The following is a 56,728-nucleotide window of genomic DNA, read 5'->3' on the forward strand; positions in this document are numbered from 1 at the left end:
CCCCCCCCCCCCCCCCCCACGGCCGTGGCGACGAAGGGGTGGTAGACGCAGACGGCAGCCGGCCGGATGGTTTCACCTGCGATGCCGAGGCCTTCGACGATGTCGCGGCGGAAGGGATTGATCGCCTTGGCGCAGAGCCGGCGCACGCGCTCCTCGGTGTCGTTGGAGTTCAGCGTCGTCAGATCCATGCAGGCGACAGCGCGCAGCAGCCAGGCCGCCTGGTTGTCGGCCTTGACCGAGCGCCGCTTGGTCAGGCTGGCGACGCGCCGTTCCAGTGCCGAGCGGTTGACGCTGCGCACCGATTCCATGAAGCCGAGGTCGAGTTTCATGCCCGGATTGCGCGCAATGCGATGGTCCAGCGGCACGGGGGTGTTGGCGGCGGCGCGGGCCGGCAGCGGCGTCACCTTGGTGCCAAGATCGGCTTCGCGGATTGTGCTGCTCATCTCCTGCCCTTTCATTCAGCGACTTGCGCTTATGTCTTGGTGCGCGTCGTTTCCCGACAAGATAGCCCGTGAAGCCACGCTTCACGAGTCCTCAAGCGAGGGATAGCTGAAAAAGGCCGCAAAAGCAGCTAGTTTTTGACCGCATGGTCAAAATGCGGGTTTTAAGGTGCCGGGCGTGCGGCCCTCAGCCGACGAAGGCGCGCTCGACGACGAAGGTCGCGGGATGGCTGAGCGAGCCTTCCTGGAAGCCGAGGCTTTCGGCTAGTTCCTTGACGTCCTTGAGCATATGCATCGAGCCGCAGATCATGATGCGGTCCGTTTCCGGATTGAGCTTCTCGATACCGAGATCGGCGTAGAACTTGCCCGAGCCGATCAGCGCGGTGATGCGGCCCATGCGGGCCGATTCTTCGCGGGTCGTCGAATTGTAGAGCGTGACGCGCCCGGTGGTCAGTTCGCCGATCAGCGGATCGCTTTCCAGCGCCGCCACCAATTCCTGGCCATAGGTCAGTTCGGCATTGTCGCGGCAGGTATGGGTCAGGATCAGCTGGTCGAATTTCTCATAGGTGTCGGGGTCGCGCAGCAGGCTGGCGAAGGGCGCGATGCCGGTGCCGGTCGAGATCATGAACAGCCGCTTGGCCGGGGTCAGCGCGTCGATCACCAGCGTGCCGGTCGACTTCTGGCGCATGATGACGGTGTCACCGACCTGGATCTTCTGCAGTTCCGAGGTCAGCGGGCCGTCCGGCACCTTGATCGAGAAGAATTCCAGCTCCTCGTCCCAGGCCGGGCTTGCCACCGAATAGGCGCGGAACACCGGCTTCTCGGCATTGGGCAAGCCGATCATGACGAATTCGCCGGAGCGGAAGCGCAGCGACTGCGGGCGGGTGATGCGGAACGAGAACAGCCGGTCGGTGTAGTGCTTCACCGAGACGACGGTTTCGGCATAGACATTGGCCGGTATAGGAAACTGCAGCGGGCGGGCGCCGGCGGTGTTGAAGGCGGATGTGGTGTTCATCAAATCCAACTTTCTGGCCCAGCCGGGGACGCGGGCGCCAAACCTTTTCCTGCGCGCCCGGACCGTTCAGGTCCCGGCGTGCTGCTCGCACACTCCAAAGCGGTAAGCTCTTGTGTCCGGAATTTATTAGTATACAAACGATATTTGCGTCAAGATACCGTCGCGAAACACCTTTCCAAACTGTGCCATATCCGTAGTCCCAGCATTTCGGGTTTCGACAATGAAAGAGAATTTTTCGGTGCAGCCGCCGGATTCCCTGGGCAGCGTCGTGGCCGGCATCGATGTCGGCGGGACCTTCACCGACCTGCTTCTGATCGACGGCAAGCACGGCGGCAAGGTGCATATCGCCAAGACCCCGACGACGGTCGACAACCAGGCCTTCGGTGTGGTTTCGGCACTTGGGGCCACCGGATTTGCGATCGACGGCATCGACCTCATCGTGCATGGCACGACGACCACCACCAATGCCGTGCTGGAGCGCCGGCTGGCCAAGACCGGCATGATCACCACGCGCGGCTTTCGCGACGTGATCGAGCTTGGCCGGCGCACGCGGCCGCAACCCTATGGCATGACCGGCACTTTCGTTCCCGTCATCCCGCGCAATCTCAGGCTCGAAGTGTCGGAACGCGTCGAGGCTTCTGGCGCGGTGCGCACGCCGCTCGACGAGGCCGGGATGCGCGAGGCGGTGAAGGCGCTGATCGCGGCCGGCTGCGAATCCCTCGTCATCCATTTCCTGCATTCCTACGCCAACCCTTCGCACGAGCGGCGCGCCGCCGAGATCGCCGCCGAGCTCTGGCCGAACGGCTACATCACCACGGGCCATGCGCTGCTGTCGGAAGCGCGCGAATTCGAGCGTGGGGTGACGGCTTCCGTCAACGCCTCCGTGCAGCCTATTCTCGAGCGCTATGTCGAGCGGCTGCGCAAGGAATTGGCCGCCAAAGGCTATGCCCGCGACTTCCTGATCATGAACGGCAATGGCGGCATGATCTCGGCCCGCTTCGTCACACGTGAATCGGCCAAGACAGTGATGTCCGGCCCGGCCTCGGGCGTCATCGCCGCCGCCTATACGGGCAAGCGTGCCGGCTTCGAGAACCTCGTCACCTACGACATGGGCGGCACCTCGACCGACGTGGCGCTGATCCGCAACGCCGAGCCGGCGGTCTCCAACGAGATCGAGATCGAATATGCCATGCCGATCCATGTGCCGATGGTGGCGGTGCACACGGTCGGCGCCGGCGGTGGCTCGATCGCCCGCGTCGACGCCGCCGGCCTGATCCAGATCGGTCCGGAAAGCGCCGGCGCCAATCCCGGGCCGATCTGCTATGGCCGTGGCGGCCTCGAGCCGACCATCACCGACGCCAATCTCGTGCTTGGCCGGCTGGCGCCGAAGAAGCTGCTGGCCGTCGAAAACCCGGTCACCGTGGAGCGCGTCACCGGCATCTTCGAGGACAAGATCGGCAAGGCGACCGGCCTGTCCGGTGTCGAGGCGGCGGGTGCGGTGCTCAGGCTCGGCAACATGAAGATGGCCGGCGCCATCCGCATGGTCTCGGTGTCGCGCGGCCATGACCCGCGCGATTTCGCGCTGTTTGCCTTCGGCGGCGCCGGGCCGCTGCATGCGACGGCGCTGGCGCGCGAACTCGGCCTGCCCCGTGTGCTGGTGCCGGCGCGCCCCGGCATCACCAACGCGCTCGGCTGCGTCGTTGCCGATCTGCGCCATGACTTCGTCAACACCATCAACCAGCCGGTCGCGGTTCTGGACGAAAGCCAGCTTCGCCAAGTGTTGGAACGGCACCGAAACGAAGGCGAGGAGGTGATCGGCAAGGAAGCGGTGAAGCCGGAGACGATCCGCGTCACCCACTCCGCCGACATGCAGTTCGTCGGGCAGACCCATATCATCAACGTGCCGCTGCCGTCCTCGTCCGTGACCCGGCAGGAGCTGCAGGCCCTGTTCGAAAAGGCCTATTTTGCCCGCTTCAAGGTCGAGCTGCCGGAAATCCGCGCCAACCTCGTCAACCTCAACACCTCGGTCACCGGCGTTCGCCCGGCGATCGACCTGTCGCGGCTGATCGACCCGGCCGGGCGCGCCGAGACGCTGGATGAGGCGCGGCGCGAGATCCGGCCGGTCTGGTATGCAGGCCAGTGGCACGACACGCCGGTCTATATCAGGGAAAAACTGCCGCTCGATGCCGTCATCGAAGGCCCGGCGATCCTCGAACAGATGGACGCCACCACGGTGCTCGAACCCGGCGACCGCGCAAGGTCGGACGCCGACGGCAACATCATCATCGACATTGGCGAGGCCTGAGATGCCTGACATTGACATGGCAAAGCTCGACGCCATCACCCTTTCGGTCCTCCAGGCGGCCTTGCAGCAGGTCTGCGACGAGATGGACCTGACATTCTCCCGCGCTGCCTTCTCTCCGGTCATTGCGGAAGCCAACGACCGCTCCGACGGCATCTATTCGGCCGTCGACGGCTCACTGATCGCACAGGGAAGCCAGGGCCTGCCGGTGTTCGTCGGCGTCATGCAATATTCGACGAAAACGGTGATCGAGATGATCGCCGACGGCCGTTGCCTGGCCCCTGAGCCGGGTGACATCTACATCGTCAACGATCCCTATCTTGGCGGCACGCATCTGATGGATGTGCGCTTCGCCATGCCGGTCTACCGGGACGGCAAGATCTTCTGCTGGCTGTCCAACACCGGCCACTGGCCCGACATTGGTGGCTCGGTGCCCGGCGGCTTCTCGGCCTCGGCGACGGCGGTCGAACAGGAAGGCCTGCGGCTGCCGCCCGTCAAACTGTTCAAGAAGGGCGTGCTCGATCCCGAAATCTACGCCATCATCTGCTCCAACATCCGCGTCGCCGACCAGCGCATCGGCGACATCAGGGCCCAGGCCGCCGCGCTGCTGATCGGCCAGGATAGGCTCAATGGAATACTGGATCGTTACGGGGACGAAACCGTTGTCGAGGCGATCGCCGAACTGCGCCGCCGGGCCGCCGAGCAGATGCGCGCCAACATAGCGGCCATTCCCGACGGCACCTATCGCTCGAAGGCCTTTGTCGATTCCGATGGCGTGGTCAACGAGCCGCTGACCATCGCCCTTGCGGTGGAAAAACAAGGCGACACGCTGATCTTCGATTTCGCCGGCTCGTCCAAGCCTTGCGCCGGGCCGATGAACAGCGTGCTGGCGACGACCCTGTCCTCGGTCTATCTCGCCATGCGCCACATCTTTCCGGACGTGCCGATCAGCGCCGGTGCCTTCGAGCCGTTGATCGTCAAGCGGCCGGAAGGCACCTTCCTCGACGCCAAGTACCCAAGGCCGGTTTCGGGCTGCGCGGCGGAAGTCTCGCAGCGCATCGCCGAGGCGGTGTTCGCGGCCATGGTGCAGGCATTGCCCGACAAGGTGACGGCGGCGCCCGCCGGCTCCAGCGGCAATTTCGCGCTCGGCGGCAACGATCCGGCGCGCGGCCGCGATTACGTCATGTACCAGATCTCCGGTGGCGGCTATGGCGGCAATTCGGGCCATGACGGGCTGACCAATGGCTGCTCGACCATCGGCATTTCAAAATCGCCGCCGGTCGAGATCATGGAGCAGGCCTTTCCGGTGCTCTATCGCCACTACGCCTTGCGCGAAGGCTCTGGCGGCGCCGGCAAGCATCGCGGCGGTTTCGGCCTCGCCTATGAGGTCGAGATCCTGCGCGGCGATGCGCGGGCCTCCTTCGTCATGGATCACGGCCGTTTCGGCCCGCAAGGCGCGCTCGGCGGCAAGGACGGCGAGCCCAACTCGGTGACCGTCTTCCGTGGTGGCGAGGAACACGTGCCGCCGCATCTGTCCAAGGAGCAGGACATTCCGCTCAAGGCCGGCGACCGCGTGCGCGTTGGCACGCCCGGCGGCGGCGGCTATGGCGACCCGCGCCAGCGCGACCCGGAATTGGTCGCGCGCGACGTCCGGCTTGGCTATTATACAGCCGAGCAAGCCAAGGATTTGTTCGGGACCAAATGAACCCTCAGGGCAAGTTCAAGTGCCGTGTCTGCGGCCTCGATCAGTCCCCCGACATGCCGTGGGGCGAGAGCGGCAGAGAACCCTGCTATGCCATATGCTCCTGTTGCGGGGCGGAGTTCGGCTACGAAGACGACGGCAAGGCGCTGGCGACCGCGCATCTGCGCTTGGCGCCGATGCCGTTCTTCGATCCCGAGGGTATGAGATTGAGGGGTAGCCCGGCTTGCCTGGAATCGTTTTGGTTTCCCCTCCGGGTCCATGATATGATTTGCGAATGAAGGCTCCGAATTCAAGAATCATCCGTTCTGCCAAGACAGGCCAGTTCGTCTTGACGAGCGTGCGCGGCGAGAAAATCAGCGCCGTGGAAGGCATGAAGCTCTCCCCTCGCATGGGTGAAATACTTAGCCAGGGCGTGCGGCGCGGACTGTCCGGTGATGAGCGGCGTTCGCTCATCAAGGAAGAAATCCGCAAAAAGAAATAGACATTGGCCTACGCTGCCGAGTTCGATCCGCTCTGCTATCCCGGCACGACGGTGCTCATCAATCTGCTGGACGTCCGCGATCAGGCCGAACTCGATGAGGTTGAGCTCGCCCTGTTCCTGACTCGCGCCGATGAGCCTCTTCCGGCAGGCGAACTCGACTACGTGCACCAGCACTTGTTCCAGGATGTCTATGGCTGGGCGGGTCAGGCGCGCACGATCCGCATCGGCAAGGCCGGCAGCTGGTTCTGTTATCCTGAGCACATAGCCAGTGAGATGGCTCGGGTGTTCCGCGAACTCGGCAACCCCGACCACCTGGCTGATCTTGACAGAGTCAGCTTTGCGAAGCATCTGGCGCACATCATCGCGGAGATCAATGCCGTTCACCCATTTCGTGAAGGCAATGGCCGTACCCAGCTTACATTCCTGGCCATGCTCGCCGAGCACGCAGGCTTCACGTTCAACGCCGATATCCTCGACCGTGACCGGGTGATTCAGGCCATGATAGACAGTTTCAGTGGGTCCGAGGCACCACTACAGGCTCTCATCGAAGACATCATCGCGTAGCTCGCCGGGTCATCCCCGCCGATCCAGCCGCGCCACCAATCGATCCCCCGCCCACTGGATGCCACACACCAGGATGATCAGCACGATCACCACCGCGACCATCACCGAGGTCTCGAATCGCTGATAGCCATAGCGGATGGCGAGGTCGCCGAGGCCGCCTGCACCGATGGCGCCAGCCATGGCCGAGGCGCCGATCAGCGTCACCAGCGTCACCGTGAAGCCGGCGACGATGCCGGGGAGCGCCTCCGGCACCAGCACCTCGCGGATGATCGTCCAGCGGTTGCCGCCCATGGCGCGCGCCGCCTCGATCAGGCCGTGGTCGACCTCGCGCAGCGACACTTCGGCGATGCGCGCATAGTACGGCGTGGCGGCGATCGACAGCGGCACGATGGCCGCCCATGTGCCGATCGAGGTGCCGACGATCAGCCGCGTCAGCGGGATCAGCGCCACCAGAAGGATGATGAACGGCACCGAGCGGAAGCCGTTGATGATTGCGCCGAGCACGCGGTTGACCCACAGGCTCTCCGCGATGCCGCCGCGCTCGGTGGCGATCAGGGCAAGTCCAAGCGGCAGGCCGAAGACCAGCGAGATCAGACCGGAGGCGGCCGTCATCAGCACCGTCTCCCAGATCGACCGCAGCAGAAGCTCAAACAGGACTGGCGACATGGCCAAGCACCTCCACCCGCGCCTGGCGGGCCTTCAGGAATGTGATGACGGCAGCGAGGTGGCTTGCATCGCTGCCAGCGACAGAGAGAAACAGCGTCCCGACCGGCTGCTGCTGGATATGGTCGATGCCGCCATGGACGAGGCGGAAGGCGCCCGGAACAGCAATGGCAAGGTCGCACAGCAGCGGGCCGCTTGCCGCTTCGCCGGCCACGTCCACGCGCAGGATCGTCTCCGCGCCGGAAGCCGGCAGCAGCCGCGCCGCCAGTTCGGCCGGCAGTTGCGGCCGGATGGCGCCGAGCAGGCTTTTGGTGATGTCCGATTGCGGCTCGGCGAACACCGACCAGACCGGGCCTTGCTCGACGATGCGCCCGCCGTCGATCACTGCCACGCGGTCGGCGATCGAGCGGATCACTTCCATCTCATGGGTGATCAGCAGGATGGTCAGCCCAAGCTGCCGGTTGATGTCTTTCAGCAGCGCGAGGATCGAGCGCGTCGTCTCCGGGTCGAGCGCCGATGTCGCTTCGTCCGACAACAGCAGCGTCGGCCGCGCGGCCAGCGCCCGGGCGATGCCGACGCGCTGCTTCTGGCCGCCCGACAGCGATGCCGGATAGGCTTTTGCCTTCTCCGACAGGCCAACGAGCTCGAGCAGCTCCGCCGCCCGCGCCAGCCGCTCGGCCTTCGGACGGCCCTCGATCTTCAGCGGCAGCGCCACATTGTCCTCGACCGTCTTGGCCGACAAAAGGTTGAAATGCTGGAAGATCATGCCGATTCGCCGCCGCAACGGCTGCAGGTCGCGCTCGCCGAGCCGGCTGATCTCACGGCCCTCGATGAAGACCTTGCCGGAATCGGGCCGCTCCAGCCCGTTCAGGCAGCGGATCAGCGTCGACTTGCCGGCGCCGCTGCGGCCGATAATGCCGAGGATCTCGCCCTTGCGCACCGTCAGCGAGATGCCGTCGATCGCCGGCGTGGCACCGAAGCGGCGCCTCAGGTCGACAAGGCGCACAACGTCTTGCGACAGGTCGGGTCCGGCGTGGGGCGGATCGGCGATCTCCCTGGATGCCGTGATATGCTGGTTCATACGGTTTCCTGTTCTCGCCATCGAAAACGCAAGTGCGGCCCGCGCTCAGGCGCGGACCGCATTGGCTCTCGAACCGGGCGTCCGGTCGCGGATCAATAGGCGCTGAGGCCGGTGCCCTTGTAGACCTTGTCGAACTCGGCCTTCACCGCGTCGTTCTGGTAGGAGGCCACCAGCGTCTTCACCCAGGCCTCGTTCTCATTGCCGACCTTGACCGCGATGAAGTTGCGGTAGGGATTGTCAGCGATGGGCTCCTGCGCGATGCGGTTTTCCGGCGTCAGGCCGCTTTTCAGCGCCCAGTCGGTGTTGACCACGGCGGCATCGAGATCCTCGACCGAGCGGCCGACGATGCCGGCGTCGAGTTCCTTGATCTCGACCTTCTTGGGGTTCTCCGCGATGTCGGCCGTGGTCGCCAGGATGCCGGTGCCGTCCTTCAGCTTGATCACGCCCTCGTTCTGCAGCACGCGCAGCGCCCGGCCTTCATTGGACGGGTCGTTCGGCACGCCGATCACCGCGCTCTCGGGCAGATCAGCGACCGCCTTGTACTTCTTGGAGTAGAGGCCGATCGGCCAGACGCCGGTGTAGCCGACGCGCACGATGTGATAGCCTTGAGTCTTGATCTGGTTGTCGAGATAGGGCTGGTGCTGGAAGGCGTTGGCGTCGATCTCGCCGCGCTCCAGCGCCTCGTTGGGCTGCGTGTAATCGTTGAACACCACGGTCTCGATGGTCAGGCCTTTTTCGGCGGCCTGGGCAACCACGACGCGCCAGACATCCTCGTCCTCGCCGCTGATGATGCCGACCTTGATCGCCTTCTTGTCCTCGGCGAAAGACGCATGCGGCGCCACCAGGCTGCCGACCGCGACGGCGGATGCGAACAGCAGAGCCAGGCCGCTGCGGCGGTTGATGGTTGACCAAAGGGAAGATGGCAAAGTGTTGTTGACGTCGGACATGATTGATCTCTGCGGTTGTGAAGTCATGACAGCAAGGCGGATTGCCCAGGCTTGGTCACATCGTCAGAAATTCTATCGAGTTTATCAAAGAACGTGTTTCGCCGTTCTCGGCAAAGCCCGGAATATTCTCTCAAAAATTTGAAGGGCGGGAGCACAAGACGCCATTGGATCGACCGCGGCGATGTAGCGCTGCGATCCGGGGCAATCGGGAGGGATCAGATTCTGGAGGCCCAGCGGGCCCTCACAGCGCGATCCAGGCGGTCTTCAGCTCCAGATATTTCTCCAGCGCGTGCAGTGACTTGTCGCGGCCGAAACCGGACTGCTTGACGCCGCCGAGCGGCACGGTGATGTCGGCGCCGCCATAGGTATTGACGTGGACGACGCCGGCATTGATGGCGCGCACCATGCGGTGCGCGGTGGACAGGTTGGCGGTCCACACCGCAGAGGCGAGCCCGTAGACGGTGGAATTGGCAAGGCGCACGGCCTCTTCCTCGGTATCGAAACGCATGACGCCGAGCACCGGTCCGAACACCTCCTCGCGGGCAAGCTGCATGTTCTGCGTGACGTTTTCGAAGATCGTCGGCGCCATGTAGCTGCCGCCGGTCTCGGCCAGGATGCGTTCGCCGCCGGTGACCAGGCGTGCACCTTCGATTTGCGCCCGGGCGACGAAGCCGAGGTTCTTGTCCAGCTGTTCCGCGCTCGACACCGCGCCGATGTCGCTGGTGAGATCGAGCGGATCGCCGACCTTCAGCCGCGTGGTCGCCGAGACAAGCTCGTCCATGAAACGGTCATAGACCGATGCCTGGACGAGCAGGCGCGAGCCGGCGACACAGACCTGGCCGGAATTGCGAAAAATGCCGTTGGCCGAGACGACCGCCGCCTGCTTCAGGTCCGGGGCGTCGGCGAAGACGATGTTGGGCGACTTGCCGCCGAGTTCGAGGAAGACGCGCTTCACATTGGAGCGGGCGGAATAGTCGAGCAGCCGCCGGCCGACCGGCCCCGAGCCGGTGAAGGCGATGGCGTCGACATCCATATGCAGCCCGAGCGCCTCGCCGGTGACCGCGCCCCGGCCGGTGACGACGTTGAGCACGCCGGCGGGCAGGCCGGCCTCGGCCGCCAGTTCCGCCAGCCGCAACAGCGTCAGCGAGGCGATCTCCGGCGGCTTGACCACCACGCAATTGCCGGCGGCAAGGGCGGGCGCGACCTTCCAGGCGCCGATCATCAGCGGAAAATTCCACGGCACGATGACGCCGACGACGCCGAGCGGCTCCTTGTGGATCAGGCCCAGCACGTTCTCTGCCGTCGGCGCGATCTCGCCGTAGACCTTGTCGATCGCCTCGGCGTAGTAGCGGATGGTGCCGGCCGCGGACAGCGGCTCTGCCTTGTAGGCCATGCCGATCTCGGTGCCGTTCTCGCGCACGCCGAGCACCGCCAGTTCGTCGGCATGCTTTTCGACCAATTCGGCGAGCCTGCTCAGCACCTTCTTGCGGAAGGCAGGGGCGGCGCGCGACCACGAACCCTTTTCGAACGCCATGCGCGCCGATTTCACCGCGCGGTCGACATCGGCGGTATTGCCGTCGGCGATGCTGGCGAAAACGCGGCCGTCGATCGGCGATATCACCGGCAGCGTCGCGCCGGCTATTCCCTGCGATTGTGCGCCATCGATGAACAGGCCGCGCGTGCCGATCTCCGTGTGGCGCAGCGTGTCGATGGCATTTTGACTGATCATGATCTTCTCATTTCAGGTGGGCTGGGCGGCTTGGTACGCCGCCCAGATATTTCGCTCAATCCTTCAGCGGCAGGCCGAGGCTCTCGAAGGCGACCGGGTCGCGGCCTCGCAGGGCGCCGGCCAGCAGCAGGCCGACTACCGCGGCGATCAGCACCAGCCCCGGCAGGAACACGCCGAGGAAGCCGCCGGCTCCCGACAGGCTGCCGAAATTGATGACGATCAGATAGATGATGATGACGAAGGCGATGAAGGTCAGCCCGGGCAGGATGGTGGTCTTCACCGCGTTCTCCTGCGCCGACGGGTTGGCGCGGAAATACATCACCACGGCCAGCGAGGCCACCGCCATCATGACGATGACGCCGAGCGTCGCGACATTGGTCAGCCAGGAAAACAGCGCCAGCACCGGATCGAGGCCGAGCACGGCGAATAGGCCGACGACGAGGGCAGCAAGCACGCTCTGGATCACCGAGGCGACATGCGGGCTCTGATGCGCCGAATGCGTCACGCCGATCGACTGCGGCAACAGCTTCTCGCGGCCAGAGACATAGATGTAACGGGCGACCGCATTGTGGAACGCCAGCACGCCGGCAAACAGGCTCGACACGAACAGGATGCTCATGGCGTGGGTCAGCAGCGTTCCGGCGTAGCGGTCGGACAAGCCGAACAGGAAGGTCGTCGGATCCTGCAGGCCTTGCAGCGCCGGCAGCAATTTGTCGACGCCGGCGCCCACCGCCATCAGCCAGGCGGTGACCATGTAGAACACGCCGATCAAAAGCACCGAGAAATAGGTGGCGCGCGGAATGGTGACCTTGGGGTCGCGGGCTTCCTCGGCATAGATCGTCGTCGCCTCGAAGCCGATGAAGGCGGCGAAGCAGAACAGGATGGCGATGGCCGGTGCGCCCGAAATGATCTGGCTCCAGCTGAACGGCGCGGCCGACAGGCCGCTGTCGCCGCCGGTCTTGAGGATCGTCAGATCGAGGATCAGCACCACGGCATATTCGCACAGCACCAGAACCGTCAGGATCTTGGCCGACAGGTCGACCTGGCGGTAGCCGAGCACGGCGACGATGGCGATGGCGATGAAGCTCCACACCCACCAGGGCAGGTTGATGCCCCCGCCGGCGAACAGGCCGGAGGTGGCTGCACCGAGCAGACCCATGACGCCGATCTGCATGGCATTGTAGGACAGGATGGCGATCAGCGCCGTGGCGCCGCCGGCGAAACCGCCCAGGCCGCGCGCGGCATAGGCATAGAAGGCGCCGGCATTGCCGACATGGCGCGACATGGCGACATAGCCGACCGCGAACAGCAGCAGCAGCACCGTCACGATCAGGTAGGTGCCGGCAAAGCCCGCGCCATTGCCCATCAGCATGCCGAGCGGCGTGCCGCCGGCGACCGCCGTAAGGGGCGCGGCCGCCGAGATCACCATGAAGGTGATGGCGCCGACGCCGAGACTGTTCTTGCGCAGCCTGTTGGCCGGCGCCTGTTCCGAAACTGCTGTCATTGGTCCCTCCTGTTTGCAAACCGGTTTGGCTTGCCGGCCGAATGGCCTGTCCCATATGCTCTGGATGCTGGTTCATTATTTGAACCGTTATTTTGAATATAGACTTGCAAACCAAGCGGCTTGCTGTCAAGTTAATTCACACGTTAATTGATTGCCCCTGCTGGGAGGCAAATGCCGGGAGGACGCATTGGGTACGGTCGGCAAGGCGATTTCACTTCTGGAGCTGTTCACCGTGGCCGAACCCGAACTCGGGCTGAGCGATCTGGCGCGCCGCTCGGGCTTCGACAAGGCAACGACGCGGCGGCTGCTGGTGGCGCTGACGCGTCATGGCTTCGTCGAGCAGGACGCCGCCACGCGGCACTACAGGCTCGGTGCCGGCCTGTCGCGGCTGGCACGCATCCGCGAGGCGCGCTTCCCTTTCCTGCGGACCGCGGTACCGCTGGTGCGGGATCTGGCCAGCGCCACGGCCGAGACCGTGCATCTGTCGGAATTCGGCATCGACAGGCTGGTCACCGTCCATGTCGAGCATCCGGCCCGGGCGAACCGCGTCAACATCGATATCGGCCAGCTTCTGCCCCTGCATTCGACCGCGTCGGGCATCGCCTATCTGGCCTTTGCCAGGGATGAGGCCGTCAAGGCATGCCTGGCGGGTCTTCTCGAAGCCTTCACGGCGCACACGCTGACCGAGCCCGCGGCCATTTCCCGTTCCATGGCCGAGGCGCGCGAGCGCGGCTATTCGATCTGCGATCAGGGCCTGGAAGAAGGCGTCATATCCGTCGCGGCGGCAATCCTGGCGGCGGACGGCTTCGCGCTCGGCACCATCGCCGTGGCCGCGCCGAAGGCCAGGACGACGACGGCCGACATCACGCAACGCGGACTTGCGGTCATGGCAACGGCACGGGAGATTTCGATGCGCCTCAATGGCGACAATCTGCAAAGTCTGAGGAGGCAGGCCTAATGTCCGCAGAGACCGCGCCCCGCATCCTGGTTATCGGCACCGGCGACACCAAGGCCGACGAATTGCTGTTCATGAAAGCCTGCATCGAGGCATCGGGCGGCAGCGCCGTGATGATGGATGTCAGTGTGCTGGGCAATCCGCCCTACAGCCCCGATCACGACAAGCACGCCGTGGCCTGCGCCGTCGACGTGACGATCGAGGAGATCGTCGCGAGCGGTGACGAGAACACCGCCATGACGCTGATGGCAGGCGGGGCCGTGCAACTGGTGCGCCAGCTGCACCGCAATGGCGAGATCGACGCCTTCATCGCCATAGGCGGTTCGATGGGTACCGACCTGGCGCTCGACGTCGCGCTTTCCCTGCCGCTCGGCGTGCCGAAATTCGTCGTCTCCACCATCGCCTATTCGCACCTGATCCCGCCCGAACGCGTCGCGCCGGACCTGATGATGATCCTCTGGGCCGGCGGGCTCTACGGCCTCAACTCGATCTGCAGACTGGTCCTGTCGCAGGCCTGCGGCGCGGTGGTCGGCGCGGCCAGGATCGTGCTGGAGAACCGCGCCTCGGCCCCGGCGATCGGCCCCACCATCGGCATGACGTCGCTCGGCAGCTCCTGCCTGCGCTACATGAAGACGCTGAAGCCGGCGCTGGAACGCCGCGGCTATGATGTCGCCGTCTTCCACACCACAGGCATGGGCGGCCGCGCCTTCGAATCGATCGCCGGCCAGGATCATTTCTGCGCCGTCTTCGATTTCAGCCTGCAGGAGATCACCAACCATCTGGCCGGTTCCGTCGTCTCCTCCGGCAATGACCGGCTGGAAAATGCCGGCGCTCGCGGCATTCCGCAGATCGCCGCCCCTGGCGCGGTGGACATGGTCGACCTGCCGACCTGGCAGGATTTGCCGGCTAAATTTTCCGAGCGCCCGTTTCACGCCCATAACAGGCTGATCGCCTCGATCACCGTCGATGCCGACGACCGCCGCGAGGTCGCCAGGACCATCGCCGCCAAGCTCGGCGCCTCGAAAGGGCGCTCCGCCCTCATCCTGCCTTCCCAAGGCATCCAGGAGTGGGACATGCCGGGCGAGCCGCTCTACGAGCCGGAAGCCCTCGCAGCCTTCGTCGACGAGATGCGCAAGGCGATTTCCCCCGAAGTCGAGTTCCACGAGATCGACGCCCATATCAACAGCGACGATTTTGTCGCCAAGGCACTCGAGATCTTCGACCGCTGGGTCGAGGAAGGCATCATCCCGCGCGGCATGCCGGCCAAGGGGGTGGCAGCGTGAGCGCTGCTCCGGCCCAGGCGCTCGTCCTCGATTTCGGCGGCGTCGTCACCCGCACGCTGTTCGAGACCCATGCCCTGACCGAACAGGCGCTCGGCTTGAAGCCGGGAACGCTGCAATGGCGCGGCCCGTTCGATCCAGCCAGCGATCCGCTGTGGCGCTCGATGCAGGCCGACGAGATCAGCGAGCGTGACTATTGGCGCACCCGCACCAGTGAGGTCGGGCGTCTCGTCGGAGAGGACTGGCAGGCAATGGAAACCTTCGTCCATCGCGCGCGGGGGGCCGAGCCGGAAAAGGTGGTGCGGCCCGAAGCCGAACATGCCATCCGCGCCGTTCATGCCGCCGGCTTTCGCCTGGCGATCCTGTCCAACGAACTCGACCTGTTCTACGGTGCCGATTTTCGCCGGCGGCTGCCGCTGCTCGGCCTGTTCGACGTGATCGCCGACGCCACCTATACCGGCATCCTCAAGCCCGACGCGCGCGCCTATGGTTTCGTCACCGAGGCGTTAGGCCTGCCTGCCGAGGCTTGTGTCTTCGTCGACGACCAGCAGCGCAATGTCGATGGCGGCCATGCCGCCGGCATGCGCACGGTGCATTTCGACGTTGCCCGGCCAGCGCTTTCCTACGCCGAAGCCCTTGCCCATTTCGACCTCGTCCCAGTTGCCTGAGACCATTTGCGGAGCCTTGTGATGCGCGACATCAATTTCCTCACCGAGACCAATGCCAAGCCGATCTGGCATCCGATGGCGCATCCGGCCGAGATGCGGGCCAATCCGCCCAAGGTGATCATGAAGGGTGAGGGCGTCACCGTCACCGATATCGATGGCAGGAGCGTGCTCGACGCGGTCGGCGGCCTGTGGAACGTCAATCTCGGCTACAGCTGCGACCCGATCAAGAAGGCGATCGCCGACCAGCTCGGCGCGCTGCCATACTATTCAAGCTTTCGCGGCACCTCGACCGGGCCGTCGATCGAGCTCGCCTACGAACTCGCCGAATGGTTCGCACCGGAAGGCATGGTGCGGACCTTCTTCACCTCGGGCGGCTCGGATTCGGTCGAGACAGCACTGCGGCTGGCGAGGCAATACTGGAAGATCCGCGGCCAGGCCGACCGCACCAAGTTCCTCGCCTTGAAGAAGGGTTATCACGGCACGCATTTCGGCGGCGCTTCGGTCAACGGCAACGCGAATTTCCGCCGCAACTACGAGCCGCTGCTGCCCGGCGTGTTCCATATCCCGGCACCCTGGACCTTCCGCAACCCGTTCGACGAGGCAGACCCGGCGCGGCTGGCCAAACTCTGCGCCAGGGCGCTGGAGGAGGAGATCGCCTTCCAGGGCGGCGACACCATCGCCGCTTTCATCATGGAGCCGGTGCTCGGCGCCGGCGGCGTCATCGTTCCACACGAAAGCTTCATGCCGCTGGTGCGCGAGATCTGCGATCGCCACGAAATCCTGCTGATCGCCGACGAGGTGGTGACAGGCTTCGGCCGCACCGGCGCCTGGTCGGGCTCGCGGCTGACCGGTGTGAAGCCGGATTTCATGACCATCGCCAAGGCGATCACCTCGGGCTATTTCCCGCTCGGCGCGACCTTGATCGGCGCCAGGGTTGCCGATGTATTCGAGGCCGACAAGTCCAGTTTTGGGTCGATCGGCCATGGCTACACCTATTCCGGCCATCCTGTCGGTTGCGCGGCGGGATTGGCGGCACTTGCCGAGACCAAACGGCTCCGTCTGAACGCGAACGCGGCCGTGCGCGGCGTCGAGCTTGGGGCGGTGCTGGAAGGGCTGAAGGCCCGGCACGCCATCGTCGGCGATGTCAGGTACAAGGGGCTGATGGCGGCACTGGAACTGGTTTCCGACCGCGCGACCAAGAAGCCGACCGACAAGAAGACCATGGCCGTGGTTTCGGAGGCGGCCTACGAGGCCGGCGTCATGCTGCGTGTCTCCGGCAACAACATCATCCTGTCGCCGCCCCTCATCATCAGCGCCGCCGATGTCGCCAAGATTGGCGAAGCGCTGGACGCCGGCCTCTCGAAGGTCTGACAAAGCGGCTGATACAACGGAGTTTTGCTACATGCAGATGGCTCAATCCCAGAAGAAACCGGCTGGAGAAACGCTGATTGGCCGGCGTGGCCGCCTGCTCGGCGCGAAATCGCAATTGTTCTATGACGAGCCGGTCCATCTGGTGCGCGGCGAAGGCGTCTGGCTCTACGACGCCGACGGCCGCCAATATCTCGATGCCTACAACAATGTCGCCCATGTCGGTCACTGCCACCCGCATGTGGTCGAGGCGCTGTGCCGGCAGGCAGGCCTGCTCAACACCCACACGCGCTATCTCCACACCGCCATCCTCGACTATGTCGAGCGGCTGACCGCGACATTCGATGCCGGCCTGTCCACCGCCATCCTGACCTGCACCGGCAGCGAGGCCAACGACATCGCGCTGCGCATGGCGCAGGCGACGTCAGGCCAGATGGGTATCATCGCCTCCGACGCCACCTATCACGGCAACACTTCCGCCGTTTCGCAGCTCTCAACGCGCATGCCTCCGGTCGGCGGCCGTGCGCCCTATGTCAGGCTGGTGCCGGCGCCCGACAGTTATCGCCATCCCGACGCCATGGCCAACGGCAAGGCGTTCGGCGACGCGGTGCGCGAAGCCATCGCCTCGCTGGCAAAGGACGGTATCGGCCTGTCCGGCATGATCCTCTGCCCGCTGCTCGCCAATGAGGGTTTCCCGACGCTGCCCACCGGATTCTTCGACGACGCCGTGGCGGCGGTGCGTGAGGCCGGCGGTCTGGTCATCGCCGACGAGGTGCAGCCCGGCTTTGGCCGCACCGGCAGCCATTTCTGGGGCCATCAGCGCGCCGGCTTCGTTCCCGACATCGTCACCATGGGCAAGCCGATGGGCAATGGCCACCCGGTCGCCGCCGTCGTCACCACCACAGAGATCCTGTCGACGTTCCGCAACGCCTTCCGCTACTTCAACACCTTTGGCGGCAATCCGGTTTCCTGTGCGGTCGCCAATGCCGTCCTCGATGTCCTGGAAGACGAAAACCTCGTCGCCAATGCGTGCGATGTCGGCGCCTATGCGCTCGGCCTGCTGCGGCCGCTGGCCGATCGGCATGGCTGCATCGGGGAGATCAGGGGCGCCGGCCTGTTCTTCGGCGCCGAGCTGGTCCACGACCGCGAGACGCGCGAGGCCGCGCCCGACATCGCCGGGCGCGTCATCAACGCGATGCGCGACCGTGGCGTGCTTATGGGCAAGACCGGCATCCACGGCAATGTGCTCAAGATCCGCCCGCCCATGCCGTTTTCCCGCGCCCATGGCGATCTGCTGATCGGCACGCTCGACGAAGTGCTCGATGAAGTCAACGGAGGGACGGCGTGAACGTGGTTTCCGAGCGATCCGAGCCCGAGACGGAAGCGCATGTTACCGCACTTGCCCGGCATGCGCTCACCCATTGGGGCGTCCGCGACGGCGAACCGGAGCTGCTGAAATACCGCGAGAATGCGGTCTTCCGCGTTTCTTTGCCGGACGGCCAGCCGGCCGCCATGCGCATCCATCGGCTTGGCTACCACACGGATGCCGCGCTGCGCTCGGAACTGCAATGGATGAGCTTTCTGCAATCCGCCGGTATCGCCACGCCGTCTCCGGTGCCGACACCGGCCGGCGATCTGTTCGTGCTTGTCAGGAAGGCCGCCTCAGGACCGCCTCGCCAGGCCGATTGCCTGAGCTGGCTCGAAGGCCGCGCCGTCGGCGCGCGGGGCGTACCCCTGGCCTACACTCCTGAACAGGCAAGGCAGGTCTTCACCGCGATCGGCCGAACCATCGCGCAGATGCACAATATCAGCGCCAGCTGGACGCCGCCCGCCGGTTTTGCCCGCCATGCCTGGGATTTCGACGGCTTCTTCGGCCCGAGCCCGACCTGGGGCCGCTTCGAGACCTCGCCCTTTCTCGATGGCCCGCGCCGCGACCTTGTTCTGCAGGCATGGGACAAGGCCGCAAAGGCGCTTTCGGAGCATGAGCGCGGCCCTCGCAACTTCGGCATCATCCATGCCGATCTGGTGCGCGAGAACGTGCTGATCCATGACGGCGCGGTGCGCATCATCGACTTCGACGATTGCGGCTTTGGCTGGCATATGTACGACCTTGCCGTCGCCCTGTATCAGAACCGGCAGGAGCCGCTCTATCCGCTGATCGAGGCATCGCTGCTCGAGGGCTACCGGCAGGAGCGGACGTTGACGCCGCACGATGTCGCCGCGCTACCGCTGTTCGCCGCGCTGCGGTCATTCGCCTTTCTGGGCTGGGTGCAGAGCCGCGTCGAAGGCGACATCACCAGGGAGGTCGGCCTGCGCATGTCCAACATCGCGGCCGATGTGGTGATCGCCTATCTGCGCGGCGAATAGGCGGCACCGTCAGCCCTTGGCGAAATGAATGCTGACCGTGCCTGAACTGCCAAAATCGGCGACGATCGTGTCGCCGGGCCGCGCCTCCACAGGACGCACGAATGAGCCCGACAGCACCACTTCGCCGGCGGCGATCGACATCCCGTAGCGGGCGAGCCGGTCGGCCAGCCAGGCAACGCCCATGGCCGGGTGGTTGAGCACGCCGGCGCCGAGCCCGGTTTCCTCGACCTCGGCATTGCGCGAGACGATGGCGCCGATCCAGCGCATGTCGGCCTCATCGGGCCGCTGCGGCCGCCCGCCGATGACGATGCCGGCATTGGCGGCGTTGTCGGAGATCGTGTCGAAGAAGCTGCGCGCCTTCTTCGTCTCGGCGTTGACGCGTTCGATGCGCGTGTCGAGGATTTCCAGCGCCGGCGTGATGTAGCCGGTCGCATTGAGCACGTCGAAGAGGGTCACCCCTGGCCCCTTGAGCGGCGCTTTCATGACGAAGGCGATCTCGGCCTCGACTCGTGGCTGGATGAAGCGGCCGGCGGGAATGGTCGCGCCGTCGTTGAAGAACATGTCGTCGAACAGCACACCGGAATCCGGCGTGTCGATAGCCAGCGCATATTGCATCGCCTTGGAGGTCAGGCCGATCTTCCAGCCCTTCGGCTTCAGCCCGGCTTCGATCTTGCGCGTCACCAGCGCCGCCTGGACGCGATAGGCGTCCTCCATGGTGGCGTCGGGAAAATCGAGGCTGAGCAGCCGGATCTGGCGGCGCGAGCGCTCGGCCTCGAACAGCCGGTTGGCGGCGTCTTCCACTTGTTCCGGGGTCATGAAGCTGCCTCGTCGACGACGCTGTTGCGCAGCACGCCGATGCCGTCGGCCTCGACCTCGATCACGTCGCCCGGCTTCAGCCAGACCGGCGGATCGAAACGCGCACCGGCGCCGGTCGGCGTGCCAGTGACGATGATATCGCCTGGCACCAGCGTGGTGAAGGTCGAGATGTAGTTGATGATCTTGCGGAAGGAAAAGATCATGCGGCTGGTGCGGTCCTGCTGGCGCAGCTCGCCATTGACCCGGGTGGAGAGCGTAATGTCGGCGACCTGCGCCTCGCCGGTGAACGGCACCAGCCACGGGCCGATCGAGCCGGTGCGGTCGAAATTCTTGCCTTGCGTGACGTTGAACTTGGCATGCCGGACCCAGTCGCGGATGGTGCCTTCATTGCACAGCGACAGTGCGGCGATATGGCTGAGCGCGTCGGTCTCCGCGATGCGGCGGCCGCCCTTGCCGATGACGATGACGATCTCGCCCTCATAGTCGAGCTGTGGCGATTCGGGCGGCCGCACCAGCGGCGCGCCGTGTCCGACGAAGGAGCGCGGGAAGCGGATGAAAAGCGACGGGTTGGCCGGCGCCGCCTGCCCGTCCTTGTACTCCTCGTTGCGGTCCGGATAGTTGACGCCGACGCAGATGATCTTTTCCGGCGACGGGACAGGGATGTCGTAGGCGACGGCGTCGAGCGGAAAATCGGCGGCAAACCCCTCCGCCTCTTCCGCCAGCCGACGCAAGGCGCCGGCCTCGATCACCTCGCGCAATGTCGGCCACTGGCTGTAGCGGGCCGACAGGTCGACGACGCCCTTGCCTGTGACCGCGCCATAGCGCGCCTTGCCGCCGGCGGTGAAGGTGGCGAGGCGTGACGGGGTCATGCGGCGGCTCCGCCGATGGTGATGCGGAATATCGGCGAGGTTGGAGCCCTACGGCGCCCCCCTCTGTCCTGCCGGACATCTCCCCCACACGGGGGGAGATTGGCAGCTCGGACGGATGGCGCTCTTCTTGCAGCGTTGGAGATTGGCGAAGGCGGAGATGACGTCCAATCTCCCCCCTCGTGGGGGAGATGTCCGGCAGGACAGAGGGGGGCGCGAAGGAATGCCGTCATCGATCAAATCTCATCAGGGCGCCACAATCGGCGAGGCCGTCAGATCCGGCTGGCGGGCCGTGGCACCGGCGAAACTGCTGCCTTCCTCGAACCAGCTTTTCGGCGCCGGCGCGCCCCACAGCGTCTGGCGCTGCGGGTCCTTGAGGTCCCATTTGATCGGTTCGAGGTCCGGATCGACCGTCTGGTAGTCCGAACAATAGATCTCGATGCGGTGGTTGTCTGGGTCGCGCACATAGAGGAAGAAGGCATTGGAAATGCCGTGCCGGCCGGGGCCGCGTTCGATGTTCGCGAGATAGCCGGTCGTTGCCATCAGGTCGAGCAGGTCGATGATGTTGAGCGGCGTCGGCACCCAGAAGGCGACATGGTGCAGGCGCGGCCCGACGCCGTTGGTGAAGGCGATGTCATGGACGCCGCCCTTACGATGCGTCCACGCCGCCCACAGCTTTCCGCTCGAGGCATCCTCGGTGTATTCGGTCACGCGAAAACCGAGCTCGTTGTAGAAGGCGACGGACTCGTCGACATTGGGCGAGAAGCAGTTGAAGTGGTCGATGCGCAGCGGTTTCACGCCGCGATAGAGCGCGTATTTCTGGTGGATCGGCGGCAGCCTTGCCATCTCGGCATAGAATTCCAGCGGAATGCCGTGCGGGTCACGCGTGCGGAAGGTGCGCGACTGGTAGGGCCGCTCGACCCAGTCCACCGGCAGGCCCTTGCCCTTGAAGAAATGCGCCGCCTTGTCGAGATCCTCGTCCGAAAAGACCTTGAAGCCGAGGTCACGGGCTTCCGGCGTGGTCGCCTTGCGCAGCACGATGCAGTGATGGCCACGCTCCTCCATGGCGCGCAGGTAGATGGCGCCCGATGTCTCGTCGGTGACCTGCAGGCCGAGCGTGTCGACATAGAAGGCGCGCGATCTGGCCAGATCGGTCACCGCCAGCTCGACATGGCTGAGGCGCACGATGTTGAAGGCCGGATAGAGGTTGGGCTTGGGCAAGGGCATTCTGATCTCCTCCGGTCAGCCGCCGAGTTTCTGGATCGCGTGTGCCGTCGTGGCGAAGGCGATGTTCTTCGTCTCCATGTAGAAATCGAAGGAATGGTCGCCGCCGTCACGCCCGATGCCGGAATTCTTGACGCCGCCGAACGGTGTCGGCAGATGCCGCACATTCTCCGAATTGACCCAGATCATGCCGGCATCCAGCGCGTCGGTGAAGCGAAAGGCGCGGGTCACGTCAGAGGTCCAGAGATAACCGGTCAGGCCGTATTGCGTGTCGTTGGCCAGTGCCAGCGCCTCGGCCTCGTCCTTGAAGGCGATTGCCGTGAGCACCGGCCCGAAAATCTCCTCCTGGGCGATGCGCATCCGGTTGGTGGCGCCGGTAAACAGCGTCGGGCTGACATAGCAGCCGCCGCCGGGGCCAGCGAACTTGCCGCCGCCGGCGGCGACCACGGCGCCCTCCGATTTGCCGATCTCGATATAGGACAGCACCTTCTCCTCATGCACCGGATGGATCAGCGGCCCGACCACGGTCTTCGGATCGAGCGGATGGCCTATTCTGATGCGCTTGGCCTTCTCCGCCACCAGATCGGTGAACCGGTCGTAGACCGAGGCTTCAACCAGCAGCCGCGACGACGAGGTGCAGCGCTCGCCGTTGAGCGAGTAGATCATGAACACCGCCGCATCCGCGGCGCGTTCGAGATCGGCATCGGCAAAGACGATCACCGGGTTCTTGCCGCCGAGCTCGAAATGCACACGCTTCAGCGTGTCGGCGCCCTGTTTCATGATCATCGAGCCGGTGCGGCTCTCGCCGACGAAGCCGATCGCCTTGATGCCGGGGTGCTCGGTCAGCGCCTTGCCGGCATGTTCGCCAAGCCCGTTGACCAGGTTCCAGACGCCTTTCGGCAGGCCGGCCTCCTCGGCGATCTCGACCAGCAGGCGCGCCGTCAGCGGCGAGAACTCAGCCGGCTTATGAACCACCGTACAGCCTGCCGCCAGCGCCGGCGCGATCTTCCAGGTCGACAGCATGAACGGCGTGTTCCAGGGCGTGATGATGCCGACCGGGCCGATCGGCACCCGGGTGGTCATATTGATCTGGCCGGTCGTCCGCAGCGTCTCGCCGTCGCGCGCTTCCGGCGCGCGGTCGGCGAAGAAACGGAAATTCTCCGCACCGCGCAACGCAGCCTTGGCCATGAATTTCAGCGCCTGGCCGGTGTCCATGCATTCGACGAAGGCGATCTCCTCGGCGCGCGCCTCGATCGCGTCGGCGATTTTGTGCAGCAGCTTTTTGCGCGCTTCGCCAGGCATGGCCGCCCAGGCCGGAAAGGCCGCCTTGGCCGCCTTGGCGGCGCGGTCGATGTCGGCACTGCTGCCGCGCGCGACCTTGGCCAGCGGCTTCAAGTCGACTGGCGACAGCGTCTCGAAGGTCGAGCCGTCAGCGGCCGGCACCGCCTCGCCGCCGATCTGGTTCAGCACGCCATCGCTCTTGAAACGGGCCAGATAGGCCTCGGCCTTCTTCAGATTGCCTTCGAGGTCGGACATGTCAGCTTTCCGTCACTTGCCGCGCAGCCGCGGGTGGATGGCATTCTTCTTCCAACTCAGCGCCGGATCAATTTCCCGGATCTCCAGGGACAAAGCGAAATGCGGGGTCTCGAACAGCGGCGCCAGATATTCGTTCACCGCCTTGAAGACGGCATCGCCGGTGCGTTTCTTGTCCTCGGCGCCGCGACCCGCCCCGACGCGAAACGACATGTCGAGAAAGCCATTTTCCGGCAGATTGTCGGCTATGGCGTAGGCTTCGGCGCGGAAGGCTCGCACCCGCACCGCGCCGGTCTCGAACAGCCCGGTGTCGAGCACGGTGCGCAGCACCAGCGCGCACAATTCGGCCATGTCGACCTTGGCATCGAGATTGGCTGAATACTCGATGGAGAAGTGAGGCACCGCGTCTCGTTCCCTGGAACATTGCTTGTTGTAGTTAACGCGTTAATTACATGTGATGTCGCCGAAGTCAAGCCTTGCATCCGGCCCGAGGCGACGATACGGGATGACAGGCTTTGACGGCCAGCGCTGCCGGGCAAAGCCCGCCGCCGATCGCAAGCCAGCGCTGGAGAGAATTTTACTTGCTGCCCGAGAACACCCGCCGCTCCTTGCCAATGGCGCTCCTTCATGCCCGCGAAGTGGTGATGGCGCGGTTTCGCCCGATGCTCGCCGCGCATGACGTGACCGAACAGCAATGGCGCGTGTTGCGCGTGCTGAGCGAGGCCGGCCCGGTCGAGGCGACCGAGCTTGCCGATCGCGCCTCGGTGCTGCCGCCCAGCCTGACGCGCATCATCAAGGCGCTCGAGGGCCGAAAGTTCATCACCCGGAACAAAGCGGAAGGCGACGGCCGCCGCGTCATCCTGACCATCGCCCCGGCCGGCTCTGCCCTGATCGACGCCCTGTCCCCCGAACGCCGCGTCATCTACGACGACATCGAAAAGCGCTTCGGCCATGAGCGGCTGGAGCAGTTGCTCGATCTGCTGGAGGCGCTGATCGACGGCGAGAGCTGAGCGCTCTCCGTCCCGCGCCGTTCGCCCCGCCTCACCCTCCAAAGCTTCCGAGCCGTGTCGGCTGCGTGTAGTTGCGGTCGACATAGAGCAGCGCCGAGCCACCGCTGCCGTGCCGCACGTCGATGACGCGGCCGATCATGACATTGTGCGTGCCGACGATATGCACGTCCTCGATCTCGCAATCGAAATTGACGATCGCGTCCGACAGCGCCGGCGTGCCCGAGGTCAGCGTCTGCCAGCGCGCCGCCGAATAGCGGGCCTCCATGTCCCTTGTCGCACCGGCGAACTTTCCCGCCAGGTGCATGTGGTCATGCGTCAGCACATTGACGCAGAAGCGCCGGTTGGCGAGGAACATGGCGGCCTGTGTCGAACGCCCGTTCATGCAGACCAGCAGCGTCGGCGGCTCGTCGGAAACGCTGCACATGGCGGTGGCGGTGAAGCCGCCGCGCCCGGCCGGGCCGTCCGTCGTGACGATGTTGACCGGCGCGCAGACCCTGGCCATGGCGTCGCGGAAATCGGTTTTCGAGATCTGCGTGGCCATCGGAGTTCATCCAGCCGTCGAGGTCAGCGGCGGCAGCCAGGTGTCGCCAGTCCAGCCATTCTCGTCATAGTCGGCCATGCAGGTGTCGACCAGTTCCTCCATCGCCTTCAGCCGCCCGCCGCGTTCGGCGCCCTTCAGCACCTGCAACCGCACCTCTTCCGGTGCGCCGGCATAGTTGAGCTCATAGAGCGCGTGGCGGCCGCCGAACTCGGTGCCGGTCGCGTCCCACAACAGCTTCATGATCTTGATGCGCTCGACATGGCCCATATCGTTGGAGCCGCGCACATATTGCGCCAGGTACTTGTCGATTTCGGGATTGTTGAAGTCGCGCACCGATGACGGCAAATAGATCAACCCCGATGCGATCACCCGGCGCACCGTGTCGATGACGCGCGGATAGGCTTCCGACATGAAGGTGCGGTAGGCGAGGGCGGCGTCGAGATTGGGCAGCACCGCGCCATTCGCCCACGGGATCGGATTGTAGGCCATGGCGTTGGAAAAGCTCCAGAACATGTGCCTGAGCGCAATCACCTCGCCAAGTGCCGCCTGATTGCCGCGGAAGGCGTCGCCGCCGGTGGCGCGCAGCGCCTTGGCGAGCAGACCGGCGAGGAAGTCGAGCTTGACGGCGAAGCGCGTGCAGCCCTGGAAACAATAGCCATGCATGAAGCCCGACGCCGGGTGGAACGACAGGATCTTCTGCGCGTCGCGCAGCACCAGAACATCCTCCCAGGGGATGAAGACATTGTCGAGCACCAGGATCGCGTCGTTCTCGTCGAAGCGCGACGACAGCGGATAGTCGAAGGGTGCCGCCACCGTATTGGCCGTCTGTTCATAGGAGACGCGGCAGAACATCTTTATCCCCGGCGCGTTCATCGGCACGATGAACATCACCGACAGCGACGGATCCTCGGTGACCGTCGCCGAGCCCTGCGCCAGGAAATTGTAGTGCGTCAGCGCCGAGGACGTCGCCACCACCTTGGCGCCGGAGACATGGATGCCGGCATCCGTCTCCTTGGTGATGTGGACGAACACGTCCTTCACCTGTTCGGCCGGCTTGTGGCGGTCGATCGGCGGGTTGACGATGGCGTGGTTCATGAACAGCGCGGCGTCCTGCGCCCGTTTGTGCCAGGCGAGCGCATTGTCCTTGAACGGCCCGTACCAGTCGGCATTGGCGCCGAGCGTGTTCATCAGCGCCGCCTTGTAGTCGGGAGTGCGTCCCATCCAGCCATAGGACATGCGCGACCACTGCGCGATCGCCGTCTGCTGGGCGGCGAGTTCGCCAGAGGATTTGGCGACGCGGAAATATTTGTGGGTGTAGCCGCCCGAGCCGGTGTCGGTCGGCGAGGTCAGCGCCGCTTGCCGCGCCGGGTCGTGCAAGGCATCGTAGAGGCGGGCGAGCGAGCGGACCGAATTGCGCATCGCCGGATGCGTGGTGACGTCGGCCACACGCTCGCCGTTGATATAGACCTCGCGGCCGTCGCGCAGGCTCTCCAGATACTCGGCCCCGGTGAACGGGCGTTTCGTGTCGGCCCGGAAATCTTCCGATCGCATCATCATCATCCTCCCTTAACGTGTTAACAATAGCGCTGGCCGTTACAAAGGTTTATGGACAAAAGCACGAATCCGCTTGGACTTTTTCCACTGGCATGAGCGAAACTGGTATTCCCGATTTCTTCGTCTATGGCGAGCCGGTGCGGCCGCTCGATGTCGGCTTCCTGCATGTCGAGACAGTGCTTGCGCGCAGCAACATCCATCTCGGCCAGGTGGCGGCGCACAAGCATCCGCAGATGGGTCAGATCACCTATTGGACCAGCGGCTCCGGCACCTACCGCATCGAGGACCGCGCCTGGGACTTTTCGGCGCCGGCCGTCAGCTTCGTGCCGAGCACCATCGTGCATGGCTTCTCGATCGGCCCCGGCACCGACGCCATCGTCGTCTCCGTCGCGGACGATGCGCTCGCCGCCCTGGCCGGCCATAGCCTGTTGCCGCTGGACAGGCCGGTCTTTGCCGACGGCCTGCCGCGACACGCCGCATGGAAAAAGCTGGCGACGGTGCTGGAGATGATCGCCGCCGAATATGCCGAGGCGCAGGCCGGCAATGACAAAATCCTGCCGTCGCTGATTGCCGTAGCGCTCTCCCACATCGCGCGTCTCGCGCCGGCGACAGTCGCCGCCGCACCGTCTTCCGATGCGTCGCTGGCCATGGGCCTGCGCCGGCTTGTCGATGCGCATTTCCGCGACAACTGGCCGGTCGACCGCTACGTCGCGACGCTGGCCACCACGCCGCATCTCGTCGACAAGGCTGCCCATGCGGTGCTGGGCAGCGGCGTCAAGCGCGTCGTCAGCGAGCGGCGGCTGCTGGAAGCCAAGCGGCTCTTGCTGTTCACCGTGCGCACGGTCGAGGACATCGCCTACGAGATCGGCTTCGACGACCCCGCCTATTTCTCGCGTTTCTTCCGCGAACGGATAGGCGAAGCGCCTGCCGCCTGGCGGCGCAAGCAGCTGCAGGGCTGAGGCAAGCCCTCGCACTTTCCCGCTTGACTGACCAGCCGGACCGAATACCCTAAGGCCAAATACCGGCCCTGATCGCCGGGCGGCAAGAATGCCTCGTATGCCTCGCCCTTGCGGCGCTGGCTGCGGGGCATTTTCATTTTCTGGGGTCCTGTTTGAAACGGCGCATCGAGATCGGTATCCTCTATTCCCGTTCGGGGAGCTATCAGCTCGTCTCCGATGCATGCCGCATGGGTGCCATGCGGGCGATCGCCGACATCAATGCCGACCGCGGCTCAGGCATCGAGCTGGTGCCGGTCGAGCGCGATCCGCAAAGCAATGCCGACCGCTACGCGACGCTTTGCGAAGACATCTTCAAGACCAGCAGCGCGCGCCACGTCGTCGGCTGCGTCACCTCCTGGAGCCGCAAGGAGACCATTCCGGTGCTGGAGAAGGCCGGCGGCATGCTCTGGTATGCATGCCCCTATGAAGGCTTCGAGGCCAACGAGCATGTCGTCTACATGCACGCTTGTCCCAACCAGCATCTGGTGCCGCTGATGGCCCATGTCGTGCCGCGCTTCGGCGCCGACGGCTTCCTGCTCGGCTCGAACTATATCTGGGGCTGGGAGATGAACCGCGTGGCGCGCGACCTGATCGCCGACGCCGGCGGCAAGGTGCTGGGCGAACGCTATCTGCGCATCGGCGAGACCGACGTGTCGCGCCTCATCGGGGAAATCCGGGCGACGCGGCCGAGCTTCATCCTCAACAATCTGATAGGCACCTCGTCCTACGCCTTCCTCGCCGCCTATCGCGATTTGGGCGACGAGGATGCCGCCTTCCGTCCGGAAAATTGTCCTGTCATCTCCTGCAACCTCACCGAGGGCGAACTGCCGGCGATCGGCGAGACGGGGAGAGGCCATCTGTCCGTCGGCCCGTATTTCGCGCCGCGGCCGGCGGCCTTCGCGTCGTCCTTCGAGGCCTCGGCCTATGCCTCGGTGCAGGTGATGGCCGACGTGCTCGCGCGCAATCCCGAAGCTGGACCCGCGGAATTCTCCAAGGCTTTCGCCGAACGGCGCTTCTCCACCCGGCTTGGACCGATCGTCATCGACGCCAACACCCAGCACGCGACGCTGCCTGTCATCATCGGCCGGATCGCCGATGGGTTCTTCGAGGTCGTCAGCCGTGAGGATGAGGTCGCGCCGGATCCCTATCTGTCGCGCTATGATCCTGCCAGGACGTTCGGGCGTCTGCGCCTGCGGGTGGTGTCGTGACCAGGACGCCGCGCATTCCCAACCTCGGCGGTGCCAGGGCCTTCATTCTGCATCGCCCGCATTCGACGGTGCAGGCCATCACCAGGCAATTGTCGGCGATCGGCCTGATCGCGCTCGACTGCTGGCCGGAACTGCCGCCGGAGGCGCTGGCCGCCGATTTCGTCTTCTTCGATGCAGATCTCGGTTTCGACGAGCAATTCCCCTGGAAAGCCGGTGAAGCGCCGATGCCGCTGGTGGCGCTGATCGGTTCCGAGGCGCCCGGCCGCATCGAATGGGCGCTCTCGCACAAGGCCGACGCGCAACTGCTTAAGCCGGTCGGCACTGCCGGCGTCTACAGCGCGCTATTGATCGCAAGGCAGAGTTTCGAGGCGCGTAAACATTTAGCCGGCGAAATTGCATCGCTGCGCCAGCGTGTCGCGGAGCGGCAGACCATCGTGCGCGCGGTGGCGGCGTTGTCGAAAGGCTCGGACGACGAGCGCGCCTATGCGCAGCTGCGCTCGCTGGCGATGAGCTGGCAGATCAGCGTCGAGGATGCCGCGCGCCGGATCGTGGCGATGACCGATGAGGAAGCAACGGGTGAGGAAGGCGGCGATGACCAGTCCCATCGCGCCTGACCTCCCGGCCACGGCGCGCATGCCGGCCAAGCCGCGCGCCGGCGTCTGGCGCCGGCTGGTCAAACGCCGTCTGGCGCTGCTCGGCCTGGTCATCGTCGCCATTGTCGTCGCCGGCGCCGTGCTGGCGCCGTGGCTGACCGGCTATGATCCCAACGAGCAGATGTTCGACGGCCTGACCATAGAGGGCTCGCCGCTGCCGCCGGATGCCAAATTTTGGCTCGGCACCGACCTGCTCGGTCGAGACCTACTGACCCGCATTCTCTATGGCGCCCGCACTTCGTTGATCATCGGCATTGTCGCCAATGGGGTGGCGCTGTTCATCGGCACACTGGTCGGCGTCACCGCGGGCTATTTCCGCGGCTGGATCGGCAGTGCGCTGATGCGTTTCACCGATCTGATGATGGCGTTTCCGGCGCTGCTGCTCGCCATCTGCCTGGCGGCGGTTTTCCAACCGAGCCTGTGGATCGTCGCCATGGTCATCGCATTGGTCAATTGGGTGCAGACCGCGCGCGTCATCTACACCGAAACCTCCTCGCTTGCAGAGCGCGAATTCATCGACGCCGAGCGCACCATCGGCGCCGGCGCGCCGCGCATCCTGTTCCGCCACATCCTGCCGCATCTCCTGCCGACCATCATCGTCTGGGGCACGCTCGGCATTTCGACGACGGTGCTGCTCGAAGCGACGCTCTCCTTTCTTGGCATCGGCGTGCAGCCGCCGACGGCGTCCTGGGGCAACATCATCTTCGAGAACCAGACCTATTTCCAGGCGGCACCCTGGCTGGTGTTCTTCCCCGGCGCCGCGATCCTGGCGCTGGCGCTCGCCTTCAACCTGATCGGCGACGCGCTCCGCGACATCCTCGATCCGATGCAAAGGGGCCGGGCATGATCGCCTATCTCGGCCGCCGCCTCATCCAGTCGCTGCTCATCCTGCTTGGTGTTTCGCTGATCACCTTCGCGCTGCTCTATCTCTTTCCCGCCGACCCGGTCCGCCAGATCGCCGGCCGCAGCGCCACGCCGCAGACGGTCGAGAACATCCGCCAGCAGCTCGGCCTCGACCAGCCCTTTGTCGTCCAGTACTGGCACTATCTGACCAGGCTCGTCAGCGGCGATCTCGGCCGCTCCTACATCCAGCGCTCCGAAGTCACCGAACTCATCGTCTCGCGGCTGCCGGCCAGCCTGCTTTTGATGGTCGGTGCCATCCTGTGCGAATTGCTGATCGGGCTGAGCATGGGCCTCATCGCCGCCGTCAAGCGCGGGACCGCGACCGACCAGACCTTGATGGTCGCCTCCTTCGTCGGCGTCTCGGCGCCGCAATTCGTCGTCGGGCTTTTGCTGCTTTACGTCTTTGCCGTCAGGTTGAGCTGGTTTCCGATCGGCGGCTACGGCACCTGGCGTCATCTGGTGCTGCCGTCGCTGACCATGGGCATCCTCGGCGCAGGCTGGTACGCCCGCATGATGCGCTCGTCGATGATCGACGTGCTGCGCCAGGATTATGTGCGCACCGCGCGTGCGAAAGGCCTGGCGCGCGGCGCCATCATTTTCCGCCATGCGCTGCCCAACGCCATCCTGCCGGTCATCGCTATGATCGGCATCGATATCGGCATCTTCATGGGCGGCATCGTCGTCGTCGAAAGCGTGTTCGGCTGGCCCGGCATCGGTCAGCTCGCCTGGCAGGCCATCCAGCGCGTCGACATCCCCATCATCATGGGCGTCACGCTGGTCTCGGCCTTCGCCATCGTGCTCGGCAACCTCTTGGCCGACATCATCGCGCCCTTCATCGACCCGCGCATCAAGCTCAGATGAAACCAAGAAAACAATCAGAGAAAGGGAACACCAAATGAAAAGATTTCTGGCCACCACCGTGGCGGCATCGGCGCTGGCGCTGATGCTCGGCATGGCAAGCGCCCGCGCCGAGGACACGATCGACCCCAACGCCAAGCAGGGCGGCGCCATCACCATCACCTACAAGGACGATGTCGCCACCCTCGATCCGGCGATCGGCTATGACTGGCAGAACTGGTCGATGATCAAGAGCCTGTTCGACGGCCTGATGGACTACGAACCGGGCACCACCAACCTCAAGCCCGACCTTGCCGAAAGTTACGAGATCTCGCCAGACGGCAAGACCTTCACCTTCAAGCTGCGGCACGGCGTGAAATTCCACAATGGCCGCGAGATGTCCGCCGACGACGTGAAATATTCGCTCGATCGCGTCACCAATCCGAAGACGCAGAGCCCGGGCGCCGGCTTCTTCGGCTCGATCAAGGGCTATGACGATGTCGCCGCCGGCAAGGCCGAAAGCCTGTCCGGCGTCACCGTCGTCGATCCCTATACGGTCAAGTTCGAGCTGACCCGCCCCGACGCGACCTTCCTGCATGTGATGGCCATCAACTTCTCGCATGTCGTGCCGAAGGAGGAGGTCGAGAAATATGGCGCGGATTTCGGCAAGCATCCGGTCGGCACCGGTGCCTTCAAGCTAGCCGAGTGGACGCTCGGCCAGCGCATCGTCTTCGAGCGCAATGCGGACTACTGGCACAAGGGCCTGCCGCATCTCGACAAGATCACCTTCGAGATCGGCCAGGAGCCGATCGTGGCGCTGCTGCGCTTGCAGAAGGGCGAGATCGACGTGCCCGGCGACGGCATTCCGCCGGCAAAATTCCAGGAGGTGATGGCCGATCCCGAGCAGAAGGCGCGCGTCGTCGAAGGCGGCCAGCTGCACACCGGCTATGTCACCATGAACACCACCATGGCGCCGTTCGACAATGTGAAGGTGCGCCAGGCCGTCAACATGGCGATCAACAAGGCGCGCGTCATCCAGATCATCAACGGCCGCGCCGTGCCGGCCAACCAGCCGCTGCCGCCATCGATGCCGGGCTACGACAAGGAGTACAAGGGTTACCCGTATGACGTCGCCAAGGCCAAGGCACTGCTGGCCGAGGCCGGCCATCCCGATGGCTTCGACACGCAATTGTTCGCCATGAACACCGACCCGAACCCGCGCATCGCCCAGGCGATCCAGCAGGATCTGGCGGCGATCGGCATCAAGGCCAGCATCCAGTCGCTCGCCCAGGCCAACGTCATCGCCGCCGGCGGCGACAAGGCCGGCGCGCCGATGATCTGGTCGGGCGGCATGGCCTGGATCGCCGACTTCCCCGATCCGTCCAACTTCTACGGCCCGATCCTCGGCTGCGCCGGTGCGGTACCGGGCGGCTGGAACTGGTCGTGGTATTGCAACAAGGACCTCGACGCCAAGGCGGCCGAGGCCGACTCCGTGGTTGACCCGGCCAAGGCCGTGGAGCGCGGCAAGATGTGGAGCGCCATCTACGACAAGATCATGGAGGACGCACCCTGGGCGCCGGTGTTCAACGAGCAGCGCTTCACCATGAAATCGGCCCGCATGGGCGGTGCCGACAACCTTTATGTCGACCCGGTCCATATCCCGATCAACTATGACAATGTGTACGTAAAAGATGTGCAATAGTTGCGACTACACCATCCATGGGCGCCATCACCATTTCGGCTGGGACAATTCCTTTGCCCCGGCCGAGCGGGTGGCGCCCGGATCGACCATCGAGTTCCAGTGCCTGGATTCCGCCGGCGGCCAGCTGAAGCCCGACAGCACGGTCGCCGACATCGCCAAGCTGGACTTCGCCGGCATCAACCCGGTGACCGGGCCGATCTTCGTCGAAGGTGCCGAGCCCGGTGACGCGCTGAAGGTGACGATCGAGCTGTTCAAACCGTCCGGCTTCGGCTGGACGGGGAACATTCCGGGCTTCGGCCTGCTCGCCGACGACTTCAAGGAGCCGGCGCTCAACATCTGGAAATACGACGCCGCCTCGCTCGAGCCGGCGCTGTTCGGCAAGAATGCCCGCGTACCGCTGAAGCCGTTCGCCGGCACCATCGGCAATGCGCCGGCCGAGATGGGCCTCCACTCGGTGGTGCCGCCGCGGCGCGTCGGCGGCAATCTCGATATCCGCGATCTCGCCGCCGGCACCATACTGTACCTGCCGGTGGAGGTGACCGGCGCGCTGTTCTCGGTAGGCGATACGCACGCCGCGCAAGGCGACGGCGAGGTCTGCGGCACGGCGATCGAAAGCCCGATGGACGTCGTGCTCAAGCTCGACCTGCTCAAGGATGCCAGGCTGAAGACGCCGCGCTTCACCACCCCTGGCCCGGTGACGCGTCACCTCGACGCCAAGGGTTATGAAGTGACGACGGGTATCGGCCCCGACCTGATGGCCGGCGCCAGGGAAGCGGTTGCCCAGATGGTCGACCTGATTGCCGGGCGCTACCAGATCGACCCGGTCGAGGCCTATATGCTCGCCTCGGTGTGCGGCGATCTCAGGATCAGCGAGATCGTCGACATGCCGAACTGGGTGGTGTCGTTCTACTTCCCGCGCTGCGTGTTTGAATGACGCGAGGTTGGCGCCGCACCCCCACGCCGCTGCTTCGCAGCGACCCTCCCCACAAGGGGGAGGGTGAAGCGCTGGCGCCCTACCGCCCCCTTGTGGGGAGGTCGGACCGGAGGTCCGGGTGGGGGGCGTGCCCGAATAAACCTCTCAGAACCCTGCTCTCCCAATGAACTCAGCCCCCAAGACCATCCTCGACATCGCCAACCTCTCCGTCAGCGTGCGCGGCGAGGATGGCGAGCGCGAGGTCGTGTCCAACCTGTCGCTGACGCTGGCGCGTGGCGAAACGCTTTGCATCGCCGGCGAATCCGGCTCCGGAAAGTCGATGACCGCGCTGGCGATCATGCAGCTCCTGCCGCAGCCTGCCGCCCGCATTTCATCTGGAAAGATCCGACTTGGCGATACCGACCTGGCTGACCTCGACGAGCGCCGGATGCGCCGCATTCGCGGCGACCGCATCGCCATGATCTTCCAGGAGCCGATGACCTCGCTCAATCCGGTGTTGTCGATCGGCCGGCAGCTCACCGAATCCATCGAGGCGCATACCAGCCTCTCGCCGGCCGAAGCCCGCCAGCGCGCCATCGAGGCGCTGAAGGCGGTGCGCATTTCGGAAGCCGAAAGCCGGCTAATTCAGTTCCCGCACGAGCTGTCCGGCGGCATGCGCCAGCGGGTGATGATCGCCATGGCCCTGGCGCTCGAGCCCGACGTACTGATCGCCGACGAGCCGACGACCGCCCTCGACGTCACCGTGCAGGGCGAGGTGCTGGAACTGCTGCGCGACCTGCAGCGCCAGCACGGCACCAGCGTCATCCTCATCACCCACGACATGGGCGTGGTCGCCGAAATGGCCGATCGCGTCATCATCATGCGGCATGGCCGCATGGTCGAGGAGGGCAAGACACCGGACATCTTCGCCCGGCCGCAGGCGGACTATACGCGCGAACTGCTGGCCGCCGTGCCGCGCATCGGCAGCGGCGTCGGGCGGCAGAAATCAAGGCATGTGGAGACGGCAACGCCAGCCAGCGTCGCCTTGGTCAAAGACCTGCATGTCCGCTTCGACCTGCGCGGAGGCGTCTTCGGCCGGGTCACCCGCCGGGTTCATGCGGTCGAGGGCGTCAGCTTCTCGGTCGCGCCCAACGAGACGCTGGCGCTGGTCGGTGAATCCGGCTGCGGCAAGTCGACCACCGCCAAGGCGCTGGCCGGGCTGGTACCTTACAGCGGCGACATCATCGTTGGCGGGCGCAATTTGTCGGGCCTCGGCCGCGACGAACGCAAGGCGGTGCGCCGCGACGTGCAGATGATTTTCCAGGACCCTTTCGCCTCGCTCGATCCGCGCATGCGCGTCGGCGACCTCGTCGCCGAGCCGCTGGTGATCCACGGCATCGCCTCAAGGGAAGAGCGCAGCCAGCGCGTCGCGGCCCTGTTCGAGCGCGTCGGCCTCTCGGCCGATCAGATGGAGCTTTATCCGCACGAATTCTCCGGCGGACAGCGCCAGCGCGTCTGCATTGCCCGCGCGCTCGCCTTGCGGCCGAAGCTGATCATCGCCGACGAAAGCGTTTCGGCGCTCGACGTCTCGGTGCAGGCGCGCGTGCTCGATTTGTTGAAGGAATTGCAGCGCGAATTCGGCGTCGCCTATCTCTTCATCTCGCATGACATGGCGGTGGTCGAGAACATCTCCGACCGCGTCGCTGTCATGTATCTCGGCCAGATCGTCGAAATGGGCACGCGCGACCAGGTCTTTTCCAACCCGCGCCATCCCTACACCAGGCGGCTGATCGAAGCCGTGCCGGTGCCCGATCCAGCGCGGCGCAGAAGCCGCTTCGCCCGCCTCGACCAGGAAATCCCGAGCGCCACCCGCAGGATCGGCGAGGCGCCGCTGAAACTGGCTTTGCAGGATGTCGGCAACGGCCACCTCGTCGCTGCGGACAGGTAGCGGGCATAATTTAAGTCGGCACGATGATCGGGACAGCGGGCGGCTGGCCTGCAACCTTCCGCATGGTCGACAGCAGGCGCGGAAAGACCTGGTCGGTGGAAAAATGCCGCCGCGCCTTGGCGCCCGCCTGCCTGCCGAGCTTCGTCCGCAACGGCTGGTTCCGGATCAGTTTCAGCGTGGCATCTGCCATCGCGGCCGGATCGGCCCGTTCGACGATGATGCCGGCATCGTCCTCGACGAAATCCGGCGCCCCGCCGCTGCCAGCGAAGCAGATTACCGGCAACTCGGCGAATGCCGCCTCCAGCATGACGCGGCCGAACGGCTCTTCGCGGGATGTCAGAAGAAACAGATCGGCAGCCCGAAGATAGCCGCGCACATCGTCGACATCGCCCAGAAATGTAACTTTTTCGTCCAACCCGTCCGCCCGCATCCTGTCGAGGTGCTGCGACCAGGTGCCGAGAGCTTCATCCCGTTCCCGCTCCGGAAACGAGCCGAGCCAGTAGAAATGATAGTCCTCGACCCCACGGGCCCGAAGAATTCGGGCCACCTCGATAAACAGGTCGGCACCCTTGCGGAATGGCATTGCGAGGCCGGATCCCAGGACGATGGTCTTGTCCACGGGCCAGCCGGCCAGTCGGCGACGTTCAAGACGCTGGGTTTCCTGACCGGGATCGGCGCCGGGCTGCGGAACCGCGCTTGGAATGACGTCGATGGCGTTCGTTTCGACCTTGTGCTCGGCCACCAGGTAGTCCCGGACGCTTGGCGAACACGCAACGAATCTCCGCGTGTGGGAAACCACATCCTCCATGTCGTCCTTGGCGTATCGGGCGACGCTCGTTGCCAATTCCCTGGCATGCGTCAGGATAGGAATGCCCAGTTCCCCAAGCAGCGCATGCACACGGCCGGTGGCCAGGCTGTTGCAATAGATGAGGTCCGGTCTGCCACCGTACCAATCGGCGATGCGGGCCAGCTTCGTGGCGGTCATCTCGGTTGGCGAAACCAGATCGTCCAGAAGGGCGGTATCGACAATGCGTCGAAACTGTTCGAGCCGTTCACCGCCTGCCAGGCACAGCACCTTGATCTCCAGCTCGGTGTGCGATTGCAGCCATTGGACGATGTCGATCAACGAAGCCTGCGCCCCACCGAGAGCCGCATCGTGCGAAACGAACAGAACGCGCCAGGACGCGCCCCCGGGGAATTTGCCGGCCGCTGACGGAGCCGACAGGACGTTCCGCGTCTCTTGCAGATAGGCGTAGCCATAGCGGGCGTCAGGCTCGAGATAGGCTCCCTCCGCCCACTCGTTCCAGGCATTGACGAAGATCAGGCGGCTGTCGAAATCGGCGAAACGATCGCATGTATCGGCGACCGCGTTGGCGAGCCATTCTGCGTAGCGGGGCGGCGATGCGTTCACCAGAATGTGGGCTGCCTCCATCCTCCGTGCGGTGTTGTCCCAGGAAGGGCAAAGTCCGCGAAACAGCGTGTAGGGAACCTGTGGGTAGGCGCGGCTGCGTTTGAGGAGCTCCGTCCAGTCGAAGATCTTTCCCCTGAAGCCGCTCTTGAGCGTTGGAATTCTGCCGCTGATCTCGCGAAATTTCCCAAGATTCGGTGGGAATTCGACGGCGGCGTCGAATCCGAATTCGGCGGGATCGTCCTTGTCGAACGACTGCGGGTAGGCAAGAAAAATCTCGCCGATGCCGGCTTCCCGGCAATAGGCTCTCCAGCGTTGTGCTGTTTCAGCGGCCGACGGAAACAATCCTGGCCGGTAAATCATCAGAAGAGGCTTGCCGCCGATGCGGATGTATCGCCGGTCGCGAAAATAGCGGGATACATATTCGATGAAGGCCAGGTCGTCCTCGGGTGAATGCGATTGCGCAATCAGCACCTCCTGTTCGAGCCCATGCCAACGGCGGCTCCAGGGTTCATTTGCCCAATTGATGCAGAAGCCCAGTTCGTGCGCATCGTTTTCGACGAATTGCCTGATCGGCATCTCAAGGACGCGCTTGCCGTTGAACCAGTAGAAGTGAAAACAGAACCCCGAGACGCCGTACTGAAGGGCAATCTCGATCTGTTCCTTCTGGATGTCCTTCACTCTCAGGTCGTAGAAGCCGAGGTCCGCCGGCCGCCTGGGCTGATAATGATCATCGAACTGCGGCGCCGCGCGTGTCACATTCGTCCATTCCGTGAAACCCTTTCCCCAAAAGGCGTCATTTTCAGGAATCGGATGAAACTGTGGTAGGTAGAAGGCAATGAGGCGCGCCTTCAGTGCGACGGGTCGCCTCTCGCTGGATCGCGGCACGTAGGTGGCGGGTCTCTGGATGGCGCCGGCATTTGTGCCCGGAGCACGTCGGGGGCTGCGCCCCTCGATCTTGCCGAAACGAATGTAGTGATCCAACGGATTCATCGAGGCGGCAGCCACGTCGGGATTTTTCGTCAGATAGTATTCGTTGTCGAAGTTCGGACTCGGGTTTCGCGACTCCGCGACACCATGCCTGATGTAATGCAGGATCGGATCTTTCCCGCTCCGGGCTACATCCGGATTTTGAACCAGATACCACGACACATCGAACAGACCGCTGGCTCGAATTCGTTGCCGCAGGCGAAATCTCTTCCATCGGCTTCTGCTGGTGAGCGATCTTACCAAGACCAAGAATTCGGATCTATCCAAACGGGTCTGCCTCGCGGGAATCCGTCGTCATGTCACCATCCGAGGCAACGCCGATCTTTGTGCAGATCATTCCAAGAACACGCTCGAGGGCATGCTGCAATGTGCCGTCTTGTTGGCCTGTCTCCTCGGGAAAGGCTGCCAAGGGCAGATCGAGCCGTCGCAGCGGTTCCAGCGCGTCGCGACGAACCCAGAACATCGTCCCGGCAAAGAAATCGAGGGGAGAACTGGAGGGCATCCCCATTGCCTCCAGCAGATTGAGGGCCATCGCCCTGTTCTCGCCCCACGCAGCCTTCTCCCCCTTCCATTCATTGGGCATCCGAAAGCGTCCGGATCCAATCATCTGGATGTCGGGAGAACGTTCGAACTTGGCGATGATGCGGTCGACCACGCCGCGGGATCCGATCAGGTCGAACGCACTCGCCTGGCGCCAGATCTCGCCGAGAACCATGCGCGGCCCGCTCTGCCCCGACTTCTTGCCATGCAGCTTGCAGATAAGATCGAAGGGATCGAACTTTCCTTCGCGAAGCAATTGGATGAAGGGGCCGACGTCGCGGCCACGATTTTCGTAGACCGTGATCTCGGCACCCGGAAATCTCGCCTGAACGCGTTGCGCGAGTGCCGCGTCAGGCCGGGTCAGCGTGAGAAAGAGCTGGAATTGACGACCGGTCGCTTCCAGCAACGCCTCGAACTCGGGCCAGAGATCGGGGTAATGCAGGTGAAGCGCCACGGCAATCTTCGGCTCGGCGGTGGGCCGGCGTTCGAGGGCCTCGGCTGGCGGACCATCAAAGTGCCGCGACAGGGTCTTCTGCAGATTGTCGCTCGCAGGGCCAAAGCCCCAACCGGCAAGACTGCCGAGGGCGCGGGCCAATTCACGCCCTTGCGGTCCCGAGATGTGCAAGAGAGGCTGCAAGACCAGGCCTTCGCCGAGCGGCAGCTGAAATCGCTTATGGCGACGACGCCGACGCAGCAGCGCGCCAATATCCCCGATGGCTAAGGGCCGAACACTCGCCGCGACGACGTCGCCTCTATCAAATTGCAGTCCCAGGCCGCCTTCGCTACTTGTGAGCAGATAGGACGTGCGCGTGGTGACCGGCACATAGACGACCCTGTCCGCATGTCCTGGGCGGCGAACATCGAGCCGGAGAAACGGCATCGACCTCTCTGTCGGCCAAAGCTCGACGACATAGCGTCCCGGCGCGTGGATGTGGATTTCGCCCACGGCACTGCTTGGGTCGACGCTGTCGCCTTTTCGCGGCTCGCGGGACAGGACATCAGGCAAGGCAACGCTCGTGTCGGCAGCGTCAGGCGACATAGCCGCCGTTCCGATTCGCGCGCGATCGGTCAAGGATGCTGTCGAATATGCCAATCAGCCGGCCCAGGGAATTGATCAATCTGTTTCGATTAAGCGTCAGGCAATAGAAGCCTATTTTCGTCAAGTAACGGAGTATGTCTACAAATGGGCTATAGGCGATGCCGTATTTCTTGCGCAAGTGGATCTCCGATCGCATCTTAGAGCGATACCGGAAAATACGCGCCCGGGTTGATTGCGCAACCGATGTGCCAATGTCGTGGACAGCATGCGCGCCACTGACAAGGATCATGGGCTCGTCACGCTGCAGCAGACGATATGAAAGGTCGTCATCCTCGAAATACAGGAAAATATCCTCGTCAAACCCGCCCGTATCGAGGAAGAGCGTTCGTTTGATCATGAACACGCCGCCATTGACGAAGCGGACGCAACAATCTCCCCAGACCTGCCGGATGCGTGTGGGCAGCGACATGCCTGAAAGACGATCGATCTCGCTCTCCTCGCGAAACCAGAGCCGGCCATCCACCGTATTGGTGCGCGGCACGAAGACGCGGCAATTTGGATAGCGTTCAGCCGCCTGCATGAGCGCATCGACGGCGTCCGTCCCAAGACGCACGTCGGGGTTGACGAACAGCAGATACTCACCCGTCGCCGCCGCCGCCCCGATGTTGCAGGCGCGCCCGAAGCCGAGGTTTACAGGATTGTCGATACGATGAACGGCAAGGCCGGACAGCGCGCCGGCAAGATCGTCGGTACTTGCATTGTCGACGCATACGATCTCCACCCCTGGAGGCAGGCGCGCGAGCGCCCCCCGCACGGTATGCGCGCTGTTATGCGTCACAGTAATGGCAGTTATCGACCTGTTCATTGCCAAAGCCATCCTGATACCTCAGTTGGCTTCCCCCGTGGAAAGGTTAGTGATCCGTACGCAATCTAAGCGCTGTGACTCCGGTGGTCGAGTCCATACTCCCGACTAAGTTCGTGGGCATGGACGCGCTGTCCCGCCAAGCCGCCGGTCACGGTTCACATGGTCTTGCTGCTTCCGAGGTTTCCGGCTGGCGTGATGGCCAGTCGCCTTGGCTGCCCTCGTGGCGGTAAACTCCCGGCGAGGAAGGGCTGCTTCGAACCAGAAATCCGCAACGGCCCCTTGCCGTTATTCCCCATCTTGCTCATGTTCAATACCGCTTGCTGGTGATCGTCCGGGGGAACGGTCGGATTCATCATGGGAGGAAGTCGATAATGAAGGTATGCTATTTCGTTTCCGCCGCGCTTCTTGCCGCGGCCGCTATCCCCGCCTCGGCCGCCGAAATTTCCGATGGAAAAGTCAAGATCGGCATCCTCAATGATCAATCCGGCGTCTATGCCGATTTCGGCGGCAAATGGTCGGTCGAGGCGGCCAAGATGGCGATCGAGGACTTCGGCGGCAAGGTACAGGGCGTGCCGATCGAGATCATCAGCGCCGACCACCAGAACAAGCCTGACATCGCCTCCAACATCGCGCGGCAATGGTACGACACCGAACAAGTCGATGCCATCATGGAGCTGACGACCTCATCGGTCGCGCTCGCCGTCCAGGGGATCTCCAAGGAAAAGAAGAAGATCGACATCGTTACCGGCGCGGCAACCACCGATCTCACCGGCAAGCAATGCTCGCCCTACGGCTTCCACTGGGCCTATGACACCCATTCGCAGGCGGTGGGAACCGGGGGCTCCCTCGTGCAGCAGGGCGGCGACAGCTGGTTCTTCGTCACCGTCGACTATGCGTTCGGCTATTCGCTCAAGGAGCAGACCGCCAAATTCGTCGAGAGCCACGGCGGCAAGGTGCTTGGCGAAGTGCGTTATCCCCTGGGGTCGACCGATTATTCATCCTTCCTGCTGCAGGCGCAGTCGTCGGGCGCCAAGGTCGTCGGGCTGGCCAATGCTGGCCTCGACACCTCCAACTCCATCAAGCAGGCGGCCGAATTCGGCATCGTCCAGGGCGGCCAGCGCCTTGCCGCGCTTCTGTTCACGCTGGCCGAGGTGCATGGGCTGGGCCTTCAGGCCGCGCAAGGAGTCGTGCTGACCGAGGGCTATTACTGGGATCGCGACGACAAGAGCCGCAAATTCGGACAGCGCTTTTTCAAACGCACCAACCGCATGCCGAACATGGTCCAGGCCGCGACCTATTCGGCGGTGACGCAGTATCTGAAGGCGATCGACAAGTCCGGCACCGACGCGACCGAAGCCGTCGCCAAGCAATTGCATTCGATGCCGGTTGACGACGCCGTGACGACCAACGGCAAGGTGCAGGCGGACGGCAACATGGTCCACGACATGTATCTCTACCAGGTCAAGGCGCCCGGCGAGAGCACCAAGGACTGGGATTATTACAAATATCTCGCAACCATCCCCGGCAACCAGGCCTTCCTGAGCGAGAAGGAAAGCGGCTGTCCAACCGCGGCCCAGTGATCGGTGCGGCCCGTGGCGCCGTCTGATCTCAACGCCAACGAGCCGCCGGTGGTGCTCTCCGCCCGCGGGCTGCGGCGCGATTTTGCCGGCTTCGTCGCCGTCAGGAATGTCGATCTCGATGTCCGCCATCGCAACATCCATGCGCTGATCGGGCCGAACGGCGCCGGCAAGACGACTGTCTTCAACCTGCTCACCAAGTTCCTGGCGCCGACCAGCGGCAGGATCGAACTGCTCGGCCACGACATCACCCGCACGCCACCGGCAAAGGTGGCGCGCATGGGGCTGGTGCGATCGTTCCAGATATCGGCGATCTTTCCGCACCTCAGCGTGCTCGACAATGTGCGCGTCGCATTGCAGCGGCCGGGCGGGCTCGGCGTCCAGTTCTGGCGCTCCCTGGCGGCGCTCGATCGGTTGACGCCGCGAGCCGTCGAACTGTTGCGCTCCGTTGGTCTCGACGACGCCAGGAACAGGCTGGCCGGCGACCTTTCCTATGGAAGGAAGCGCGCGCTGGAGATCGCCACGACCCTGGCCCTCGACCCGAAGGTGCTGCTGTTGGACGAGCCGATGGCCGGCATGGGGCATGAGGACGTGGCCATGGTTTCCGACCTCATCCGTTCGGTGGCGCGCGCGCGCGCGGTGCTGATGGTCGAGCACAATCTGACTGTTGTCGCCGATCTCTGCGACTGGATAACCGTCATGCAGCGCGGCGAGGTGCTGGCGGCCGGCGACTACGCGACGGTCAGCCGCGACGAGCGGGTGAAGGTCGCTTACATGGGCACCGCAGATGACTAGTGCCGCCCCCCTGCTTGCGGTCCGCGGCCTCAACGCCTGGTATGGCGAGGGCCATGCGCTGCACGGCGTCGATCTGGAGGTGTTTGTCGGCGAGACGGTCACGCTGCTCGGCCGCAACGGCGTCGGCAAGACGACGACGCTGCGCGCCATCATGGGGCTGATCCGCACGCGGACCGGCGAGGTCGTTTTCGACGGCGCGGATCTGATGCGCCTGCCGCTGCACCGCACCGCGCATCAAGGCATCGGCTTCGTGCCGGAGGAGCGCGGCATTTTCGCGACGCTGACGGTCGACGAGAATCTGGTGCTGCCGCCGGTCGTCGCCGAGGGCGGCATGAGCGTCGCGGAGATATTCGACCTCTTCCCCAATCTGAAGGAGCGCCGCAACAGTCCCGGCACGAGGCTGTCGGGCGGCGAACAGCAGATGCTGGCGATCGCCCGCATGCTGCGAACCGGCGTCAAGATGCTGCTTCTCGACGAGCCGACCGAGGGCCTGGCTCCCGTCATCGTGCAGCGCATCGGCGAGTTGCTGGTGACGTTGAAGAAGCGCGGCATGACGATCCTGCTGGTCGAGCAGAATTTCCGCTTCGCCAGCCGTGTCGCCGATCGCTTCTACCTGATGGAGCACGGCAAGGTCGTCGCAGGGTTCCCGGTCGGCGAACTGACGAACCGCATGGGGCAGCTCCACGACGTTCTGGGTGTATGAGGACGCCATGACGATGATCTTCGGAATCCCCGTCCAGGCACTGCTTGGCCAATTGCTGGTGGGGCTGATCAACGGCTCCTTCTACGCCATGCTGAGCCTGGGGCTGGCCGTCATTTTCGGCTTGCTGCGCGTCATCAATTTCGCCCACGGCGCCCAGTATATGCTCGGCGCCTTCGTCGGCTACCTGCTGCTCACCTATCTCGGCATCGGCTACTGGCCCGCGCTGATCCTCGCGCCGCTGATCGTCGGCCTCTTCGGCATCGCGGTCGAGCGCCTGGCGCTGTCGCGGCTTTACGACACCGATCCGCTCTACGGCCTGCTTTTCACCTTCGGTCTCGCGCTCGTGCTCGAAGGCATATTCCGCTATTACTACGGCGTGTCGGGAAACGCTTACGCCGTGCCGCCGCTGCTTGCGGGCGGCACCAATCTCGGCTTCATGTTCCTGCCCAACTATCGCGGCTGGGTCGTGGTCGCCTCGCTGATCGTCTGCTTCGGAACCTGGGCGCTGATCGAGAAGACCAGGCTCGGCTCCTATCTGCGCGCGGCAACCGAGAATCCCCGTCTCGTCCAGGCCTTCGGCGTCAACGTGCCGTTGCTGCTGACGCTGACCTACGGTCTCGGTTCCGCCCTTGCCGGGCTTGCCGGCATTCTGGCCGCCCCCGTCTATCAGGTGAGCCCGCTGATGGGATCGGATCTCATCATCGTCGTCTTCGCGGTCGTCGTGATCGGCGGCATGGGGTCGATTCTTGGCGCGATCGTCACCGGCTACATGCTCGGCCTCGCCGAGGGCCTGACCAAGGTCTTCTATCCCGAGGCGTCCAACCTCGTGGTCTTCGTCATCATGGCGATCGTGCTTCTCGTCCGGCCGGCCGGTCTGTTCGGGAGGGATGCCTGACATGTCGGAAGGGACATCTGACATGGCCGGGCCGTCGCCTCGCGAGACATCGGCCGGAACCCCGGCATGGCCCGAATGGACGCTGGTCGGGCTCGCCATAGCGGCGCTGCTGGTTGCGCCCTTCCTGGTTTATCCGATCTTCCTGATGAAGATGCTGTGTTTCGCGCTGCTGGCCTGCGCGTTCAATCTCCTGCTCGGCTACACCGGCCTGCTGTCGTTCGGCCACGCCACCTTCTTTGGCGGCGCCGCCTATTTCACCGCGCATGCCGTCAAGGTGTGGGGCTGGCCGCCGGAAGCCGGCATCCTGCTCGGCATGGCGGGCGGCGCGCTGCTCGGCCTGGTCATGGGCTTCTTCGCCATTCGCCGGCAAGGCATCTATTTCGCCATGATCACCCTGGCGCTGTCGCAGATGTTCTTCTTCTTCTGCGTGCAAGCGCCTTTCACCGAGGGCGAGGACGGCATTCAGGGCGTGCCGCGCGGCATGCTGTTCGGCGTCCTCGACCTGAACGTCTCGCTGAACATGTACTACTTCGTGCTCGCGGTATTCCTCATCGGCGTTTTCGCCATCTGGCGCATCGTCAATTCACCCTTCGGCATGATCCTGCGCTCGATCCGGGAGAACGAGAGCCGCGCCATTTCGCTGGGCTATTCCGTCGCCAACTACAAGCTCGGGGCCTTCGTCATGTCGGCGGCGCTGGCCGGGCTGGCAGGCTCCCTCAAGGCGATCGTCTTCCAGTTCGCCACGCTCACCGACGTCACCTGGCAGATGTCGGGCGAGGTGATCCTGATGACGCTTCTGGGCGGTATCGGCACCATGGTCGGGCCGATCGTCGGCGCCAGCCTCGTCGTCGGGCTGGAGAACACGCTTGCCACCTCCGGTTTCCCGGTGACCATCGCCACCGGGCTGATCTTCATGGTGTGCGTGCTGGTCTTCCGGCGCGGCATTGTCGGCGAACTTTATGCACGGCTTCTCAAACGACAGGGCAAGCACTGATCAGTCCCAGATCGACCGGGCGCGATTGACCGGGCCGCGCCAGGGCGCCGGCCAACGATAACCCGTTTGAGTGGCTACGGGCTTTGCTGCACAAGCTTTTCGAGTTCGGCGGTGCGCGCGCTCAGATCGTCCAGTTCAAACCCTTGAGATGTGAAGAAGGCGGCTTCTCCGTTGTCGGGATCGGCGGCAAGACGGTGCGTTTCCCGCAGATGATGTTTCAGCCAAGCGCGCTGCTCGCGCTGCAACCGGGCACGTTGAGGGCCATGCTCACGACGCATCAAGGTGTTGTAAGCGGCGTTCAACCTGGCATCGTACTTGTCGATCTCGACTTTCCCGCAATCCAGCATTTTCCCCGTGTAGCCGCCGGACTGGCTGACGCACGCCCTCATTTCATCATCGGTCTGTGCCACCGCGGGATGAGCCGTTGTCATGGCTAAAATTCCGAGGAAGCAGGCATATCGGAGCATGGAGGCGGTTCCTTGAAACCAAAGGCTGGATGCAGGTCAGGGTCTCTCTGTTTCGGCACGTCCTCTGGATCGGCAACAAGGGCGCCCACGATATGTTGGGCAGGCCGCGAACGCGTCAAGGTTTGGCCCGCTGTGCCCCCTTCACCCGTAACACCCGCGCTCCACCGCCAGCCGCTTCACCAGCGCCGACACCGCGTCGATCGCCGGTGTCGGCCGATCCGTCAGCCGGCCAAGCTCCTGCACCGCGCTCACCAGCGCGTCGATTTCCATCGGTCGGCCGCGTTCCAGATCCTGCAGCATCGAGGTCTTGTGCTCGCCGACATCGCCGGCGCCCTTGATGCGGCGGTCGACCCCGATCGGAAAGCGCACGCCGAGGCTTTCGCCGATCGCCTGGGCTTCCAGCATCATGGTGCGGGCAAGCGCGCGGGTGCCTTCGTCGGCGACGATTCCCGCCAGCGTAGAGCCGGTCAGCGCCGAGATCGGGTTGAAGGAGAGATTGCCCCACAGCTTCACCCAGATTTCGCTGCGTATGTCGTCGCGCACCGGCGCCTGCAGGCCGGCCTTGACCATTTCCTCCGCCAGTCGCGTGACCCGTTCGCTGCGTTCGCCCGAGGGTTCGCCGAGCGAGAAGCGCTTGCCTTCGACATGGCGGATGAGGCCGGGCGCGTCGACCTCGGCGGCGGGATAGACGACCGAGCCGATGACGCGCTGCGGCCCGATCCGCTGCCAGATCGCCCCTCCGGGATCGACCGCGCTCAGCCTTGTGCCTTCGAGCGGCCCGCCCAGTTGATGGAAATACCACCACGGCACGCCGTTCTGCATGGTGACGACGGATGTATGGTCCCCGAGCAGCGGCGCGATCTGGTCCAGCGCCGGGGTCAGCGAATGGGCTTTCAGCGCCAGCACGACAGTGTCCTGCACGCCGAGTTCCTCGCCCCTGGCGGCGGCTCTTACCGGCGCCACCGATTCCTCGCCGTCCTCGATCAGGCGCAGGCCGTTTGCCTGGATCGCTTCCAGATGCGCGCCGCGCGCGACGATCGACAGGTCGGTGCGGCCGGCGATCGCCAGCTTGGCGGCGAGATAGCCGCCGATCGCACCGGCGCCGAAAATGGTGATCTTCATCGTCAAAGCCCGAGTTTGGCGGCGAGCCCGATGCGCTGCAGCTTGCCGGTCGCGCCCTTGGGGATCTCGTCCAGGATCAGGACCTTGCGCGGCACCTTGAAGTCGGCGAGCCGCGTCGCGGCATGGCTGCGGATGTCGCTCTCCGTGGCGCTCATGCCTTCGCGCAGCACCATGGCCGCCGCCACCTCCTCGCCAAGCTTGTCATGCGGCATGGCGAAGGTGACGACCTGCGCCACCGCAGGATGGTCCATCAGCACGTCGTCGACCTCGAGCGGCGAGATCTTTTCGCCGCCGCGGTTGATGATCTCCTTCAGCCGGCCGGTGACGCGGAGATAGAAGTCCTCGTCGAGCACGCCCTGGTCGCCGGTGTGGAACCAGCCATGCGCGAAGGCCGTGGCATTGGCATCCGGGTTCTTCTCATAGCCTGCGGTGACATTGGGTCCGCGAATGACGATCTCGCCGGTCTCGCCGGCTTCCATCAGCCGCCCGTCCGGCGCCATCACCGCGACCTCCGGTCCGGCGCCGGCGCCGACGCTGCCCGGCTTGCGCAGGCCCGGCGGCAGCCGGTTCGACGCCATCTGGTGGGCGGCCTCGGTCATCCCGTAGGATTCGATCACCGGGCAGCCGAAGGTCGCTTCCAGTTCAGCCATCACTTGCGCCGGCAGCGACGCCGAGGACGAGCGGATGAAGCGCAGGCGTGCCGCCGCCAGCACCTCTTCATTGCGCGCCGCCCGCGGCAGGATCGCCTGGTGCATGGTCGGCACCGCCGTGTACCAGCTTGGCTTGGCATCGCCCAGCCACTGGAAGAAGCGCAGCGCGTTGAAACCCGGCGTGCAGTAGATGCTGCCGCCCGCTGCCAGCGACGACAGCACCGCCGCGATCAGGCCATGAATATGGAACAGCGGCATGATGTTGAGGCAGCGGTCATCGGCGTTCAGGCCGAGTGTCGCGCCGATATGGCGGGCGGAGGCGGCGATGTTGGCATGGCTGAGCGGCACCAGTTTTGGGCGCGATGTCGTGCCCGACGTGTGCAGCAGCAGCGCGATGTCGCCATCTCCTGCCATGTCGGGCGCCGCCTGCGGACCGATCGCCGCGCCCTCGATGGTGAAGCTGCCGGCAGGGGTATCGGGCTGCACGACAAGCCTGAGCACGCCGATGCCGAGACGTTCGGCAACCGCCACCGCCGGACCGCTCTCGTTCTCCGCGACCAGGATCGCCTTGGCGCCGATATCGGTGAGGTAGAAATCGAGCTCGTCGGCGCGATAGGCGGGATTGAGGGGCGCCGTCGACGCGACCGCCGCCACCGCGACGAAGGCGGTTGCCATCTCCGGCCCGTTCGGCAGCACGATCGCCACCCGGTCGCCCCGGCCGATGCCGAGCGCATGCAGCTGGTCGGCCGTGGCCGCGATCAGGCGGCGCAGCCCACCATGGCTGAGCGTCGCCCTGTCGGGCGCCAGGATCGCCGGCGCGTCATCGGCGCCGGCGGCGAGACGATGGGAGAGGTCTTTTGAATTCGTGCTCATGGTCACCGACTATGTGTCAAACGACTGCTTCTAGAAAGCCCTGGGAATGGTTCCGACCCCGGACAATTGTCCACGACCGGAAGCCGGTTCTCCAATCCCCGAATCACCTCAATATCCCAGCGCCATCCCATCCTTGCGCGGATCGGAAGCGCCGGTGAGCGTGCCTTTCTCCCAGTCGATCAGCACCGCCTGCCCGCCGCCAAGCGGATGCTGCGGTTCGACGACGCGATGGCCGCGCTTGCGCAAGCCTTCGATCGCCTCGGTGGGAACGTTGCGCTCAGCCTCCACGGTATCATCATTGTAGAACACACGCGGCGCATCCAGCGCTTGCTGTGGATCCATGCCGAAGTCGATCATATTGGTCAAAAGATGGACATGGCCGAAAGGCTGGTAGCCGCCGCCCATGACGCCGAACGGCATCACCACGTGGCCGTCTTTCGTCGCCATGCCAGGCATGATCGTGTGCATCGGCCGCTTGCCGGGCGCGATCGCGTTCGGGTGCGCCGGGTCGAGGCGGAAGCTCGAGCCACGGTTCTGCAGCACGACACCGGTCTTCGGGCCGACGACGCCGCTGCCGAAGGAATAGTAGGTCGAGTTGATGAAGGAGACCGCGTTGCGGTCACGGTCGACGATCGAGATGTAGACCGTGTCGCTGCCGGGCAGCTCCAGGCGCGGCAGATGCGTCATGGCGCGGTCGCGGTGGATCTCGGCGCGCAGCCGGTCGGCATAGGCGCCGGACAGGAGTTGCCGCACCGGCACATCAACCTGGTCCTGGTCGGCGACGAAGCGATCGCGGTCCTGATAGGCCAGGCGTCCGGCCTCGATCTCCAGATGCAGGCGCTCGGCGCCGTTGGGGTCGAGCCCGCCGAGCTTGAAGCCCGACAGCACGTTCAGCATGAGCAGCGCCGTCAACCCCTGATTGTTCGGCGGCATCTGGTGGATCTCATAGCCGCCATAGGTGGTCCCGACCGGCGTCACATAGTCGCCTTTGGTCGCCGCGAAATCCTCGTGGCTATGCAGCCCGCCCAGTTCATTGAGCCGGCGCACCATGTCGTCGGCAACGGCGCCCTCGTAGAAGCCGGCGCGGCCCTGCTTTGCGATCACCCGCAAGGTGGCGGCGAGTTCCGGTTGGCGGTGTACATCGCCGGCCTTCGGCGCCTGGCCGCCCGGCAGGAAGATGCGCGCGGCATGCTCGTCGGCCGACAGGTCGGTTTCCGGATCGGCCCAGTCGAAGGCGACGCGGTCATGCACGACATAGCCGTTCTCGGCATAGTGGATGGCCGGCGCCAGCACTTCGGCCAGGCTCTTGCGGCCATGGTCTTCCAACAGACGGCTCCAGGCATCGACGGCGCCCGGCACGGTCACCGCGTGCGGACCCTGTTTCGGAAGTTCGTTGAAACCCTTGTCCAGGTACCAGTCGACAGTCGCCTTGGCGGGCGCGCGGCCCGACCCGTTGAAGGCCAGCACGTCGCCTTGTCCCTTCGGGCAGTAGAGGACGAAGCAATCGCCGCCGATGCCGGTCGATTGCGGCTCGACGACGCCCTGCACGGCGGCGGCGCAGACGGCTGCGTCCATGGCATTGCCGCCGGCGCGCAGCATGTCGATCGCGGCAAGGGTCGCAAGCGGGTGCGAGGTCGCGGCAACCGCTTGCGTGGCACGAACCGGCGAGCGGCCGGGAAACTGGAAATCACGCATTCTGTCTTTGTATCCCTTGGTCTGATGGATGCGACGTTGCCGCCATGGCGTAACACGACACGGCAACGGATCGCTTCGGCTTCTCGACACTGCTCATTTTGCCAATTCTCCTCGTTACGCCAGACGCCTATCAGGCTCGGGCTCGATAAGGCGTTAGCCAGATTTCCAGCGCGTTCAGTGCCGAGATGATCGTGAAATTGATGGTGAGATAGATCGTGCCCGCGGCCACGAAAACCTCTACGGCGCGATAGGTCTGCGAAATAAGCCCCTGGGCGATGCCCGTCACTTCCATCAGGGTGACGATCGATGCAAGCGACGTACCCTTTACCATGAGGATGATCTCGTTGCCGTAGCTCGGTATGGCTTGGCGCAGCGCCAAAGGCAGAACGACGAGACGCAGGGTCTGGAGCCGTGTCATGCCGAAGGCAGAGGCCGCCTCGACAAGGCCGCGCGGCACACCCTGTATCGCACCCCGCAGGATTTCGCTGCCATAGGCCGCGGTATTGAGACTGAGCGCGATGATGGCGCACCAATAGGGCTCGCGAAACAGCCACCAGAGCCCAACTGCCTGAAGTGTGGGGCGGAACTGGCCGAGGCCGTAATAGATGAGGAATATCTGGACGAGCAATGGCGTGCCGCGGAAGACGGCAACGAAGGAGCGTATGGGCCAGACCAGCATCCGATGATTTCCCTGCTGCGCCAGCGCGAGCAACAGGGCCAAGGCGAAGCCTATTCCGATCGACAACCCCGCAAGTTGCAAGGTTAACGGCAAGCCGGAGAGAAGGGTGGGAATGATCTCGACAAAGAAGGCGAAGTCGATCATGCGTGGACCGTGCCTCGCCACGCCCGTGCCTCGCCGTAGCGGAAGACCGATCCGGTCACGGTAGCGATGAGGAAATACAGCGTCGCGGCTGCTATATAGAAGACGAAGGGCTCCCGCATCGATCCCGCGCCGATCTGAGATTGCCGCATCAATTCCACCAAGCCGATCACGGAGATCAAGGCCGAATCCTTGAGCACAAGCTGCCAGACATTTCCGAGGCCCGGCAGGGCGTGCCGCATCAGTTGAGGCACGATGACGAGACGCAGCGATTGGAACCGGGACAGGCCGAGCGCCTTGCTAGCCTCAAGCTGGCCGAGATCGACGGCGAGATATGCTCCGCGATAGACCTCGGCTTGATAGGCGCCCGAAATGATGCCGATCGCCAGGACGCCAGTCGCAAATGTTGGCAGCCCGACGAAGCCTGCGCTGCCGAAGAATTTACCGATCTCAGTCAATGCTATGCTGCCGCCATAGTAAAGCAGGTAGATCGTCAACAGATCGGGCACACCCCTAAACACCGTGCCATAGCCCTTGGCGACCCATGACGGTAAGGCTCTCGTGGAGAGCCGGCCTCCTGCTGCAACCGCGCCGAAGAGAGCGCCGAGCAGGAAGCCGAGGACTGACAGCGCAAATGTCATGCCAGCTGCCAGCAGCAGGGCTCCGCCCCAGCCACCCTTACCCACGGAAAGGATATGGAGTGCGTCCGTCATGTGAAACCTGATCGTTCAGCGCGGCACCCGGCCGATCGGTTGATACCAATCGGCCGGACAGAATACACACGTGGCTACTTGACCGGCGTCACGTCCGTTTTCACCCATTTTTCCGAGATACGTTTAATGGTCCCGTCGGCAATGGCGGCGCTGATCGCGTCGTTCAGCATTTCCTTGAGCTTGGCGTCTTCCTTCCTGAGTCCCGCACCCGTTCCGGCGCCGAACAAGCCGCCGACAAAGCCCGGACCTGCAACCGTGAAGCCCGAGAATTCGGGTTTTGCGAGCGTCGCGGCGAGCGCTGTCTTCTGAGCGAATATTGCATCGATGCGGCCCGCGGCCAGATCGAGATCGTGCTGCTCGGTCGTCTTGTATTCGCGAATCTCCACCGTGTCGCCGAAGTATTTCTTGAGGAATTCGAGCATGGCCGTGGCCGCCTGGACACCGACCACCTTGCCCTTCAGCAGGGGCTTCAACTTGTCGACCGCGGCCTTGGAAGCAGCCTCATCGTCTAGTTTGAATTTCTCGGTCGAAGCGCCGAGCTTCCCCAGATCGCTATCCTTGGCGGCTGCGAACCCGCCCGGGTCGATCGCATAAGGCTGGGTGAAGTCAATGGTCTCGAGGCGTTTCGGCGTGATGAACATGCTGGCCATGATCACATCGAACTTGCCGACCTTCAGCGAAGGAATAAGTCCGTCCCAGTCCTGAGCGATGATGGTGCATTTGACCTTCATCCGCTCGCAAAGATTGTTGGCGAGTTCGATCTCCAGTCCGTCGAGCTTGCCCTCTGCGTTGGTGAAGTTCCACGGTGCGTAGGCGCCCTCCGTGGCGATGGTTATGGCCTTGGGCGCATCCTCGGCCAATGCGGTGTGCATGAAGCCGAGCATGCTGAGTGCTGCGGCAACTGCGGCCAAACGACAAACTTTCATGTGGTTCCCCTTTTTTGATAGGTGATCGATCTCTTCCTACGTCCGGCCGCATTGCCGGTTCGAGGCCATTCTTGTCCGGCCGGCGTTCGTCACCGGCTCGGACTCACGAACTCGGCCAGCATCGGTGCTGTGCTGAGAATATGATCCTGCATCACCTTTTCCGCGTGAAGTTCGTCGCCTGAACGCAAGGCCGCGATCACGGCGGCATGCTCCTCGCGCGCAGAATGCGGCTTGTCACAGTCGTCGAACCAGATGCGCATGTAGGGCTCTATCACCACATGCAGCGCCGCTATCTGATGGATAAGCTTGGGCCTCCGGCTTAGCGCACAGATACGGCCATGGAATTCCTGGTGGCGGACCACCCAGTCGCTGCTGCCGCTCTGGCCCGCGCGTTCCATGCGCTCGAGCAGGCGATCGAGTTCCTCGAACTCCTCCTCATCGATCCGGGGCATCGCCAGCCTTACGGCCAGTCCCTCCAGAACCGAGCGAATTTCGAAAATCTCGTAAAGCTCATCGACCGTCAGGCCTGCGACCACGCATCCACGATTGGGCCTCAGAACCACCAGCCCGTCGGAGGCCAGGCGCCGAAAGGCTTCCCGCACCGGCATGCGACTCATGCCGATCTCGGCGGCAATCTCCTCCGGAATAAGCCTCTCGCCCGGTTTGTAGCGGCCGCGGCGAAGGGCCCCCTGAAGGTGCCTGTACGCCTCTTCCTCCGCAGTGGAGGACATCTGTGGCTCTGCCGGGAAGGCTGCTGGCATGGGGCACCCAAACGCCTAGCCTGGAAACGCCCCCCGATTTTGGTCGGGCTCCGCTTGCAATTTCTCTTATTTGGGATATTTTCCCACATATGGACACAGCCTCATCCCAAGCCTTGGCCGACCATCTTCGCCTGCTCCGGGCAGATCGTGGACTTACCCTTCAGGAGCTCGCGGCAAACAGCGGGGTCAGTCGGGCGACGCTGTCCCGGATCGAGAATGGCGAAGTCAGCCCCACGGCGGAAACGCTTGGTCGTCTGGCATCGGCTTTCGCGTTGCCGCTTTCCCAGCTTCTGGCGCCGCTCGAGCCGGACTTTCCCCCGCTTGTCCGCCGCGCTGACCAAAGCATATGGTCGGACCAGGAGAAGGGCTTCACCCGCCGTGCTCTTTCGCCGCCCAGCGGGCGACTGAAGCTGGAAATGATCGAGTGCGAGATCGCGCCCAACCAGCGCATCGTCTACGAGCGGCCCGCTCTTCCGGGGCACGAACACCACTTGGTGCTTTTGGCGGGTGCGCTTGTTTTGATCGCCGATGGCGTTCGGCACGACCTGCGTCCCGGTGACTGCCTGCGCTATCGGCTGCGCGGCGCCTCTTCCTTTGAGACCGGCGAACAATCGGCCCGCTACATTATCGCCATGGCTTAAGGAACCGCCATACATGGAAACGCAGATCATTGAACTCGACGGTCTCGCCATCGAGAAAAGGCTGGGGGAGCTTTCCAGGGTTCTCGCAGACAGCGTAGCCGATGGAGCTGCGATCAGCTTCATGGCGCCCATGCCCTACGAGGACGCGGCTCGGTTCTGGTCGGGCGATGTTCAGCGTGGGGTCGCTGCGGGACGCAGAGTGCTTTTCGGCGCTGAGCGGGGCGGCGAGATCGTCGGAACCGTCCAGCTTCTCACCGCCATGCCGCCCAACCAGCCGCATCGCTGCGAGATCGCAAAGATGATCGTCCATCCGCAAGCACGCAGGCTCGGCATCGGGCGAGCCCTGATGAATGAAGCGCTGAATCGCGCGCGTGAACTGGGCAAAACCCTCGTAACTCTCGACACGCGAACCGGGGACGCCGCGGAGCCGCTATACGCTTCCGTTGGCTTCGAGGTGGCTGGTGTGATCCCTGACTTCGCCTGGGACCCGGACGGCAAGGCGCTGCACGCGACGACCTACATGTTCAGGCGGATATAGTAGGTGCCAGCGGGTCTGAGTTTCGCCGGCATGAGCCGGTAATCGGCGATGCGCGCCGATCTCATCGCCGCTATGAAAGCGAGGCGGACCGGCGAAGCCAAATTGAAAGCCGACGGATCTCGGCGGTAGTCGGACGCGCCCGGTGTCGCCGGTCCATGCGTGGCCGGGTGAACCTTAAGCGCGGTCAAGTTGTGTTAAGCTGGGTAAAATCCCGCCGCCCGCGCGCGTTTGTGCCTTATGGGTGACCGGCGTGAATGACGGACGGAGTGCAATGAACAAGGTCCTCCTCATCGACGACGATGTCGAGTTGACGACGCTGCTGCAGGAATACCTGGTCGAAGAAGGGTATGACGTCGCGACAGGCACGGACGGCGGCACGGCGATTGCCGCCGCCGCGCGCAACGCGGCGGACCTGATCGTGCTCGATATCATGATGCCCCGAATGAACGGGATCGAGGTCCTGCAAAGGATCAGGAAGCTGAGCCAGGTTCCCGTGCTGATGCTGACGGCGAGAGGCGATGACATCGACCGGATATCCGGCCTGAACCTCGGTGCCGACGATTATGTGACGAAACCCTGTTCGCCTGGAGAACTCGCGGCCAGGGTGCGCGCCATCCTTCGTCGTGCGAACCAGCCTGCCGCCGGCGCGGCCGCCGAAACGCTGAGGGCCGGACAACTGGTGGTTCATCCAGGCAACAGAACCGCCGAATGGAACGGACGGCCGCTGGAGCTTACCGGCACGGAGTTCAGCCTGCTCGAAGTTCTCGCCCGCAATGCCGGCCAGTTGATATCGAAGCAAGACATCTCGAAACGGGCTTTTGGAAAGCCGCTGACCCCGTTCGATCGCCGCATCGACGTCCATATCAGCAGCGTGCGTCAGAAGCTCGGCCTCGGGGAAGATGGACAGTCGCGGATAAAGTCTGTCCGCGGCCAGGGCTATCAACTTCTTTTGGACTGACATGCCTCGACTGTTTAAGAAGTTCTTCGTGATAACCTGGCTGACGCTTGCCGGGTCCGTCGCGATCATAATCGCAACGCTCAACTTCTTCGAGACGCTTCCTTCCGCTTCGAAACTGGAACGCCAGAAGCGCGAAGTCGTCCTCGACCTGACCGAGAACCTGCTCGTCAAGGACGGTGAAGAAGCCGCCCGGCGCCTTGCCCATGCGAGCGAGGACACGATACCGGTCGGCCTCACGATCTCGCGGATCGCGGAGACCGGCGCATGTGCCGACAGGAGCACGGCGGAGACAAGAACCGTCCTGAAGGACGGGAGTTGCTACCGGATCTCCGTGCCTCGGCAAGGCAATGTCATTCTCGACAAGCTTGGTCCGTTCGTACCGGGGTTCGGTATTCTGATTTCGAGCGCGATATCGGCGGCCGCGCTCGCCCGATATCTCATTCGTCCTGTCGTCCACCTTCGCGACGGCCTGAGCGCGCTTGCCCATGGCCGTTTCGACGTCCGCATCGGGCACAAGATGGCAGGTCGCAAGGATGAGGTCTCCGCACTCGCGCATGACTTCGATTCCAGCGCCGCGCGGCTGCAGGAGCTGCAGGATGCACAGCAGAGACTTTTCCACGACGTATCCCACGAACTGCGCTCCCCGCTGTCACGTTTGCAGGCCGTTGGGGGTGTCCTTCGGCAGAGTCCGGGCAAACTCGATGCCATGCTGGACCGCATGGACCGGGAGGTCGAACGGCTCGATGCGCTGGTTGGCGAAGTGCTCACTCTCGCCAGGCTGACAGCCGGTTCCCGGCTCCCGCTGAAGACACAGACGCTGGACGTGATCGATCTCCTGAACGAAATCCTGGGCGACGCGGCGTTCGAAGCCCAGGCCCGCGAGGTTTCGATCACCGCCAATGTTGACGGCAGCTTCCTTGCCGAGGTCGAAGGCGAACTGATCTACCGGGCGCTGGAAAACGTCATTCGCAACGCCGTCAAATACA

General features: G+C 64.3%; 52 protein-coding genes and 1 pseudogene (1 of these 53 cut by a window edge). 28 read left to right on the plus strand and 25 right to left on the minus strand.

The features are described from left to right. Together FJV80_RS13975 and FJV80_RS13980 are read right to left on the minus strand one after the other, a co-directional pair. Window positions 1-443, minus strand: a pseudogene (locus FJV80_RS13975) (deoxyribose-phosphate aldolase); the annotation flags it as partial. Between the two features lie 184 nt (window positions 444-627). Further along, window positions 628-1,455: a ferredoxin--NADP reductase gene (locus FJV80_RS13980; RefSeq protein ID WP_095773334.1), complete on the minus strand. Its 828-nt coding sequence runs from the start codon at window positions 1,453-1,455 to the stop codon at window positions 628-630. Window positions 1,456-1,675: 220 nt separating this feature from the next. Here FJV80_RS13980 and FJV80_RS13985 point away from each other — a divergent pair, with 220 nt between their 5' ends. The 4 genes from FJV80_RS13985 (at window position 1,676) to FJV80_RS14005 (ending at window position 6,504) form a co-directional block, all read left to right on the plus strand. After that, entirely contained in the window at window positions 1,676-3,760 is a 2,085-nt protein-coding gene (locus FJV80_RS13985; RefSeq protein ID WP_142876682.1) for a hydantoinase/oxoprolinase family protein, read from the plus strand. A 16-nt stretch (window positions 3,761-3,776) separates the two neighbouring features. After that, window positions 3,777-5,462, plus strand: a complete 1,686-nt coding sequence (locus FJV80_RS13990) for a hydantoinase B/oxoprolinase family protein (RefSeq protein ID WP_142876770.1) — start codon at window positions 3,777-3,779, stop codon at window positions 5,460-5,462. A gap of 271 nt (window positions 5,463-5,733) precedes the next feature. Beyond that, window positions 5,734-5,940 (plus strand): hypothetical protein, encoded by a 207-nt coding sequence (locus FJV80_RS14000; protein ID WP_095773331.1) that lies wholly within the window; start codon window positions 5,734-5,736, stop codon window positions 5,938-5,940. Window positions 5,941-5,943: 3 nt separating this feature from the next. Beyond that, the gene (locus FJV80_RS14005; protein ID WP_095788569.1) at window positions 5,944-6,504 is read left to right on the plus strand and encodes a Fic family protein; all 561 of its coding nucleotides are present in this window, start codon (window positions 5,944-5,946) and stop codon (window positions 6,502-6,504) included. Window positions 6,505-6,513: 9 nt separating this feature from the next. Here the strand turns inward: FJV80_RS14005 and FJV80_RS14010 are convergent, their stop codons facing one another. The 5 genes from FJV80_RS14010 to FJV80_RS14030 form a co-directional block, all read right to left on the minus strand. Continuing rightward, window positions 6,514-7,170, minus strand: a complete 657-nt coding sequence (locus FJV80_RS14010; protein ID WP_095773447.1) for a methionine ABC transporter permease — start codon at window positions 7,168-7,170, stop codon at window positions 6,514-6,516. Beyond that, the gene (locus FJV80_RS14015; protein WP_142876684.1) at window positions 7,151-8,248 is read right to left on the minus strand and encodes a methionine ABC transporter ATP-binding protein; all 1,098 of its coding nucleotides are present in this window, start codon (window positions 8,246-8,248) and stop codon (window positions 7,151-7,153) included. Before FJV80_RS14015 ends, FJV80_RS14010 begins: the two co-directional genes overlap by 20 nt. Before the next feature lie 92 nt (window positions 8,249-8,340). Then, on the minus strand, window positions 8,341-9,195 hold the full coding sequence (locus tag FJV80_RS14020; RefSeq protein ID WP_142876685.1) for a MetQ/NlpA family lipoprotein: 855 nt from the start codon (window positions 9,193-9,195) through the stop codon (window positions 8,341-8,343). 241 nt (window positions 9,196-9,436) lie between these two features. Next, window positions 9,437-10,924 (minus strand): aldehyde dehydrogenase, encoded by a 1,488-nt coding sequence (locus FJV80_RS14025; RefSeq protein WP_142876686.1) that lies wholly within the window; start codon window positions 10,922-10,924, stop codon window positions 9,437-9,439. Between the two features lie 55 nt (window positions 10,925-10,979). Then, a complete protein-coding gene (locus tag FJV80_RS14030; protein ID WP_142876687.1) occupies window positions 10,980-12,428 on the minus strand; it encodes an APC family permease in 1,449 nt (482 codons plus the stop codon). Window positions 12,429-12,615: 187 nt separating this feature from the next. Between FJV80_RS14030 and FJV80_RS14035 the strand changes: the two genes are divergently transcribed. From FJV80_RS14035 to FJV80_RS14060, 6 genes are read left to right on the plus strand one after another with little or no spacing between them, the layout of a single operon-like run. Continuing rightward, entirely contained in the window at window positions 12,616-13,386 is a 771-nt protein-coding gene (locus tag FJV80_RS14035; protein WP_095788564.1) for an IclR family transcriptional regulator, read from the plus strand. Continuing rightward, window positions 13,386-14,666: a Tm-1-like ATP-binding domain-containing protein gene (locus FJV80_RS14040; RefSeq protein WP_142876688.1), complete on the plus strand. Its 1,281-nt coding sequence runs from the start codon at window positions 13,386-13,388 to the stop codon at window positions 14,664-14,666. Before FJV80_RS14035 ends, FJV80_RS14040 begins: the two co-directional genes overlap by 1 nt. Next, a complete protein-coding gene (locus tag FJV80_RS14045) occupies window positions 14,663-15,331 on the plus strand; it encodes an HAD-IA family hydrolase (RefSeq protein ID WP_142876689.1) in 669 nt (222 codons plus the stop codon). The genes FJV80_RS14040 and FJV80_RS14045 overlap by 4 nt, the downstream gene beginning before the upstream one ends. 21 nt (window positions 15,332-15,352) lie before the next feature. After that, window positions 15,353-16,702: an aminotransferase class III-fold pyridoxal phosphate-dependent enzyme gene (locus FJV80_RS14050; protein ID WP_142876690.1), complete on the plus strand. Its 1,350-nt coding sequence runs from the start codon at window positions 15,353-15,355 to the stop codon at window positions 16,700-16,702. Window positions 16,703-16,739: 37 nt separating this feature from the next. Next, window positions 16,740-18,047, plus strand: a complete 1,308-nt coding sequence (locus FJV80_RS14055; RefSeq protein WP_142876771.1) for an aminotransferase class III-fold pyridoxal phosphate-dependent enzyme — start codon at window positions 16,740-16,742, stop codon at window positions 18,045-18,047. After that, a complete protein-coding gene (locus FJV80_RS14060; RefSeq protein WP_095773322.1) occupies window positions 18,044-19,066 on the plus strand; it encodes a phosphotransferase in 1,023 nt (340 codons plus the stop codon). Before FJV80_RS14055 ends, FJV80_RS14060 begins: the two co-directional genes overlap by 4 nt. A 9-nt stretch (window positions 19,067-19,075) precedes the next feature. Here FJV80_RS14060 and hpaH read toward each other — a convergent pair whose 3' ends face one another. The 5 genes from hpaH to FJV80_RS14085 all read right to left on the minus strand — a co-directional run bounded on the left by hpaH (window position 19,076) and on the right by FJV80_RS14085 (window position 23,907). Then, complete coding sequence (gene hpaH, locus FJV80_RS14065) at window positions 19,076-19,882, minus strand: 2-oxo-hept-4-ene-1,7-dioate hydratase (protein ID WP_142876691.1); 807 nt, start codon at window positions 19,880-19,882, stop codon at window positions 19,076-19,078. Beyond that, a complete protein-coding gene (locus FJV80_RS14070) occupies window positions 19,879-20,751 on the minus strand; it encodes a fumarylacetoacetate hydrolase family protein (RefSeq protein ID WP_142876692.1) in 873 nt (290 codons plus the stop codon). Before FJV80_RS14070 ends, hpaH begins: the two co-directional genes overlap by 4 nt. A 243-nt stretch (window positions 20,752-20,994) precedes the next feature. After that, window positions 20,995-21,975: a 3,4-dihydroxyphenylacetate 2,3-dioxygenase gene (gene hpaD / locus FJV80_RS14075; protein ID WP_142876693.1), complete on the minus strand. Its 981-nt coding sequence runs from the start codon at window positions 21,973-21,975 to the stop codon at window positions 20,995-20,997. A 15-nt stretch (window positions 21,976-21,990) separates the two neighbouring features. Then, window positions 21,991-23,508 (minus strand): 5-carboxymethyl-2-hydroxymuconate semialdehyde dehydrogenase, encoded by a 1,518-nt coding sequence (gene hpaE / locus FJV80_RS14080; RefSeq protein WP_142876694.1) that lies wholly within the window; start codon window positions 23,506-23,508, stop codon window positions 21,991-21,993. A gap of 12 nt (window positions 23,509-23,520) precedes the next feature. Then, the gene (locus tag FJV80_RS14085) at window positions 23,521-23,907 is read right to left on the minus strand and encodes a 5-carboxymethyl-2-hydroxymuconate Delta-isomerase (RefSeq protein WP_095792452.1); all 387 of its coding nucleotides are present in this window, start codon (window positions 23,905-23,907) and stop codon (window positions 23,521-23,523) included. Between the two features lie 212 nt (window positions 23,908-24,119). On the opposite strand from FJV80_RS14085, the gene hpaR reads away from it, so the two are divergent. Beyond that, entirely contained in the window at window positions 24,120-24,515 is a 396-nt protein-coding gene (gene hpaR, locus FJV80_RS14090) for a homoprotocatechuate degradation operon regulator HpaR (protein ID WP_245318148.1), read from the plus strand. 31 nt (window positions 24,516-24,546) lie between these two features. Here hpaR and FJV80_RS14095 read toward each other — a convergent pair whose 3' ends face one another. Beyond that, window positions 24,547-25,056: a flavin reductase gene (locus FJV80_RS14095; RefSeq protein WP_027040919.1), complete on the minus strand. Its 510-nt coding sequence runs from the start codon at window positions 25,054-25,056 to the stop codon at window positions 24,547-24,549. Between the two features lie 6 nt (window positions 25,057-25,062). Further along, window positions 25,063-26,607, minus strand: a complete 1,545-nt coding sequence (locus tag FJV80_RS14100) for a 4-hydroxyphenylacetate 3-hydroxylase N-terminal domain-containing protein (RefSeq protein ID WP_142876772.1) — start codon at window positions 26,605-26,607, stop codon at window positions 25,063-25,065. A 95-nt stretch (window positions 26,608-26,702) separates the two neighbouring features. Here FJV80_RS14100 and FJV80_RS14105 point away from each other — a divergent pair, with 95 nt between their 5' ends. From FJV80_RS14105 to FJV80_RS14140, 8 genes are all read left to right on the plus strand, one after another. Beyond that, window positions 26,703-27,569 (plus strand): helix-turn-helix domain-containing protein, encoded by an 867-nt coding sequence (locus FJV80_RS14105; protein ID WP_142876695.1) that lies wholly within the window; start codon window positions 26,703-26,705, stop codon window positions 27,567-27,569. Window positions 27,570-27,721: 152 nt separating this feature from the next. Next, window positions 27,722-28,816, plus strand: coding sequence for a transporter substrate-binding protein (locus FJV80_RS14110; protein ID WP_142876696.1), 1,095 nt, complete (start codon window positions 27,722-27,724; stop codon window positions 28,814-28,816). Then, window positions 28,813-29,430 carry an ANTAR domain-containing protein gene (locus FJV80_RS14115; RefSeq protein ID WP_095773312.1) on the plus strand — a complete coding sequence of 206 codons (618 nt, stop codon included), beginning with the start codon at window positions 28,813-28,815 and terminating at the stop codon, window positions 29,428-29,430. The genes FJV80_RS14110 and FJV80_RS14115 overlap by 4 nt, the downstream gene beginning before the upstream one ends. A 19-nt stretch (window positions 29,431-29,449) precedes the next feature. After that, on the plus strand, window positions 29,450-30,316 hold the full coding sequence (locus tag FJV80_RS14120; RefSeq protein ID WP_185975213.1) for an ABC transporter permease: 867 nt from the start codon (window positions 29,450-29,452) through the stop codon (window positions 30,314-30,316). Then, window positions 30,313-31,233 (plus strand): ABC transporter permease, encoded by a 921-nt coding sequence (locus FJV80_RS14125; RefSeq protein WP_142876698.1) that lies wholly within the window; start codon window positions 30,313-30,315, stop codon window positions 31,231-31,233. Before FJV80_RS14120 ends, FJV80_RS14125 begins: the two co-directional genes overlap by 4 nt. A gap of 34 nt (window positions 31,234-31,267) precedes the next feature. Beyond that, window positions 31,268-32,911, plus strand: a complete 1,644-nt coding sequence (locus FJV80_RS14130; protein ID WP_142876699.1) for an ABC transporter substrate-binding protein — start codon at window positions 31,268-31,270, stop codon at window positions 32,909-32,911. Then, complete coding sequence (locus FJV80_RS14135) at window positions 32,901-33,845, plus strand: acetamidase/formamidase family protein (protein WP_095788549.1); 945 nt, start codon at window positions 32,901-32,903, stop codon at window positions 33,843-33,845. Before FJV80_RS14130 ends, FJV80_RS14135 begins: the two co-directional genes overlap by 11 nt. A 163-nt stretch (window positions 33,846-34,008) precedes the next feature. Beyond that, entirely contained in the window at window positions 34,009-35,772 is a 1,764-nt protein-coding gene (locus FJV80_RS14140; protein WP_095788548.1) for an ABC transporter ATP-binding protein, read from the plus strand. Window positions 35,773-35,782: 10 nt separating this feature from the next. On the opposite strand, the gene FJV80_RS14145 is transcribed toward FJV80_RS14140, so the two are convergent. The 3 genes from FJV80_RS14145 to FJV80_RS14155 are packed head-to-tail and all read right to left on the minus strand — an operon-like array spanning window position 35,783 to window position 40,614. Further along, window positions 35,783-38,419, minus strand: a complete 2,637-nt coding sequence (locus FJV80_RS14145) for a glycoside hydrolase family 99-like domain-containing protein (protein ID WP_142876700.1) — start codon at window positions 38,417-38,419, stop codon at window positions 35,783-35,785. A 10-nt stretch (window positions 38,420-38,429) separates the two neighbouring features. After that, window positions 38,430-39,716, minus strand: coding sequence for a rhamnan synthesis F family protein (locus tag FJV80_RS14150; RefSeq protein ID WP_185975209.1), 1,287 nt, complete (start codon window positions 39,714-39,716; stop codon window positions 38,430-38,432). 22 nt (window positions 39,717-39,738) lie between these two features. Beyond that, complete coding sequence (locus FJV80_RS14155; RefSeq protein ID WP_245437763.1) at window positions 39,739-40,614, minus strand: glycosyltransferase family 2 protein; 876 nt, start codon at window positions 40,612-40,614, stop codon at window positions 39,739-39,741. 371 nt (window positions 40,615-40,985) lie between these two features. Between FJV80_RS14155 and FJV80_RS14160 the strand changes: the two genes are divergently transcribed. From FJV80_RS14160 to FJV80_RS14180, 5 genes are read left to right on the plus strand one after another with little or no spacing between them, the layout of a single operon-like run. Further along, window positions 40,986-42,194: an ABC transporter substrate-binding protein gene (locus FJV80_RS14160; protein ID WP_142876701.1), complete on the plus strand. Its 1,209-nt coding sequence runs from the start codon at window positions 40,986-40,988 to the stop codon at window positions 42,192-42,194. A 12-nt stretch (window positions 42,195-42,206) separates the two neighbouring features. Continuing rightward, window positions 42,207-42,986, plus strand: coding sequence for an ABC transporter ATP-binding protein (locus FJV80_RS14165; RefSeq protein ID WP_095773302.1), 780 nt, complete (start codon window positions 42,207-42,209; stop codon window positions 42,984-42,986). Then, complete coding sequence (locus FJV80_RS14170) at window positions 42,979-43,689, plus strand: ABC transporter ATP-binding protein (RefSeq protein ID WP_142876702.1); 711 nt, start codon at window positions 42,979-42,981, stop codon at window positions 43,687-43,689. The genes FJV80_RS14165 and FJV80_RS14170 overlap by 8 nt, the downstream gene beginning before the upstream one ends. A gap of 7 nt (window positions 43,690-43,696) precedes the next feature. Next, window positions 43,697-44,584: a branched-chain amino acid ABC transporter permease gene (locus FJV80_RS14175; protein WP_142876703.1), complete on the plus strand. Its 888-nt coding sequence runs from the start codon at window positions 43,697-43,699 to the stop codon at window positions 44,582-44,584. Between the two features lie 22 nt (window positions 44,585-44,606). Further along, a complete protein-coding gene (locus FJV80_RS14180; protein ID WP_142876773.1) occupies window positions 44,607-45,578 on the plus strand; it encodes a branched-chain amino acid ABC transporter permease in 972 nt (323 codons plus the stop codon). 74 nt (window positions 45,579-45,652) lie between these two features. Here the strand turns inward: FJV80_RS14180 and FJV80_RS14185 are convergent, their stop codons facing one another. From FJV80_RS14185 to FJV80_RS14220, 8 genes are all read right to left on the minus strand, one after another. Next, window positions 45,653-46,045 (minus strand): lysozyme inhibitor LprI family protein, encoded by a 393-nt coding sequence (locus tag FJV80_RS14185; RefSeq protein ID WP_142876704.1) that lies wholly within the window; start codon window positions 46,043-46,045, stop codon window positions 45,653-45,655. A 141-nt stretch (window positions 46,046-46,186) separates the two neighbouring features. Then, window positions 46,187-47,167, minus strand: coding sequence for a 2-dehydropantoate 2-reductase (locus FJV80_RS14190; protein WP_142876705.1), 981 nt, complete (start codon window positions 47,165-47,167; stop codon window positions 46,187-46,189). 2 nt (window positions 47,168-47,169) lie between these two features. Then, window positions 47,170-48,690 carry an acyl--CoA ligase gene (locus tag FJV80_RS14195; RefSeq protein WP_142876706.1) on the minus strand — a complete coding sequence of 507 codons (1,521 nt, stop codon included), beginning with the start codon at window positions 48,688-48,690 and terminating at the stop codon, window positions 47,170-47,172. 108 nt (window positions 48,691-48,798) lie between these two features. Further along, window positions 48,799-50,385, minus strand: coding sequence for a gamma-glutamyltransferase (gene ggt / locus FJV80_RS14200; RefSeq protein WP_142876707.1), 1,587 nt, complete (start codon window positions 50,383-50,385; stop codon window positions 48,799-48,801). A 130-nt stretch (window positions 50,386-50,515) separates the two neighbouring features. Continuing rightward, window positions 50,516-51,208, minus strand: coding sequence for an ABC transporter permease (locus FJV80_RS14205; RefSeq protein ID WP_142876708.1), 693 nt, complete (start codon window positions 51,206-51,208; stop codon window positions 50,516-50,518). Continuing rightward, on the minus strand, window positions 51,205-51,918 hold the full coding sequence (locus FJV80_RS14210) for an ABC transporter permease subunit (protein WP_142876709.1): 714 nt from the start codon (window positions 51,916-51,918) through the stop codon (window positions 51,205-51,207). The genes FJV80_RS14205 and FJV80_RS14210 overlap by 4 nt, the downstream gene beginning before the upstream one ends. 74 nt (window positions 51,919-51,992) lie before the next feature. Further along, a complete protein-coding gene (locus FJV80_RS14215) occupies window positions 51,993-52,844 on the minus strand; it encodes a transporter substrate-binding domain-containing protein (RefSeq protein ID WP_095773294.1) in 852 nt (283 codons plus the stop codon). Between the two features lie 89 nt (window positions 52,845-52,933). Continuing rightward, complete coding sequence (locus FJV80_RS14220; RefSeq protein WP_246688968.1) at window positions 52,934-53,575, minus strand: GntR family transcriptional regulator; 642 nt, start codon at window positions 53,573-53,575, stop codon at window positions 52,934-52,936. 119 nt (window positions 53,576-53,694) lie between these two features. Between FJV80_RS14220 and FJV80_RS14225 the strand changes: the two genes are divergently transcribed. The 4 genes from FJV80_RS14225 to FJV80_RS14240 form a co-directional block, all read left to right on the plus strand. Beyond that, the gene (locus FJV80_RS14225; protein ID WP_142876711.1) at window positions 53,695-54,246 is read left to right on the plus strand and encodes an XRE family transcriptional regulator; all 552 of its coding nucleotides are present in this window, start codon (window positions 53,695-53,697) and stop codon (window positions 54,244-54,246) included. Between the two features lie 13 nt (window positions 54,247-54,259). Continuing rightward, window positions 54,260-54,784 (plus strand): GNAT family N-acetyltransferase, encoded by a 525-nt coding sequence (locus FJV80_RS14230; RefSeq protein WP_142876712.1) that lies wholly within the window; start codon window positions 54,260-54,262, stop codon window positions 54,782-54,784. Between the two features lie 271 nt (window positions 54,785-55,055). Then, the gene (locus tag FJV80_RS14235) at window positions 55,056-55,742 is read left to right on the plus strand and encodes a response regulator transcription factor (protein WP_095773287.1); all 687 of its coding nucleotides are present in this window, start codon (window positions 55,056-55,058) and stop codon (window positions 55,740-55,742) included. A 1-nt stretch (window position 55,743) separates the two neighbouring features. Further along, window positions 55,744-56,728, plus strand: partial view of a HAMP domain-containing sensor histidine kinase gene (locus FJV80_RS14240; protein WP_142876713.1) — the 5' portion only. 305 nt of this gene lie beyond the right edge of the window; 985 of the gene's 1,290 nt are visible here — the first part of the coding sequence; its start codon is at window positions 55,744-55,746; the stop codon falls past the right edge of the window.

This window comes from Mesorhizobium sp. WSM4310, assembly GCF_007003935.1.
Taxonomy (GTDB): Bacteria; Pseudomonadota; Alphaproteobacteria; order Rhizobiales; family Rhizobiaceae; genus Mesorhizobium.

Bases quoted from the DNA above. Each gene is read 5' to 3' on its own strand.
- FJV80_RS14210 (WP_142876709.1), bottom strand. From the start codon at position 51,918: ATGACGGACGCACTCCATATCCTTTCCGTGGGTAAGGGTGGCTGGGGC.
- FJV80_RS14140 (WP_095788548.1), top strand. From the start codon at position 34,009: ATGAACTCAGCCCCCAAGACCATCCTCGACATCGCCAACCTCTCCGTC.
- FJV80_RS14050 (WP_142876690.1), top strand. From the start codon at position 15,353: ATGCGCGACATCAATTTCCTCACCGAGACCAATGCCAAGCCGATCTGG.
- FJV80_RS13980 (WP_095773334.1), bottom strand. From the start codon at position 1,455: ATGAACACCACATCCGCCTTCAACACCGCCGGCGCCCGCCCGCTGCAG.
- FJV80_RS14000 (WP_095773331.1), top strand. From the start codon at position 5,734: ATGAAGGCTCCGAATTCAAGAATCATCCGTTCTGCCAAGACAGGCCAG.
- FJV80_RS14120 (WP_185975213.1), top strand. From the start codon at position 29,450: ATGCCGGCCAAGCCGCGCGCCGGCGTCTGGCGCCGGCTGGTCAAACGC.
- FJV80_RS14020 (WP_142876685.1), bottom strand. From the start codon at position 9,195: ATGTCCGACGTCAACAACACTTTGCCATCTTCCCTTTGGTCAACCATC.
- FJV80_RS14070 (WP_142876692.1), bottom strand. From the start codon at position 20,751: ATGACCCCGTCACGCCTCGCCACCTTCACCGCCGGCGGCAAGGCGCGC.
- FJV80_RS14170 (WP_142876702.1), top strand. From the start codon at position 42,979: ATGACTAGTGCCGCCCCCCTGCTTGCGGTCCGCGGCCTCAACGCCTGG.
- FJV80_RS14180 (WP_142876773.1), top strand. From the start codon at position 44,607: ATGGCCGGGCCGTCGCCTCGCGAGACATCGGCCGGAACCCCGGCATGG.
- FJV80_RS14130 (WP_142876699.1), top strand. From the start codon at position 31,268: ATGAAAAGATTTCTGGCCACCACCGTGGCGGCATCGGCGCTGGCGCTG.
- hpaH (WP_142876691.1), bottom strand. From the start codon at position 19,882: ATGACCCCGGAACAAGTGGAAGACGCCGCCAACCGGCTGTTCGAGGCC.
- FJV80_RS14135 (WP_095788549.1), top strand. From the start codon at position 32,901: ATGTGCAATAGTTGCGACTACACCATCCATGGGCGCCATCACCATTTC.
- FJV80_RS14105 (WP_142876695.1), top strand. From the start codon at position 26,703: ATGAGCGAAACTGGTATTCCCGATTTCTTCGTCTATGGCGAGCCGGTG.
- FJV80_RS14215 (WP_095773294.1), bottom strand. From the start codon at position 52,844: ATGAAAGTTTGTCGTTTGGCCGCAGTTGCCGCAGCACTCAGCATGCTC.
- FJV80_RS14030 (WP_142876687.1), bottom strand. From the start codon at position 12,428: ATGACAGCAGTTTCGGAACAGGCGCCGGCCAACAGGCTGCGCAAGAAC.
- FJV80_RS14185 (WP_142876704.1), bottom strand. From the start codon at position 46,045: ATGCTCCGATATGCCTGCTTCCTCGGAATTTTAGCCATGACAACGGCT.
- FJV80_RS14010 (WP_095773447.1), bottom strand. From the start codon at position 7,170: ATGTCGCCAGTCCTGTTTGAGCTTCTGCTGCGGTCGATCTGGGAGACG.
- FJV80_RS14100 (WP_142876772.1), bottom strand. From the start codon at position 26,607: ATGCGATCGGAAGATTTCCGGGCCGACACGAAACGCCCGTTCACCGGG.
- hpaD (WP_142876693.1), bottom strand. From the start codon at position 21,975: ATGCCCTTGCCCAAGCCCAACCTCTATCCGGCCTTCAACATCGTGCGC.
- hpaR (WP_245318148.1), top strand. From the start codon at position 24,120: ATGGCGCTCCTTCATGCCCGCGAAGTGGTGATGGCGCGGTTTCGCCCG.
- FJV80_RS14235 (WP_095773287.1), top strand. From the start codon at position 55,056: ATGAACAAGGTCCTCCTCATCGACGACGATGTCGAGTTGACGACGCTG.
- FJV80_RS14015 (WP_142876684.1), bottom strand. From the start codon at position 8,248: ATGAACCAGCATATCACGGCATCCAGGGAGATCGCCGATCCGCCCCAC.
- FJV80_RS14190 (WP_142876705.1), bottom strand. From the start codon at position 47,167: ATGAAGATCACCATTTTCGGCGCCGGTGCGATCGGCGGCTATCTCGCC.
- FJV80_RS14225 (WP_142876711.1), top strand. From the start codon at position 53,695: ATGGACACAGCCTCATCCCAAGCCTTGGCCGACCATCTTCGCCTGCTC.
- FJV80_RS13990 (WP_142876770.1), top strand. From the start codon at position 3,777: ATGGCAAAGCTCGACGCCATCACCCTTTCGGTCCTCCAGGCGGCCTTG.
- ggt (WP_142876707.1), bottom strand. From the start codon at position 50,385: ATGCGTGATTTCCAGTTTCCCGGCCGCTCGCCGGTTCGTGCCACGCAA.
- FJV80_RS14220 (WP_246688968.1), bottom strand. From the start codon at position 53,575: ATGTCCTCCACTGCGGAGGAAGAGGCGTACAGGCACCTTCAGGGGGCC.
- FJV80_RS14025 (WP_142876686.1), bottom strand. From the start codon at position 10,924: ATGATCAGTCAAAATGCCATCGACACGCTGCGCCACACGGAGATCGGC.
- FJV80_RS14040 (WP_142876688.1), top strand. From the start codon at position 13,386: ATGTCCGCAGAGACCGCGCCCCGCATCCTGGTTATCGGCACCGGCGAC.
- FJV80_RS14055 (WP_142876771.1), top strand. From the start codon at position 16,740: ATGGCTCAATCCCAGAAGAAACCGGCTGGAGAAACGCTGATTGGCCGG.
- FJV80_RS14160 (WP_142876701.1), top strand. From the start codon at position 40,986: ATGAAGGTATGCTATTTCGTTTCCGCCGCGCTTCTTGCCGCGGCCGCT.
- FJV80_RS14155 (WP_245437763.1), bottom strand. From the start codon at position 40,614: ATGAACAGGTCGATAACTGCCATTACTGTGACGCATAACAGCGCGCAT.
- hpaE (WP_142876694.1), bottom strand. From the start codon at position 23,508: ATGTCCGACCTCGAAGGCAATCTGAAGAAGGCCGAGGCCTATCTGGCC.
- FJV80_RS14205 (WP_142876708.1), bottom strand. From the start codon at position 51,208: ATGATCGACTTCGCCTTCTTTGTCGAGATCATTCCCACCCTTCTCTCC.
- FJV80_RS14195 (WP_142876706.1), bottom strand. From the start codon at position 48,690: ATGAGCACGAATTCAAAAGACCTCTCCCATCGTCTCGCCGCCGGCGCC.
- FJV80_RS14230 (WP_142876712.1), top strand. From the start codon at position 54,260: ATGGAAACGCAGATCATTGAACTCGACGGTCTCGCCATCGAGAAAAGG.
- FJV80_RS13985 (WP_142876682.1), top strand. From the start codon at position 1,676: ATGAAAGAGAATTTTTCGGTGCAGCCGCCGGATTCCCTGGGCAGCGTC.
- FJV80_RS14175 (WP_142876703.1), top strand. From the start codon at position 43,697: ATGACGATGATCTTCGGAATCCCCGTCCAGGCACTGCTTGGCCAATTG.
- FJV80_RS14095 (WP_027040919.1), bottom strand. From the start codon at position 25,056: ATGGCCACGCAGATCTCGAAAACCGATTTCCGCGACGCCATGGCCAGG.
- FJV80_RS14125 (WP_142876698.1), top strand. From the start codon at position 30,313: ATGATCGCCTATCTCGGCCGCCGCCTCATCCAGTCGCTGCTCATCCTG.